This is a genomic window from Arthrobacter sp. JB02-1C, assembly GCF_057748045.1.
In genome coordinates, this window is record NZ_CM173235.1 from 112,869 (window position 1) to 168,766 (window position 55,898).

General features: G+C 65.9%; 51 protein-coding genes and 3 pseudogenes (2 of these 54 cut by a window edge). 20 read left to right on the plus strand and 34 right to left on the minus strand.

What is annotated here, in order from left to right:
* Both AC3ANP_RS00510 and AC3ANP_RS00515 read left to right on the plus strand, forming a co-directional pair.
* On the plus strand, nt 1-448 hold the 3' portion of the coding sequence (locus AC3ANP_RS00510; RefSeq protein WP_488331443.1) for an amino acid ABC transporter permease. Its footprint begins 203 nt before the window's first position; the window shows 448 of its 651 coding nt (coding positions 204-651); its start codon lies off the left edge, out of view; its stop codon occupies nt 446-448.
* A complete protein-coding gene (locus AC3ANP_RS00515; protein ID WP_488331444.1) occupies nt 445-1,281 on the plus strand; it encodes an amino acid ABC transporter permease in 837 nt (278 codons plus the stop codon). The genes AC3ANP_RS00510 and AC3ANP_RS00515 overlap by 4 nt, the downstream gene beginning before the upstream one ends.
* Before the next feature lie 119 nt (nt 1,282-1,400).
* On the opposite strand, the gene dapE is transcribed toward AC3ANP_RS00515, so the two are convergent.
* Nucleotides 1,401-2,534, minus strand: coding sequence for a succinyl-diaminopimelate desuccinylase (gene dapE, locus AC3ANP_RS00520; RefSeq protein ID WP_488331445.1), 1,134 nt, complete (start codon nt 2,532-2,534; stop codon nt 1,401-1,403).
* A gap of 92 nt (nt 2,535-2,626) precedes the next feature.
* Between dapE and dapD the strand changes: the two genes are divergently transcribed.
* Together dapD and AC3ANP_RS00530 are read left to right on the plus strand one after the other, a co-directional pair.
* Nucleotides 2,627-3,637, plus strand: a complete 1,011-nt coding sequence (dapD, locus tag AC3ANP_RS00525; protein ID WP_488331446.1) for a 2,3,4,5-tetrahydropyridine-2,6-dicarboxylate N-succinyltransferase — start codon at nt 2,627-2,629, stop codon at nt 3,635-3,637.
* A 114-nt stretch (nt 3,638-3,751) separates the two neighbouring features.
* On the plus strand, nt 3,752-4,549 hold the full coding sequence (locus AC3ANP_RS00530) for a hypothetical protein (protein ID WP_488333112.1): 798 nt from the start codon (nt 3,752-3,754) through the stop codon (nt 4,547-4,549).
* A gap of 50 nt (nt 4,550-4,599) precedes the next feature.
* Here the strand turns inward: AC3ANP_RS00530 and AC3ANP_RS00535 are convergent, their stop codons facing one another.
* The 5 genes from AC3ANP_RS00535 to fdxA form a co-directional block, all read right to left on the minus strand.
* Entirely contained in the window at nt 4,600-5,211 is a 612-nt protein-coding gene (locus AC3ANP_RS00535) for a hypothetical protein (RefSeq protein ID WP_488331447.1), read from the minus strand.
* Between the two features lie 58 nt (nt 5,212-5,269).
* Nucleotides 5,270-5,902: a TetR/AcrR family transcriptional regulator gene (locus tag AC3ANP_RS00540; RefSeq protein ID WP_488331448.1), complete on the minus strand. Its 633-nt coding sequence runs from the start codon at nt 5,900-5,902 to the stop codon at nt 5,270-5,272.
* Between the two features lie 146 nt (nt 5,903-6,048).
* Nucleotides 6,049-7,332: a citrate synthase gene (locus tag AC3ANP_RS00545; RefSeq protein WP_488331449.1), complete on the minus strand. Its 1,284-nt coding sequence runs from the start codon at nt 7,330-7,332 to the stop codon at nt 6,049-6,051.
* A 228-nt stretch (nt 7,333-7,560) separates the two neighbouring features.
* Entirely contained in the window at nt 7,561-8,712 is a 1,152-nt protein-coding gene (dapC, locus tag AC3ANP_RS00550) for a succinyldiaminopimelate transaminase (RefSeq protein ID WP_488331450.1), read from the minus strand.
* An 11-nt stretch (nt 8,713-8,723) separates the two neighbouring features.
* The gene (fdxA, locus tag AC3ANP_RS00555) at nt 8,724-9,050 is read right to left on the minus strand and encodes a ferredoxin (protein ID WP_488331451.1); all 327 of its coding nucleotides are present in this window, start codon (nt 9,048-9,050) and stop codon (nt 8,724-8,726) included.
* A 146-nt stretch (nt 9,051-9,196) separates the two neighbouring features.
* Here fdxA and AC3ANP_RS00560 point away from each other — a divergent pair, with 146 nt between their 5' ends.
* Entirely contained in the window at nt 9,197-9,445 is a 249-nt protein-coding gene (locus tag AC3ANP_RS00560) for a putative acetyltransferase (protein WP_488331452.1), read from the plus strand.
* Nucleotides 9,446-9,761: 316 nt separating this feature from the next.
* On the opposite strand, the gene AC3ANP_RS00565 is transcribed toward AC3ANP_RS00560, so the two are convergent.
* The 3 genes from AC3ANP_RS00565 to typA form a co-directional block, all read right to left on the minus strand.
* On the minus strand, nt 9,762-10,571 hold the full coding sequence (locus AC3ANP_RS00565; RefSeq protein WP_488331453.1) for a type IV toxin-antitoxin system AbiEi family antitoxin domain-containing protein: 810 nt from the start codon (nt 10,569-10,571) through the stop codon (nt 9,762-9,764).
* 509 nt (nt 10,572-11,080) lie between these two features.
* Complete coding sequence (locus AC3ANP_RS00570) at nt 11,081-11,455, minus strand: hypothetical protein (protein ID WP_488331454.1); 375 nt, start codon at nt 11,453-11,455, stop codon at nt 11,081-11,083.
* Between the two features lie 27 nt (nt 11,456-11,482).
* The gene (typA, locus tag AC3ANP_RS00575; RefSeq protein ID WP_488331455.1) at nt 11,483-13,411 is read right to left on the minus strand and encodes a translational GTPase TypA; all 1,929 of its coding nucleotides are present in this window, start codon (nt 13,409-13,411) and stop codon (nt 11,483-11,485) included.
* A gap of 270 nt (nt 13,412-13,681) precedes the next feature.
* Between typA and AC3ANP_RS00580 the strand changes: the two genes are divergently transcribed.
* Nucleotides 13,682-14,572, plus strand: a complete 891-nt coding sequence (locus tag AC3ANP_RS00580; protein WP_488333113.1) for an SGNH/GDSL hydrolase family protein — start codon at nt 13,682-13,684, stop codon at nt 14,570-14,572.
* 111 nt (nt 14,573-14,683) lie between these two features.
* On the opposite strand, the gene AC3ANP_RS00585 is transcribed toward AC3ANP_RS00580, so the two are convergent.
* The 5 genes from AC3ANP_RS00585 to AC3ANP_RS00605 form a co-directional block, all read right to left on the minus strand.
* Nucleotides 14,684-16,399, minus strand: coding sequence for an ABC transporter ATP-binding protein (locus AC3ANP_RS00585; protein ID WP_488331456.1), 1,716 nt, complete (start codon nt 16,397-16,399; stop codon nt 14,684-14,686).
* An 11-nt stretch (nt 16,400-16,410) separates the two neighbouring features.
* Nucleotides 16,411-17,403, minus strand: a complete 993-nt coding sequence (locus AC3ANP_RS00590; protein ID WP_488331457.1) for an ABC transporter permease — start codon at nt 17,401-17,403, stop codon at nt 16,411-16,413.
* Nucleotides 17,393-18,322 (minus strand): ABC transporter permease, encoded by a 930-nt coding sequence (locus tag AC3ANP_RS00595; protein ID WP_488331458.1) that lies wholly within the window; start codon nt 18,320-18,322, stop codon nt 17,393-17,395. Before AC3ANP_RS00595 ends, AC3ANP_RS00590 begins: the two co-directional genes overlap by 11 nt.
* Before the next feature lie 218 nt (nt 18,323-18,540).
* Nucleotides 18,541-20,181, minus strand: a complete 1,641-nt coding sequence (locus tag AC3ANP_RS00600; RefSeq protein WP_488331459.1) for a peptide ABC transporter substrate-binding protein — start codon at nt 20,179-20,181, stop codon at nt 18,541-18,543.
* Nucleotides 20,182-20,432: 251 nt separating this feature from the next.
* Nucleotides 20,433-22,262, minus strand: a complete 1,830-nt coding sequence (locus AC3ANP_RS00605) for an ABC transporter ATP-binding protein (protein ID WP_488331460.1) — start codon at nt 22,260-22,262, stop codon at nt 20,433-20,435.
* A 79-nt stretch (nt 22,263-22,341) separates the two neighbouring features.
* Here AC3ANP_RS00605 and AC3ANP_RS00610 point away from each other — a divergent pair, with 79 nt between their 5' ends.
* Nucleotides 22,342-22,971 (plus strand): PH domain-containing protein, encoded by a 630-nt coding sequence (locus AC3ANP_RS00610; protein ID WP_488331461.1) that lies wholly within the window; start codon nt 22,342-22,344, stop codon nt 22,969-22,971.
* 30 nt (nt 22,972-23,001) lie between these two features.
* Here the strand turns inward: AC3ANP_RS00610 and AC3ANP_RS00615 are convergent, their stop codons facing one another.
* The 3 genes from AC3ANP_RS00615 to AC3ANP_RS00625 all read right to left on the minus strand — a co-directional run bounded on the left by AC3ANP_RS00615 (nt 23,002) and on the right by AC3ANP_RS00625 (nt 27,601).
* Nucleotides 23,002-24,105, minus strand: a complete 1,104-nt coding sequence (locus AC3ANP_RS00615; protein WP_488331462.1) for an ABC transporter permease — start codon at nt 24,103-24,105, stop codon at nt 23,002-23,004.
* Entirely contained in the window at nt 24,102-25,643 is a 1,542-nt protein-coding gene (locus tag AC3ANP_RS00620) for an ABC transporter permease (protein ID WP_488331463.1), read from the minus strand. Before AC3ANP_RS00620 ends, AC3ANP_RS00615 begins: the two co-directional genes overlap by 4 nt.
* 176 nt (nt 25,644-25,819) lie before the next feature.
* Nucleotides 25,820-27,601, minus strand: a complete 1,782-nt coding sequence (locus AC3ANP_RS00625; protein ID WP_488331464.1) for an ABC transporter family substrate-binding protein — start codon at nt 27,599-27,601, stop codon at nt 25,820-25,822.
* A 458-nt stretch (nt 27,602-28,059) separates the two neighbouring features.
* On the opposite strand from AC3ANP_RS00625, the gene AC3ANP_RS00630 reads away from it, so the two are divergent.
* Nucleotides 28,060-29,103 carry an LLM class flavin-dependent oxidoreductase gene (locus tag AC3ANP_RS00630; protein WP_488331465.1) on the plus strand — a complete coding sequence of 348 codons (1,044 nt, stop codon included), beginning with the start codon at nt 28,060-28,062 and terminating at the stop codon, nt 29,101-29,103.
* Nucleotides 29,104-29,265: 162 nt separating this feature from the next.
* Here AC3ANP_RS00630 and AC3ANP_RS00635 read toward each other — a convergent pair whose 3' ends face one another.
* The gene (locus AC3ANP_RS00635) at nt 29,266-29,646 is read right to left on the minus strand and encodes a hypothetical protein (RefSeq protein ID WP_488331466.1); all 381 of its coding nucleotides are present in this window, start codon (nt 29,644-29,646) and stop codon (nt 29,266-29,268) included.
* A gap of 152 nt (nt 29,647-29,798) precedes the next feature.
* On the opposite strand from AC3ANP_RS00635, the gene AC3ANP_RS00640 reads away from it, so the two are divergent.
* The 4 genes from AC3ANP_RS00640 (at nt 29,799) to AC3ANP_RS00655 (ending at nt 33,004) form a co-directional block, all read left to right on the plus strand.
* A complete protein-coding gene (locus AC3ANP_RS00640; protein WP_488331467.1) occupies nt 29,799-30,941 on the plus strand; it encodes an ABC transporter permease in 1,143 nt (380 codons plus the stop codon).
* Nucleotides 30,938-31,669, plus strand: coding sequence for an ABC transporter ATP-binding protein (locus tag AC3ANP_RS00645; RefSeq protein WP_488331468.1), 732 nt, complete (start codon nt 30,938-30,940; stop codon nt 31,667-31,669). The genes AC3ANP_RS00640 and AC3ANP_RS00645 overlap by 4 nt, the downstream gene beginning before the upstream one ends.
* 100 nt (nt 31,670-31,769) lie before the next feature.
* Nucleotides 31,770-32,363 carry a TetR/AcrR family transcriptional regulator gene (locus tag AC3ANP_RS00650; protein WP_488331469.1) on the plus strand — a complete coding sequence of 198 codons (594 nt, stop codon included), beginning with the start codon at nt 31,770-31,772 and terminating at the stop codon, nt 32,361-32,363.
* Nucleotides 32,364-32,449: 86 nt separating this feature from the next.
* A complete protein-coding gene (locus AC3ANP_RS00655; RefSeq protein WP_488331470.1) occupies nt 32,450-33,004 on the plus strand; it encodes a DUF3090 family protein in 555 nt (184 codons plus the stop codon).
* 176 nt (nt 33,005-33,180) lie between these two features.
* On the opposite strand, the gene AC3ANP_RS00660 is transcribed toward AC3ANP_RS00655, so the two are convergent.
* Nucleotides 33,181-33,828: a GntR family transcriptional regulator gene (locus tag AC3ANP_RS00660; RefSeq protein ID WP_488331471.1), complete on the minus strand. Its 648-nt coding sequence runs from the start codon at nt 33,826-33,828 to the stop codon at nt 33,181-33,183.
* Between the two features lie 113 nt (nt 33,829-33,941).
* On the opposite strand from AC3ANP_RS00660, the gene AC3ANP_RS00665 reads away from it, so the two are divergent.
* The 4 genes and pseudogenes from AC3ANP_RS00665 to AC3ANP_RS00680 form a co-directional block, all read left to right on the plus strand.
* On the plus strand, nt 33,942-35,258 hold the full coding sequence (locus tag AC3ANP_RS00665; RefSeq protein WP_488331472.1) for an MFS transporter: 1,317 nt from the start codon (nt 33,942-33,944) through the stop codon (nt 35,256-35,258).
* Between the two features lie 27 nt (nt 35,259-35,285).
* Nucleotides 35,286-36,515 (plus strand): alpha-hydroxy acid oxidase, encoded by a 1,230-nt coding sequence (locus AC3ANP_RS00670; protein ID WP_488331473.1) that lies wholly within the window; start codon nt 35,286-35,288, stop codon nt 36,513-36,515.
* A 170-nt stretch (nt 36,516-36,685) separates the two neighbouring features.
* On the plus strand, nt 36,686-37,057 hold the full coding sequence (locus AC3ANP_RS00675) for a thiamine pyrophosphate-binding protein (RefSeq protein WP_488331474.1): 372 nt from the start codon (nt 36,686-36,688) through the stop codon (nt 37,055-37,057).
* Nucleotides 37,058-37,226: 169 nt separating this feature from the next.
* Nucleotides 37,227-37,565: pseudogene (locus tag AC3ANP_RS00680) on the plus strand (thiamine pyrophosphate-binding protein); the annotation flags it as partial.
* Between the two features lie 455 nt (nt 37,566-38,020).
* Here the strand turns inward: AC3ANP_RS00680 and AC3ANP_RS00685 are convergent.
* Nucleotides 38,021-38,758, minus strand: coding sequence for a nuclease-related domain-containing protein (locus AC3ANP_RS00685; RefSeq protein WP_488331475.1), 738 nt, complete (start codon nt 38,756-38,758; stop codon nt 38,021-38,023).
* 221 nt (nt 38,759-38,979) lie between these two features.
* Between AC3ANP_RS00685 and AC3ANP_RS00690 the strand changes: the two are divergent.
* Nucleotides 38,980-39,396 (plus strand): annotated as a pseudogene (locus tag AC3ANP_RS00690) (DDE-type integrase/transposase/recombinase); the annotation flags it as partial.
* Between the two features lie 301 nt (nt 39,397-39,697).
* On the opposite strand, the gene AC3ANP_RS00695 reads toward AC3ANP_RS00690, so the two are convergent.
* The 5 genes and pseudogenes from AC3ANP_RS00695 to ychF all read right to left on the minus strand — a co-directional run bounded on the left by AC3ANP_RS00695 (nt 39,698) and on the right by ychF (nt 44,468).
* Complete coding sequence (locus AC3ANP_RS00695) at nt 39,698-39,865, minus strand: hypothetical protein (protein ID WP_488331476.1); 168 nt, start codon at nt 39,863-39,865, stop codon at nt 39,698-39,700.
* Between the two features lie 81 nt (nt 39,866-39,946).
* On the minus strand, nt 39,947-41,356 hold the full coding sequence (locus AC3ANP_RS00700) for a trimethylamine monooxygenase (RefSeq protein WP_488331477.1): 1,410 nt from the start codon (nt 41,354-41,356) through the stop codon (nt 39,947-39,949).
* Between the two features lie 345 nt (nt 41,357-41,701).
* A pseudogene (locus tag AC3ANP_RS00705) lies at nt 41,702-41,857 on the minus strand (IS481 family transposase); the annotation flags it as partial.
* 312 nt (nt 41,858-42,169) lie between these two features.
* Nucleotides 42,170-42,694 (minus strand): hypothetical protein, encoded by a 525-nt coding sequence (locus AC3ANP_RS00710; RefSeq protein WP_488331478.1) that lies wholly within the window; start codon nt 42,692-42,694, stop codon nt 42,170-42,172.
* Nucleotides 42,695-43,382: 688 nt separating this feature from the next.
* Complete coding sequence (gene ychF / locus AC3ANP_RS00715; protein WP_488331479.1) at nt 43,383-44,468, minus strand: redox-regulated ATPase YchF; 1,086 nt, start codon at nt 44,466-44,468, stop codon at nt 43,383-43,385.
* A gap of 135 nt (nt 44,469-44,603) precedes the next feature.
* On the opposite strand from ychF, the gene AC3ANP_RS00720 reads away from it, so the two are divergent.
* A complete protein-coding gene (locus AC3ANP_RS00720; protein WP_488331480.1) occupies nt 44,604-45,869 on the plus strand; it encodes a DNA recombination protein RmuC in 1,266 nt (421 codons plus the stop codon).
* 64 nt (nt 45,870-45,933) lie between these two features.
* On the opposite strand, the gene AC3ANP_RS00725 is transcribed toward AC3ANP_RS00720, so the two are convergent.
* On the minus strand, nt 45,934-47,019 hold the full coding sequence (locus tag AC3ANP_RS00725; RefSeq protein WP_488331481.1) for a 4-hydroxy-3-methylbut-2-enyl diphosphate reductase: 1,086 nt from the start codon (nt 47,017-47,019) through the stop codon (nt 45,934-45,936).
* A 23-nt stretch (nt 47,020-47,042) separates the two neighbouring features.
* Nucleotides 47,043-47,906: a hypothetical protein gene (locus tag AC3ANP_RS00730; RefSeq protein ID WP_488331482.1), complete on the minus strand. Its 864-nt coding sequence runs from the start codon at nt 47,904-47,906 to the stop codon at nt 47,043-47,045.
* Between the two features lie 217 nt (nt 47,907-48,123).
* On the opposite strand from AC3ANP_RS00730, the gene xseA reads away from it, so the two are divergent.
* Together xseA and AC3ANP_RS00740 are read left to right on the plus strand one after the other, a co-directional pair.
* Nucleotides 48,124-49,410 carry an exodeoxyribonuclease VII large subunit gene (gene xseA, locus AC3ANP_RS00735; RefSeq protein ID WP_488331483.1) on the plus strand — a complete coding sequence of 429 codons (1,287 nt, stop codon included), beginning with the start codon at nt 48,124-48,126 and terminating at the stop codon, nt 49,408-49,410.
* Nucleotides 49,411-49,490: 80 nt separating this feature from the next.
* Complete coding sequence (locus AC3ANP_RS00740) at nt 49,491-49,733, plus strand: exodeoxyribonuclease VII small subunit (RefSeq protein ID WP_488331484.1); 243 nt, start codon at nt 49,491-49,493, stop codon at nt 49,731-49,733.
* Between the two features lie 12 nt (nt 49,734-49,745).
* Here AC3ANP_RS00740 and AC3ANP_RS00745 read toward each other — a convergent pair whose 3' ends face one another.
* The 7 genes from AC3ANP_RS00745 to AC3ANP_RS00775 all read right to left on the minus strand — a co-directional run.
* A complete protein-coding gene (locus tag AC3ANP_RS00745) occupies nt 49,746-50,600 on the minus strand; it encodes a PPK2 family polyphosphate kinase (protein ID WP_488331485.1) in 855 nt (284 codons plus the stop codon).
* Between the two features lie 64 nt (nt 50,601-50,664).
* Nucleotides 50,665-51,885 carry a pyridoxal phosphate-dependent aminotransferase gene (locus AC3ANP_RS00750; protein WP_488331486.1) on the minus strand — a complete coding sequence of 407 codons (1,221 nt, stop codon included), beginning with the start codon at nt 51,883-51,885 and terminating at the stop codon, nt 50,665-50,667.
* Between the two features lie 73 nt (nt 51,886-51,958).
* Nucleotides 51,959-52,921 carry an ABC transporter substrate-binding protein gene (locus AC3ANP_RS00755; protein ID WP_488331487.1) on the minus strand — a complete coding sequence of 321 codons (963 nt, stop codon included), beginning with the start codon at nt 52,919-52,921 and terminating at the stop codon, nt 51,959-51,961.
* Nucleotides 52,918-53,664 carry an ABC transporter permease gene (locus AC3ANP_RS00760; protein ID WP_488331488.1) on the minus strand — a complete coding sequence of 249 codons (747 nt, stop codon included), beginning with the start codon at nt 53,662-53,664 and terminating at the stop codon, nt 52,918-52,920. Before AC3ANP_RS00760 ends, AC3ANP_RS00755 begins: the two co-directional genes overlap by 4 nt.
* A complete protein-coding gene (locus tag AC3ANP_RS00765) occupies nt 53,661-54,365 on the minus strand; it encodes an ABC transporter permease (protein ID WP_488331489.1) in 705 nt (234 codons plus the stop codon). Before AC3ANP_RS00765 ends, AC3ANP_RS00760 begins: the two co-directional genes overlap by 4 nt.
* Nucleotides 54,365-55,462 (minus strand): ABC transporter ATP-binding protein, encoded by a 1,098-nt coding sequence (locus AC3ANP_RS00770; protein ID WP_488331490.1) that lies wholly within the window; start codon nt 55,460-55,462, stop codon nt 54,365-54,367. Before AC3ANP_RS00770 ends, AC3ANP_RS00765 begins: the two co-directional genes overlap by 1 nt.
* A gap of 176 nt (nt 55,463-55,638) precedes the next feature.
* On the minus strand, nt 55,639-55,898 hold the 3' portion of the coding sequence (locus tag AC3ANP_RS00775) for an NUDIX hydrolase (protein WP_488331491.1). The gene runs 193 nt beyond the window's last position; only the last 260 of its 453 coding nucleotides appear in the window; its start codon lies beyond the right edge, outside the window — the gene reads right to left on this strand; the stop codon is at nt 55,639-55,641.

Sequence of the window (55,898 nt, forward strand, 5' to 3'; positions counted from 1 at the left end):
CTTCGCGGCCGTGGTGCTGCCCCGCCTGGGCGTCACCTTCGAACAGTTCGAGATTGCCGCCATCATTGCGTTGAGCGCCTACACCTCCGCGTTTATCGCCGAGGCGGTCCGTTCCGGCGTCAACAGCGTCCCGGTGGGCCAGGCCGAGGCGGCCCGCAGCATCGGCATGCAGTTCAGCCAGGTGCTTTCCTTGATCATCCTCCCGCAGGCCCTGCGCACGGTGATCCCGCCATTGATCAACATTCTCATCGCCCTCGTGAAGAACTCCTCGGTGGCCGGCGCTTTCTACGTGCTGGAGCTCTTCGGCTACGGCAAGCAGCTGGCCAACGACCACGGTGACGCCGTGATGTGGGTCCTGATCGGCGTTGCCTTCTTCTACCTGCTGATTACCGTCCCGCTTGGCTACCTGGCCAATGTGGTTGAACGAAAGGTGGCGATCGCACGATGACTTCCGTTCTCTACGACGTCCCGGGTCCCAAGGCCCGCCGCGTTTCCCTCATTGGCTCGGTCATCGGCGTCGTCGTGATTGCCGCCCTCGTCCTCCTGGCGGTCATGACTCTCGCGCAGCAGGGGATCTTCGAGAGCCAGCGCTGGGCCATCTTCGGCCAGGCCGACGTCTGGACGCTGATCTTCAACGGGATCGCCGCCACCCTCAGCGCAGCCGCCGTGGCCGCGGTCATCTCGTTCCCGTTGGGCCTGCTGCTGTGCCTGATGCGGATCTCGGACGTGGCCTGGATCCGCGTGCCCACCCGCATTGTGCTGGAATTCCTCCGCGGCATGCCGGTGGTCCTGATGATGCTGTTCGTGCTGCTGGTCTTCGCCACCAGCTCGTTCATCGCCGTCGTGGCCGGCCTGGTCCTGTACAACTCGGCCATCTTCGCCGAGATCATCCGGGCCGGCATCCAGTCGCTGCCCAAGGGACAGCGCGAGGCCGGCCTCGCCATCGGCCTGACCAGTTTCCAGTCGCGGCTCACGATCGAGCTGCCCCAGGCCATCCGCCGCATGCTGCCCTCCCTCGTGGCGCAACTGGTGGTGCTCCTCAAGGACACTTCACTCGGCTACATCGTCGCCTACGGTGAACTGCTCCGGGCGGTTCAGGTGATGGCCGACTTCCTCGGTCCGCAGTACTTGTTCCCGGTGTTCTTCGTGGCCGCCGCCATCTACATCGCGATCAACCTGACGGTTTCCCGGCTCGCGATCTGGATCGAGCGCCGCGGGTCCAAGAAGGCCGCCGGCGGCATGGCCCACGTCCCGGTCGCCGGGACCGCCCCGGCCAAGTAGGCCGCCCCGCGGACCCAGCCCCACGGGAAAGGTCCGGAACCCGTTCATTCGGGTTCCGGACCTTTCGTCTTCCGGGCGTCTTCGGGGCGTCTTCCGGGCGTCTTCCGGGCGCTGGCGCCCTACACGCCCAGCCAGGTTCGAAGCGCGCGCAGGCACTCGCGGACCGCGTCCGCGTCGACGTGTTCATCGTCCGTGTGCGCCAGCAGCGCATCTCCCGGCCCGAAGTTCACGGCGGGCACCCCCAGTTCACTGAACCGCGCGACGTCGGTCCAGCCGTACTTGGGCTTCGGCGCGGCGCCCACGGCGGCAACAAAGGAAGCCGCGGCCGGGTGATTCAGCCCCGGACGGGCACCGGCGGCACCGTCGGTGCGGACCAGCTCGAAGCCGGCCAGCAGATCCCGCACGTGCTCCTCGGCCTGGTCCAGGGTCTTATCCGGCGCGAAGCGGTAGTTGATCTCCACGACGCAGCGGTCCGGGATGACGTTCCCCGCGGTACCGCCGTTGATCCGGACGGCGTTCAGGCTCTCGCGGTAGTCCAGGCCGTCCACGGTGACGGTCTGCGGCTGGTAACCGGCCAGCCGGGCCAGGATCGGCGCGGCGGCGTGGATCGCGTTGGCGCCCATCCAGGCCCGGGCGGAGTGGGCCGCCACGCCCGCCGTGGCCGCCTCGAACCGGATGGTCCCGTTGCAGCCCCCTTCGACGGTCCCGTCGGTCGGCTCAAGCAGGATGGCAAAGTCCCCGGCCAGCAATTCGCCATGGTTGCGGACCAGGCGGCCAAGGCCGCTCTTGACCCCCTCGACCTCCTCATGGTCATAGAAGACGAACGTGACATCCTTGCCGGGCGCCGAGCCGCCGTCGAACAGGCCCGCGGCCAGCGCCAGCTGCACGGCGACGCCGCCCTTCATGTCGGTGGCCCCGCGCCCGTACAGGACGCCCTCCCCCGGCGCCCCGGACGGCCAGGAGGACGGCACAGTGCCGCGGGCTCCTTGCGTGGCCGGCAGCGGGACGGTGTCCAGGTGCCCGGCGAGGATGACTCGCTCGGACCGGCCGAGGTTGGTGCGGGCAATGATCGCGTCACCTTCACGGATGACGTCGAGTTCCGGGATGCCGAGGAGGGCATGCTCGACGGCGTCGGCCAGCCGGCGCTCGTCCCCCGAGACGCTGAAAATGTCGATGATGTCCGCGGTCAGGATGGCGACGTCCCGGCGCAGGTCCAGGCGGGCGGGTACAGCGGGGGCAGGATGCTCAATCACCGTTCCACTGTATATGCCGTATATGCCGTATATGCCGCCGGCTCCCCGTCACGGTTTCGGGGTGCGGGCCGGCCGTCGATAGACTTGAACGCATGACTGATACCGCTGCTTCCGCCGTGCCCGACGACGCCCGCTCCGCCTACGGTTACGGGGTCGCGACTGTCGCCACCCGCAATGGAGAGGCCACGGTCCTGGACGTCTGGTTCCCGGCACCGGCGCTCGGCACCGCCGCGGACCACCTGCGCGACGTCGGCAACGCGGACCAGTCGCTGCTGGACATCGCCGAACACGGCGCCGACGCCGACCGCGGCACCGAGCAGCAGGTCCTCTTCGCCCAGATCCATCTCGACGAACCGCCGGCCGACACGGCGGACGCCTACCTGCGCCTGCACCTGCTCTCGCACCGGCTCGTCCGGCCCAACAGCATCAATCTGGACGGCATCTTTGGCAAGCTGCCCAACGTGGTCTGGACCAACTTCGGCCCGGCGGCCGTGGAGGACTTCGAACTGACCCGGGCCCGGCTGCGCCGGCGGGGCGCCGTCACGGTCTACGGCGTGGACAAATTCCCGCGCATGGTCGACTACGTCATTCCCTCCGGCGTCCGGATCGCCGACGCCGACCGGGTCCGCCTCGGGGCGCACCTGGCCGAAGGCACCACCGTGATGCACGAAGGCTTCGTTAACTTCAACGCCGGCACGCTGGGCACCTCCATGGTCGAAGGCCGCATCTCGGCCGGGGTGGTCGCGGGTGACGGCGCCGACGTCGGCGGTGGTGCCTCCATCATGGGGACCCTCTCCGGCGGTGGCAAGGAAACCATTTCCCTCGGCGAACGGGTCCTGCTCGGCGCCAACTCCGGTGTGGGCATCAGCATCGGCGACGACTCCGTCGTCGAGGCCGGCCTCTACGTCACCGCCGGCACCCGGGTACGCGTCGCAGGCCCGAAGGACGCCGACGGCGAGGACACCAGCCGGATCGTCAAGGCGCTGGAACTGTCCGGCGTGCCGAACCTGCTGTTCCGCCGCAACTCCACCAGCGGCGAAGTTGAGGTACTCCCCCGGCGGGGGCAGACCGTCGAGCTCAACGAGGCCCTGCACGCCAACTAGGCGGCAGCCCGACAATCGACCGGCTCAAGTACGGACCGGCCCCGCGGGGCCCGAGGGAGTAGTTACGTGGCACGCAACTGGCGCCGTCGGCTGGTGCTCTTGCTGACCCTGGCGATGGTGGCGGGAGCGATCTACACGGCGGTGGGTTTCCTGCAGCGGTCCGAGACACTGGTCACCGAACGCTGCACGGCAGTAGGCGCCGGCGGCGAAGACCTGGCGACCGACCAGGCGGCGAATGCGGCACTCATCAGCGCGGTGGCGGTCCGCCGCGGGCTGCCGGCCCGGGCCGCGAGCATCGCCCTGGCCACGTCCATGCAGGAGTCGAAGCTGCGAAACATCAGCCACGGGGACCAGGCCGGTCCGGACTCCCGGGGATTGTTCCAGCAGCGGCCGTCGCAGGGCTGGGGGACCGAAGACGAGGTGCAGGATCCCTATCACGCCAGCAACGCGTTCTACGATGCCCTGGTGAAAATCGCGGACTACACGTCGCTGCCGATCACCGAAGCCGCGCAGGAGGTCCAGCGCTCGGCGTATCCCGGAGCGTACGCGCAGCACGAGGCGATGGCCCGGGCCTTCGCTTCCGCCCTCACCGGCCATACCCCCGCGGGCCTGGACTGCGCGCTCCGCAAGCCCGACGCCGCCGGCGACGCCGCCGAGGTCCGGCAGTTGCTGGCCGCTGCGTTCGGGACCGTTCCGGCGTCCACGGCGGACCGCACCGTGACGGTTTCCGCGCAGGATACCCAGGCGTGGGCGGTCGCTCAATGGGCCGTGGCGAACGCCAAGCCGCTGGCCATCACCGACGTCGCAACGGACGGCCGGAGCTGGTCCCGGGCCGCCCGCAACGGCTGGCAGCCCGCTGACACCCCGGCCGGGCAGGTCACCATCACCGTCGCCGCAGCCCCGAAGCCGTAAGCGCCGGCTACAGCCGCGGGGCCGGGCCGCCGCGCGCCGCCTGCAGCCGCTCAGACCAGCAGTTCGACGACCGGCCGCACGTAGCTGCGGAACAGCTCCGGCTCCGACAGCAATTCGGAGCTCATGATGATTTTGTCCGGTTCCAGGTACCAGGCCCGCGGCTCGGCCAGCGGCAGTTCGATGATGGTCAGTTCGAAGTCCCGGGCTGCCCTGCCGACTTCCAGCAACCGGTCATCCACCAGATCCGCCAGGAGCTGGGTGGCACCGCTGGCGTCCCGCTCGGCTTCAAGGGCCAGGTATTCACTCCGCCGTTCGCGGGCCCAGCTCAGGGCGGCGCCGAAGTGCGCCTGCAGGACGCGCCGCAACGCCGGGGAGTTGCCAAAATCCTGGAACGCCGGCGGCCCGAGCGGCGGGTCCACCTCCGGGTGCGCTTTCAGGAGCTGGGCCCACCAGGCCTCCCACTCGGTCTTCAGCACGCCCATGCCGCCTACCTCATCGATGAGGTGTGCATGATCGGCCGGCCGAATCTTCGGGGCGGCATGGCACAGGGCCGGGTGGCCGGCGCAGTCCAGGCCGGCCGCGTCGCGCACGTAGAGCGCAATAAGCATCGGGCCTGACGTGTCCATAGTGATCCGCCAGCCCGGGCCGCCTGTATTGTGCATCCGAAAGCCTCCCTTGGCAAGCCGTATTTCCCCAGTCTATTCCTGAAGGGAGCGCAGGTTAATGGCCGGCCGGGCGGCCCAGGCCCGCAAGGTGGGATTCCAGGACATCGTGGCACATCTGCGCGGTCATCCACTCCGGTTGCAGAAGCGCGTGCATGGTCAGGCCGTCCAGGGTTGCGAGGAGCCGTTCGGCCTCCGTCACCAACCGCTGCTGGTCGGTGCCGGCCGCGTCGCCCGCTCCGGCGAGGTCGAGCATGAGCCGTCCGACGACGGCGGCCACCGCGCGGTGGCTCCGGTCGGCTTCCGCGGCCAGAAACGGGCGGGTCCGGGCTGCTGCCTTGAACGCCATCCAGACGCACGCGTCGACCGCACGCTCCTCATCCAGCGGCAGCAGTTCACCCAGCAGGGTTAACACGGCGCGGCGGTGGTCGGCGGAGCCCGCTGCGGTGTCCGCGACCCGGGCCTCGGCGGCGGCCAGCCGGCCCGCGATCCGGTCCACCACGACGCCGAAGGAGAAGGCCAGGAGTTCGTCGCTGCTGGCAAAATAGTGCCGGACGGAGCCCACCGCCAGACCGGCTTCGTCAGCGACTTCGCGCAGCGACGCCCGTTCCAGTCCGTCGGCTGCCACGATCCGGAAGACGGCTTCGACAACGTCCTGGCGCCGCAGCGCAGCGTCAACAAATTTGGGCATTGGTCCTTTTTAGCACGGTCGTGCTGTTACGGTGGCCCTCCACGCCGGTGCGGGCAACAGCAGCGTCGCGGGAGCAGGGAAGGCAAACGACGCCGGCTGCGCACCTCGTGATCAAGGTGCGGGCCGGCGTCGTTGGCGGGCGGGCGCTAAACCGAAGGGTAGTTCCGCTCCGGTTCTCCGGTGTAGAGCTGCCGCGGACGGCCGATCTTGGTGTTCGGATCGGTGATCATTTCTCGCCACTGGGCAATCCAGCCCGGCAGGCGTCCGATGGCGAACAGCACAGTGAACATCTTCTCCGGGAAACCCATGGCCTTGTAGATCAGGCCGGTGTAGAAGTCCACATTCGGGTAGAGCTTGCGCTGGATGAAGTAGTCGTCCTGGAGCGCCTTCTCTTCCAGGCGGAGCGCAATCTCCAGGAGTTCGTCGTTCCCGCCGAGCTTGCCGAGGATTTCGTGGGCCGTGGCCTTGACGATTTTGGCCCGCGGGTCGTAGTTCTTGTAGACCCGGTGTCCGAAGCCCATCAGGCGGACGCCGTCTTCCTTGTTCTTGACCTTCTCCATGTAGTCCTCGGGCTTGATGCCGTCGGCCTGGATCTGGCGGAGCATCTTGAGCACGGCCTCGTTGGCGCCGCCGTGTGCGGGACCGAAGAGGGCGTTGATGCCGGCGGAAACCGAGGCAAAGAGGTTCGCGTTGGAGGAGCCGACCAGCCGCACGGTGGAGGTGGAGCAGTTCTGCTCGTGGTCCGCGTGCAGGATCAGCAGCAGATCGAGGGCCTTGGCCACGACGGGGTCCACTTCGTACTGCTCGGCGGGCAGACCGAAGCTCAGGCGGAGGAAGTTCTCCACCAGGTTGTGCGAGTTGTCCGGGTACAGCATGGGCTGCCCGACGGACTTCTTCAGCGCGTAGGCGGCGATGACCGGCATCTTGGCCAGCAGCCGGTAGGTGGAGACCTCGACGTGCTCGGGGTTGAAGGGGTCCAATGAGTCCTGGTAGAACGTGGACAGCGCGGACACCGCCGAGGACAGCACGGGCATCGGGTGGGCGTCGCGGGGGAAGCCGCTGAAGAAGCCCTTCAGTTCCTCGTGCAGCAGGGTGTGGTGGCGGATCCGCTGGTCGAATGCTTCCAGTTCGGCCGGCGTCGGCAGGTTGCCGTAGATCAGCAGGTAGGAAACTTCGAGGAAGCTGGAGTGCTGGGCGAGCTGCTCGATCGGGTAGCCCCGGTAGCGCAGGACGCCGGCATCGCCGTCGATGTAGGTGATCGCCGAGGTGGTGGCCGCGGTGTTCATGAAGCCGGGGTCAAAGGCAACGGCGCCGGTCTGCTTCAGCAGCTTGGAAACGTCGTAGCCTTCGTTTCCTTCAACAACCTTGATGCGCGGGAGCTCAAGCTCGCCGCCCTCAAAACGCAGGGTCGCGCTGGTGGTCTCAGTCATGGATTCTCCTCATGGGGTTTCAGGGCCCCTGTTGAAAGCTTGATCCAACATTTGGTGAAGCCGCCCGCGGAATCTACATCTGCACGCACATTCCAACGGCTGCGCTGCCTTCTTGTGGAAAGCCACCATTGATAGTCAGTTAAAAACTACCGGGAGTTCGCGGGTGGCACTAATCCGGGAGCCCCATAAGGGTCCAAAACCGCCGCCCTTGTGGGCCGCATCACAGCATCATGCCGGTCCGGCAGTCAACCTTGCGACGGCGGCATCGATCCGTTCATCAGTCGCGGTCAGCGCCACCCTGATGAAGCCGTTGCCGGCGTCACCGTAGAAAACGCCAGGGCCGACGACGATGCCGCGGTCGGCGAGCCTGCCGACCGTGTCCCAGGTGGCCTCACCCGTTGTGGCCCACAGGTACAGGCCGGCCCGGGATTCGTGGATGGTCAGGCCAAATGCCTGCAGCGCCGGGATGAGCCGCTCGCGGCGCCCGCGGTACAGGTCTTTTTGTGCGCTCACGTGGGCGTCGTCGCCGAGGGCCACGCGCATGGCTTCCTGTACCGGATAGGGAACGATCATGCCGGCGTGCTTGCGGCTGTTGACCAGGTTGGCCATGATCGCGCCGTCGCCCGCCACGAAAGCCGCCCGGTAGCCCGCCAGGTTCGATTGCTTGCTCAGCGAGTAGACCGCCAGCAGGCCCTCGTGGGAACCGCCTGCGACCCGCGGGTCGAGGACGCTGGGGACCGGTGAGCCGCCCCGCTGGACATCCCATTCGCCCCAGCCGAGTTCGGCGTAGCACTCGTCCGAGGCGACCACTGCGCCGAGTTCGCGCGCCTGGTCGACGATGCGTTTCAGCGATGCGGCGTCCCTGACACTACCGGTGGGGTTGGCCGGCGAGTTGACCCAGACCAGGCGCACCCTGGACCGGGTGTGGGCGTCGAGCTCCTCGAGGTCGTCTGCCGCCACGTGCTCCGCGCCGACGAACGTGGCACCGATGTCGTAGGTGGGGTACGCCACGGTGGGCCGGACCACCACGTCGCCCGGCTTGAGGCCGAGCAGGAACGGCAGCCAGGCGACCAGTTCCTTGGACCCGACCGTGGGCATCACGTTCTTCGGGTCGAGCCCGGCGACGCCGCGGCGGCGGTCAAACCAGGCCACGACCGCCTCCCGGAGCGCGGGGGTGCCGTGCACCGTGGGATAGCCCGGGGCATTGGCGGCGGACCGGAGCGCGTCCTGCACCAGGGCCGGCGTGTCGTCCACCGGGGTGCCGATCGAAAGGTTGGCTACTCCCCCGGGGTGCTCGGCGGCGCGGGCCAGGAACGGCGCCATCGCTTCCCAGGGGTAGTCGGGCAGGCTGAGGCCGAAGCTGCGCACCGCAGATGTCACGTGCAGCCGCCCTACTGGTCTTGGTTCTGCGGCGGCAACGCGGCGATCATCGGGTGGTCCGTGTGCGTGTTGCCGATCTTGGCGGCCCCGCCCGGGGACCCGAGGACATCGAAGAACTCGACGTTGGCCTTGTAGTAGTCGGCCCACTCCTCGGGGGTGTCGTCCTCGTAATAGATGGCCTCCACGGGGCACACCGGCTCGCAGGCCCCGCAGTCCACACACTCATCCGGGTGGATGTACAGGGAACGCTCACCCTCATAGATGCAATCGACCGGGCACTCCTCAATACATGCCTTGTCTTTGACATCTACACACGGCTGCGCGATTACGTACGTCACGTCCCTGGCCTCTCCACGTTGGTTCCGGCGACCTGCCGGATATTGCTCCCGGCCTGAGCGCCGGACTGGCTTCTGAGCCTATTATCTCCCAGCCCGCGGCCGCGAACCTAGCCGGGCGTTGCCGGCCCCTGCCCTACGATGAGGAAGTGACTACTCCGGGGCCCGATCCGCAGCAATTCCTGGCCACCACACCCCTGGGCACCCGCGTCGTGGTGCGCTACCGGATTGAGGGTGGCTTCACAGATGCCCTCGGCGAGCTCGTCGCCCGCGCCGACGCCGGCTGCACCGTCCGTACCCGGCGCGCCGACGTCACCATCCCGTGGGAGCTCGTGGCTGCGGCCAAGCAGGTTCCCCCCGCCCCGCCGCCGCGCCCCCGGGGACATGCCCACCCCTAACCCGGTGCGTGGGACATGCCCGCCCTTCCCGAGGAGCGATGGACATAATCCCACTATGTCCATCCGCGGCCACGTGCGGGGAGCATGCCCATTCCTCCCAGCCGCGCACAGGGAGCATGCCCATTCCTCCCAGCCGCGCACAGGGAGCATGCCCATTCCTCCCGGCCGCGCGCGGGGAGCATGCTCATTTTTCGCGGGCCATTTCCCGCCGCGGACCACTATTCGAATCACTACTGGCGGCAGAACAGTGGCACATGTCCAACCATGACGGTGGTGCAGGCATGTTCGTCAAGGCCTGCTTGCGCCGTTGCGGTTCTCAGGCGGCAGCGGAGAGTCGGCTCAGAGCCTCCCGGACCATGGCGATGAATTCCTGCGGTCGATATTTCAACAACGGATAGCTCACGACCAACGTAGGGACACCGAGCCGCGTAGTGACGTTCCACCGCCGTCGATCCTCTTCGAAACTGGTCCGGTCCATGTGGAAACCGGCGCCATCCGTCTCAATCCCCAGCCTGCCGTCCACCATGAGGTCCAGGTGGCCCATGCCGGGAATATTGACCTGTGACTCGACGTGAAACCCGGCCCGCCTCAACTGGAAGCGGGCCATGCACTCGATGACCGACTGCGACTGCGGAACAATCGAAGCGACGATCCGGCGCTCCCGCGCGTCGTTGCGGCCCGATAGCCGCTGTCGGAGGGCCGGCAGCGGGAGGCCCTTGAGGACAACCGCGGATTCGGCAATGACGAGGCCATCCAATTCCGGCAAGCACCGCAGGCTCTGGACGACGGCGTCCAGAAGTGTCGGCGGCGCCGGTGCGCGGTGGCAGACAAAGCCAGGGTAGCTGCGGCTGTGGGTGAGGGCGACATGCTGCTGTTCGGGTGGCTCGAGGACCCAAAGACCGCCAAACTGGGCGGCACTCACGCAGGTAGGCTCGGCCGGAAGAGACCTGATGGCAACGAGTTGCGGATCCGCCTTCGGCAAGGCGTAAACCCCGCGGGACACCCTGGCCACGGCGCCGCTGGCTAAGGCCGCTTTGAGCTGGAACTCGGACACCCCGGCGGCAGCGAGGTGCTTGGCGCGCGCCACGCCGTCGTAGTCGGCAAGCACGTCGTTGATTTTGACCATGGGCCCATCGTGTCGTCGCGCGGCGGACAGGGCACAGCCCCGGTTTCCGCTATGTGCACAAGTCCTAGCCCGGTCCCGGGACGCACGGCTGGGCATCTCCTCCCCTCGCTTGGAGAGGCGGGGAGCCCGGCACAGCGGATGGGCTTGCCGCAGCGGCGCCCATCCACAGGCACGAAAAATGGGCATGCCCCACCGACGCGGGATCCAAGAATGGGCATGCTCCATCCGGACGGAGTGAACGCTGGACAGGTCCCCCGGGCGGCCCAGGACATGTCCGGCCCTCGGCGCAAGCAGTGGACATGATGCCACTATGCCCACTCCCGGGCACGAAAAATGGGCATGTCCCACCCGGGCGGGCGCCAAGCCAGCACTAAGCCTCAGCAGCACCCAAGCAGCCCAGCGCCCAAGCACCTAAGCCTCACCAGCACCAAGTACCCAAGCACCCTCACTCAAGCACCTTCATTCAATACCCCAGCAGCCCAGCAGCCCAGCAGCCCGCCCTGGCGGCACTAGCGGCTGCGGGCTTGGCCGCGGCACCAGAGGAGCACGCCGACCGTGACCGCGGCGATGCCGAAGATCCACAGATTTCCGGCCAGGTCGCCGATGATCAGGCGCCGGCCCGGCTGCAGGGTGGACCACCAGCCGGCGAGGGCGTAGCAGGCGGCGCCGCAGACCGCCGGCGGAATGATGGACCGGAAGGCCGCTGCCAGCAGCACCTCCACGGATGCCAGCAAAGCCAGGGCGGCCACGGCTCCCCATGGCAACGCGATGCCGCCGAGCATCGCCTCCTGCCGGTGCAGGAGCGTGCCGGCCAGGGCAGCGAAAAGAGCTGCCGGCAAGGCGGCGGCAATACCGCCTGCCTTGCCGGCAGCTCTCTTAGTCACGGTGCAGCGTGAACCCCGTGACGGGGCTCAGACCTTGGCGCGTGCGCGGTTGGCCTTGGCGCGTTCGTTGGTGTCGAGGATGACCTTGCGGATGCGGATCGAGTCCGGGGTGACCTCCACGCATTCGTCTTCGCGGGCGAACTCCAGGGACTCCTCCAGGGTCAGATCGCGCGGCGGCGTCAGGTTCTCGAAGGTGTCCGACGAAGCCGCACGCATGTTGGTGAGCTTCTTCTCCTTGGTAATGTTCACATCCATGTCATCGGCGCGGGAGTTCTCGCCAACGATCATGCCCTCGTACACCTCGGAGGTGGGCTTGACGAAGAAGGAGCCGCGTTCCTGCAGGTTGATCATGGCGAACGGGGTCACCACACCGGCGCGGTCCGCGATCATCGACCCGTTGGTGCGGTACTCGATCGGGCCGGCCCAGGGCTCGTAGCCCTCGGCGATGGAGGCGGCGATGCCGGCGCCGCGGGTATCCGTGAGGAACTTGGTGCGGAAGCCGATCAGGCCGCGGGCCGGAACGATGAATTCCATCCGGCACCAGCCGGTGCCGTGGTTGGCCATGTTCGTCATGCGGCCCTTGCGGGCTGCCATCAGCTGGGTGACGGCGCCGAGGTACTCCTCGGGCACGTCGATGGTCATGTGCTCCATCGGCTCGTGGATCTTGCCGTCAATGGTCTTGGTCACGACCTGGGGCTTGCCCACGGTCAGCTCGAAGCCTTCACGGCGCATCTGCTCGACCAGGATGGCCAGCGCCAGCTCGCCACGGCCCTGGACTTCCCAGGCATCCGGGCGCTCGGTGGGGAGCACCTTGAGGGAGACGTTGCCGATCAGTTCCTTGTCGAGGCGGTCCTTGACCTGGCGGGCGGTGACCTTCGCGCCCTTGACCTTGCCGGCCAGCGGCGAGGTGTTGATACCGATGGTCATCGAGATGGCCGGGTCATCAACCGTGATCAGCGGCAGCGGCTGCGGGTTGTCGACGTCGGTCAGGGTCTCACCGATGGTGATTTCCTCGATGCCGGCGACGGCGACAATCTCACCGGGGCCGGCGGACTCGGCGGGGACACGGTCCAGCGCCTTCGTCGCGAGCAGCTCGGTGATCTTGACGTTCTTGAGCTCGCCGTTGGCGCGGGCCCAGGCCACAGTCTGGCCCTTGCGCAGGGTGCCGTTGTAGATGCGCAGCAGCGCCAGGCGGCCGAGGAACGGCGACGCGTCCAGGTTGGTGACATGCGCCTGCAGGACACCGTCCGGGTTGTAGGTCGGCGCCGGGATGTGCTTGATGATGGTCTCGAAGAGCGGCTCGAGGTCCTCGTTGGCGGGGGCGCTGCCGTCTGCCGGCTGCTCAAGCGAGGCGCGTCCGAGCTTGGCGGCGGCGTAGACGATGGGGACGTTGAGGATCTTGTCCAGGTCAAGGTCCGGAACCTCGTCGGCCAGGTCGGAGGCCAGGCCGAGCAGCAGGTCCATGGACTCGTGGACGACTTCTTCGATCCGGGCGTCGGGGCGGTCGGTCTTGTTGACCAGCAGGATGACCGGCAGGTGCGCGGCGAGGGCCTTTCGCAGCACGAAGCGGGTCTGCGGCAGCGGGCCTTCAGACGCGTCGACGAGGAGGACGACGCCGTCCACCATCGACAGGCCGCGCTCGACCTCACCGCCGAAGTCGGCGTGGCCCGGGGTGTCGATCACGTTGATCGTGATGGTCTCGCCATTGGAAGACGGACCGTTGTAGGCCACGGTGGTGTTCTTGGCCAGGATGGTGATGCCCTTTTCGCGCTCCAGGTCACCGGAGTCCATCACGCGGTCTTCGAGGTGGTTGTGTTCGGCAAAAGAGTTGGTCTGCTTGAGCATGGCGTCGACCAGAGTGGTCTTGCCGTGGTCAACGTGGGCCACGATCGCGACGTTGCGGAGGTCACTGCGCGATGCAGTGGCTACCGCGGTGTTGGTGGTGGTTTCAGACATGCGTAATTGCTCGATTCAGTGGTGAAGTCAGCTGTTGTATCGCGACATTTCCAACCGGAACGCACGACGGATCAACCCATAAAGACAGGGCTCCTTCCCCCTATTCTAGACGCTGAGCCTTTTATTGGCCTAAATTCCGGCGAGGCTGCGCTGTCCGGGCGCCCGCCGTGTGGCGGGAAACACCGCCAGAAAGTGATCAACGACACTTGGTTTTTGGCCCCCTGATGCCCCATGATTGCAGTGACAACAGCACGCCAGCCCGGAGACATCATGCGCCACGCCTCGGCCCTGTACCGCCTCGTCGCACCGATGATCGCCGTAGGCGTTCTGCTGGGCGGCTGCGGACAGGCCCCGTCCCCAGCGGACACCAGTTCTTCCCCCAGCCCCAGTAGGGGTGTGGACATCCATAGCAGCAAGGCAGTCCCGGCCGCCGCCGCCCCCGGCGAGCCGGTGGCAGCCGGCGCCGGCGTGAAGCCGCGCCTCGCGACCGGCCCCAGCCCCGACTCCCTGCCCGAGGGCGCTGTGTACCGCAACCCCGCCAACGGCCGGGATGAGGTGATCGTCAAGGACATCCGGCGTACGGCGGTGCTCATCGGCGACTCCCAGTCCGAGCCGGCGACCGGATGGCCCCGGCAGGGCCTTGGCCGCGCCGGTTACAGTGTCTTCTTCTGCGGCCTCGGCGGCACCGGCTTTGTGGTGGCGAACGGCAAAACCGGCAACTACATCGATGCCCTGCAGCGCGGCGACTGGAAGTTGCCCTACGGCGCTCCTCCCCTGGTGGTGATCCAGGGCGGCGGAAACGACGCGGCCCGCGGTGCCACCGACGCCCAGATCGTCGCCAACGCGGACCGGCTCATTGCTGCGCTCCGGCAGCGCTATCCCGGCAGCAAGATGCTGATGATCGGCACCTTGGCCCGGGGCGCAAACTACGGCGGCGGCCGTCGCACCCAGGTGGACACGCTGCTCGGCACCGTCGCGGCCAAGCAGGGCATCCCGTTTGTCAGCGTCGGCGACTGGCTGACCCGGTATGACCTCACCGGCATGCTCGCCGACAGCGTGCACATGGGTCCGGAGGGCCACGGGGCCCTCGGCGTGCTGCTCGGCAACCGGCTGCGGGAGATGGGCATAAAGGCCGACAAGGCCGCCGCCGCTGCCGGCTGACCTCGCCCGCCCACGGCAAACCTCAAAGGAGCCGGTGCCCATCCCCTGCGGGGGAAGGGCACCGGCTCCTGTTGCGTTAGCCTCATCCTGTTGCGTTAGCCTCGGTCCGGCTCAGGCAACTTCCGGCGGCAACATCAGGCCGGCTCCCGGGATGGCGTTCAACAGGGCCTTGGTGTAGTCCTGCTGCGGCGAGTCGAAGACGTCATCCGTCGATCCGGTTTCCACCAGCTTGCCCTTCTCCATGACGCAGACATGGTCCGCGATCTGGCGGACCACTGCGAGGTCGTGGGTGATGAACAGGTAGGTCAGGCCCAGGCGCGACTGCAGCTCCGCGAGCAGGTTGAGCACCTGCGCCTGCACCAGGACGTCCAGCGCAGAGACTGCCTCGTCGCAGATGATGACTTCCGGGTCCAGGGCCAGGGCGCGGGCGATGGCCACGCGCTGACGCTGGCCGCCGGAGAGCTCGTTCGGGTACCGCTGCATCGTGGACTGGGGCAGCGCGACCTGGTCGAGGAGTTCCCGGACCTTCTTTTCCCGGCTCGCCTTATTCCCGATCTTGTGGGTCCGCAGCGGTTCCTCGATGGTCCGGAAGATGTTGTACATCGGGTCCAGCGAGCCGTAAGGGTCCTGGAAGATTGGCTGCACCCGGCGGCGGAACGCGAAGATCTGCTTGTTGTTCAGCGTGGAGGTGTCAACGCCATCGAACACGATCCGGCCCGACGTCGGCTGGAGCAGGTTCAGGACCATCTGCGCCACCGTGGACTTGCCGGAACCCGACTCCCCCACGATCGCCGTCGTGGTCCCGCGCTTGACGCTGAAGGAGACATCGTCCACCGCGGTGAAGTCGGTGGAGCGGCCCAGGCCGGAGCGGAGCTTGAAGACCTTGCTCAGGTTTTCGATCTGCAGCACGTCCTCGGGCATGGCCGCTTCGACGACGACGTCCTCGTCCGGTGCCAGCAGGTCCTCCGACTCGACACCAAGTTCCTTGGCGGCCTGGATCCGGCGCGAGGCCAGCGACGGCGCCGAGGCAACCAGCCGCTGGGTGTATGGGTGCTGCGGGTTGCGCAGCAGCTCGAGCGACGGCCCCGATTCCACCACCTGGCCGCGGTACATGACGACGACCTTGTCCGCACGCTCGGCGGCGAGGCCGAGGTCGTGGGTGATCAGCAGCACCGCGGTCCCGAGTTCGGTGGTCATCTTCTCCAGGTGGTCCAGGATCTGCCGCTGCACCGTCACGTCCAGGGCCGACGTCGGCTCATCGGCGATGAGCAGGCGCGGCTGGCAGGACAGGCCGATCGCGATCAGGGCGCGCTGCCGCATGCCGCCGGAGAACTCGTGCGGGTACTGCTTGGCCCGGCGGGCGGCGTCCGGCAGGCCCGCCTCGGACAGGACCTTCGCGACGTCGTCCGGGCCGTCGGGGAGGCCGTTGGCCTTGAGCGTTTCACGCACCTGGTAGCCGATTTTCCAGACCGGGTTCAGGTTGGACATGGGATCCTGCGGGACCATGCCGATGCTGTTGCCCCGCAGTTCGATCATCCGCTTTTCGCTGGCGTGCGAGATGTCTTCGCCGTCGAACAGGATTTGCCCGCCGGAGACCCGGCCGTTGGAGGGCAGCAGGCCGATGGCGGCCAGCGCGGTCGTGGACTTGCCGGACCCGGACTCGCCGACGATGGCGACGGTCTCCCCTGGCATCACGGTCAGATGGGCGTTGCGGACGGCGTTGACCTCGCCGCCGCTGGTGGCGAAGCTGATCGCCAGGTCCTTGATCTCGAGCAGCGGGCGCCGGGCGGCCGCGCCTTCTTCACGGATTTCAACCGGGGCGTTCATGGCATCCCCTTTCATCGCTTGCGCGCTTTGGGATCGAGAGCATCGCGCAGGGCGTCGCCCAGCATGATGAAGCTCAGAACGGTGATGGAGAGGGCGATGGCCGGGTAGAGCAGCGGCATCGGGTTGGAGCGCAGCGACGCCTGCGCCGCCTGGATGTCATTGCCCCAGGACATCACGCTGGGCGGCAGCCCGATGCCGAGGAAGGACAGGGTGGACTCCGCCACGATGAAGGTACCGAGCGAGATCGTGGCAACGACGATGATCGGGGCGAGCGAATTCGGCATCACGTGCCGCATGAGGGCCCCGAACTTGGAGACGCCCAGGGACCGTGCCGCGGTCACGAAGTCCGCGTTGCGCACCTCGATCACGGCGCCGCGGGTGATCCGGGCGATCTGCGGCCAGCCGAAGGTCATCAGGATCAGGACCAGCGTCCAGGCCGTCCGGTTCGCGCGGAACATCGGAAGCTGCATGACCACAATGGCGCCGAGGATCAGCGGCAGCGCGAAAAAGATGTCGTTGATGCGTGCCAGGACGGCGTCCACCCAGCCGCCGTAGTAGCCCGCCAGCGCCCCCATGACACCGCCGAGGACCAGCACGCCGATCGTGGTGAACAAGCCGACGGTGACGGAGGAGCGGGTGCCGTAGATGACGCGCGCATACACGTCGCAGCCCTGCTGGGTGAAGCCGAGCGGGTGCCCTGAGGTGGGGCCGCCATCCGAGTTTGCCAACTGGCACGCCTCGGAGGTCGGATCAATCGGCGAGAAGAGCCCCGGGAAGATGGACACGGCCACCACCACCAGGATCAGGAACGCGGAAACCAGGAACAGCGGCTGCTTGCGCAGGTTCCGCCACGCTTCGGCCCAGAGGCTGAGCGGGGCCCTGTCCTCCTTGACTTTGTCCGTGGCCTGCAGCGGCGTCTCGGCAAAGTCGGCGACGAAGTGCTCGGTGTGGCGCGTGGCGGGCGTTGAAGCATCCTGCCGTGCGGTGTTGGAATCAGGAGTCATAGCGGATCCTCGGGTCAAGCCAAGCGTAGAGCAGGTCAACGAGCAGGTTGGAGAGGCAGTAGATCAGCACCAGCACGGTGACGATCGAGACCACGGTCGGGCCCTCGCCGGACAACACGGCCCGGTACAGCCGGTTTCCGACGCCGGGCACGTTGAAGATGCCCTCAGTCACGATCGCGCCGCCCATCAGGGCGCCCAGGTCTGCGCCCAGGAACGTGATGACGGGAATCAGGGAGTTGCGCAGGATGTGCACCCGGACGACGCGGAAGCGGGACAGGCCCTTGGCCGTGGCGGTACGCACGTAGTCTGCGTTCATGTTTTCGATGACGGACGTGCGGGTCAGCCGCAGCACATAGGCGAAGGAGCCCAGGCCCAGCACGATGGCCGGCAGGATGAGGTCCTGCACCGTGGCGGCCGAACTGACGGTCGGTTTCGCCCAGCCCAGCTGCACGCCGATGGTGAACTGCAGCAGGAAGCCGAGGACGAAGATCGGAATGCCGATGACGATCAGGGAGGCGACGAGCACCGTGGCGTCGAAGAACTTGCCTTTGCGCAGGCCGGCGATCAGGCCGAAGATGATGCCGAAAACGGCTTCGAAGATCAGCGCCATGACGGCGAGCCGGGCGGTCACCGGGAAGACCTCGCCCAGAACCGCGGCGATGGGGCGGCCGGAGAAGTCCTGGCCAAGATCGAACGTGAAGATGCTCTTCAGATAGAGCAGGTATTGGATCCAGAACGGCTGGTCCAGGTGGTACTGGGTCCGCAGCTTCGCGGCAACGGCCTCGTTGACCGGCTTGTCGCCGAAGAGGGCGACGATGGGATCCCCGGGGAGGCTGAAGACCAGGAAGTAGACCAACAGCGTTGCGCCAAGGAAGACAGGAATCAGTTGGAGGAAACGCTTAAGAATGTAGGGCGCCATCAGCGAAACACATCCTTGTCAGCAGGTATCCGGTCCAGGGATACGGCGGAGTTGTTCATCAAAGAACCTTTTCAGTAATGATGCGGTCCGACGCCGGAACAGTCACGGTCGCCGTGCCGCCAAAGTACGCCCGAGGCTTGGGCCGTCAGGGAGAAAGCTGGTGAAACAAAACGACGGCGGAGGCCCCAATCCAGGCAGCCCCCGCCGTCGTTCAGTTGTTACTTGCCGGTGATGTTGTAGTACAGCGGGACGCCGTCCCAGCCGTAGTCAACGTTGGTGACCTTGTCGCTCCAGCCGCCCTGGGCAACCTGGTACCACAGCGGGATGGCCGGAAGGTCGGTCAGGAGGATTTCCTGGGCCTTGTTCATGGCCTTGTTGCCCTCGCTGACGGAGGATGCGGCGAGGCCCTCGGAGATGGCCTTGTCGAACGCCGGGTTGGCGTACTTCGCGTCGTTGGAGCCGGCGCCGGTCTTGTAGATCGGTCCGAGGAAGTTGTACAGCGACGGGTAGTCGGCCTGCCAGCCGGAGCGGATGGCGCCGGTCAGGGTCTTGGCGGTCGCGTCGTTGCGTGCTTCCTTGAAGGTGGCGTAGGGCTTGCCCTCCACCTTGATGCCGAGAGTGTTCTTGAGCTGGTTGACGACAGCCTCAACCCAGGCCTTGTGGCCGCCCTTGTCGGCGTTGTAGGCGATGGTGAACGTCTTGTTGGCGTCCCACTTCTGGATCGCGTCCGCCTTGGTCCAGGCGTCCTTGGCCTTGGTGGCGTCGAACTTCAGGTTCTCGGAACCCGGGATGGAGTCGCTGTAACCGTCAAGGACGGGGGCGGTGAAGTCCTTGGCGGGCTGGCGGGCGCCGCTGAAGATGACCTTGGTGATCTCGTCGCGGTTGATGGCCATGGAGATGGCCTGGCGGCGGAGCTTGCCCGCTTCACCGCTCCACTCCGGCAGGTATTCCGGGATGGCGATGGTCTGGTTGCCGGCGTACGGCTTGTTGATGGTGCGGTCCCCCAGATCGGACTTGTAGTTCTTCAAGGCGCTCGTGGGGATGGTCTGCAGGATGTCCAGGTTGTTGGACAGCAGGTCCTGGTACGCGGCATCGTCGTTCTGGTAGATCTTGAACGTCACGCCGGCGTTCTTGGCCTTGCGCGGGCCGTTGTAGTCCGGGTTCGGAACGAGCTGGATCTGCACGTTGTGCTGCCAGCCGCCGTCGGCCATCTTGTACGGGCCGTTGCCGACCGGCTTCTCGCCGAAGCCCTTGGGGTCCTTCAGCGCGCCGGCGGGAACCGGGGAGAAGGCGGTGTAGCCGAGGCGCAGCGGCCAGTCGGATTCCGGCTGGGACAGTTCAACGGTGAAGGTCTGGTCGTCCACGACCTTCAGTCCGGACATGGTCTCGACCGTGGAGCCTTCGGCGCTGGCCTCGTCGTAGCCCTTGATGGACTCGAAGAAGTTGCCGCTGAGCTGGGCGTTCTTGGCGGCGGCGCCGAAGTTCCAGGAGTCAACGAACGTCTTGGCCGTGATGGCTTCGCCGTTGGTGAACTTCTGGTCCTTCTTGATCTTGATGGTGAAGTGCTGGCCGTCCTTGCCTTCAATGGACTCGGCGAGCTCGTTCACGGGTTTGCCGTTGGGGTCGTAGCTGACCAGGCCGGAGAACATCATGTCGATGACCTTGCCGCCGCCAACTTCATTGGTGTCGGCCGGCATCAGCGGACGCTGCGGCTCGGAGCCGTCGGCGATGATCACCTTGCTGGCGTCGCCACCGGTGCTGCCGCCGGCGGTGTTGGAACCGCCTCCGCCGCAACCGGTCAGGGCCAAAGCGGCGATCGCCACCATGCCCAGTGCTTTGGAAGTGCGCGAAAAACGCATTCCGCCTCCTAAGAGTTGTGGGAGTTCTGCGGGAGAGACTTATGCTTCCCGGCAGGCCAGGGCACAGGGCTATCCCCTGTGACGTGTCCTACATATGGAAGTAGCATAACCGCATTTTGCCCGAATGATGGAACTCCGTTGCCAACTCGTAACCGGCGAAAATTTCGGATTCTAGCGCCGCCGGAAAATTTTACAGGTCATAGCTACTTGCTGGTACGATTCGCCGGGCCCACGATTCCGGTTACTCGAAATTAACCGGCGTCGGCGGCGAGCAACTGGGCCCGCAGCTCCCTTCGCTCGCGCTGCTGCTCCGGGTCCGGCAGCGGAACGGCGGCCAGCAGCCGCTGCGTGTACGGTTCCTGGGGGTTCCGCAAAATTTGGTCCCGGCTGCCCTGCTCAACGATCCGTCCCCGCTGCATCACGCAGATCCGGTCCGCGAGGACATCCACCACTGCCAGGTCGTGCGTGACGAACAGGCAGGCGAAGCCGAGCTCCTTCTGCAGGTTCTGGAAGAGCTCGAGCACCGTCGCCTGGACCGAGACGTCGAGGGCCGATGTGGGTTCGTCGGCGACCATCAGTTTGGGCTTCAGCGAGAGCGCCCGGGCGATGCCCACCCGCTGCTTCTGGCCGCCGGAGAGTTCGTGGGGGTAGCGGTTGCGGTAGTCGCGGGGCAGCTCCACCTGGTCCAGCAGGGCCTCGATCCGGGCCTGCAGCGCGGCGCCCTTGGCCACCCCGGCCAGGAACATCGGTTCGCCGATGCTTTCCCCGATCGGCAGCCGCGGGTTCAGCGACGAGGACGGATCCTGGAAGACCATCCCGACGTGCCGGCGCATCTCGTGCAGCTGCCGGCCGTTTTTCTTGGCGGCGGAGATGTCCTGGCCAACGACCTTCATGATCCCGGCGGCTACCGGCAGGAGCCCGACGGCGGCACGGCCAATGGTGGTCTTGCCCGATCCCGATTCGCCCACGAGCCCGACGACCTGGCCGGGATAGATCGCCAGGTTGGCGCCCTCGACGGCGCGGAATGCCGGCACGCGCCCCTGCTTGGGATATTCGATGGCCACGTCGGTGAGTTCCAGGACGGGCTCGCCCTGCGGCTTCACTGTTGCCGCGGCGGCCAGCGCCTCCGCGTTTTCGCGTTCGCGCCGGAGCAGCTCAGAGCGCGGGACGGCGTCGATTTCGGCCTGTGTCGCCGCCGCGAGGGCGGCCGTGACGTCCACGTCCTGGCCGTCCTCCGCGCCGCCCTGTCCGAGGTGCGGCACGGCAGCCAGCAGCGCACGGGTGTATTCATGCTGCGGGTTGTGGAAAATCTCCGCCGCACTGCCGGTCTCCACGATCAGCCCCCGCCGCATCACGGCGATCCGGTCGGCGAGGTCCGCCACCACCCCCATGTCGTGGGTGATCAGGACGATCGCGCTGTCCAGCTTGTTGCGAAGGTTGCGCATCAAGTCCAGGATCTCCGCCTGCACCGTGACGTCCAGGGCCGTCGTCGGCTCGTCGGCGATGAGCAGTTTCGGGTCGCAGGACAGTGATTGGGCAATCATGGCGCGCTGGCGCTGCCCGCCGGAGAGCTGGTGCGGGTAGGACTTGAACGCCTTCTCCGGATCCGGCAGCTCCACCAGTTCGAGCATCCGCAGGGCGCGGTCCCGGGCCTGGTCGGGCGAGACCTCGTTGTGCAGCCGGATGGTCTCCACGATCTGAGCACCCACGGTGTAGACCGGGTTCATGGCGGTCATCGGCTCCTGGAAGATCACCGCAACGTCCTTGCCGCGGACCGCCCGGATGTTTGATTCGTTTGCCCCCAGCAGTTCGCGGCCGGCAAGCTTGACGCTGCCGCTGACCCGGCTGTTGGCCGGCAGTAGCCCCAGCAGTGCCATGGAACTGGCGCTCTTGCCGGAACCGGACTCCCCCACAATCGCCAGCACCTCGCCGGCGCGCACCTCGTAGTTCAGGCCGATGGCCGCCGGGACCCACTTCTTGTCGACGCCAAAGTCGACGCTGAGGTCCCGGACCGCCAGGACGGGATCACCTTTGCCGGGCGCGGGCACCGGTGCCGGGTCAACGGTGATGAAGTCAGTCATGATGGATGGTTCCTTCCGCCCGGGACGCCGTCGCACCGGAAATTAGTGCTGTGACCCGGAATACTGAATTATGGGGGGCATGAACACTGTGCCCGCCGCCGGAAACGTCGAAATCTTCAAGGCCCGCACGAACAAATGGTTCGCCGGCCTGTCCTGGGCCGTGGCGGCGGTGGGTGTGGGAGCGACCGTGGCTGCCACGGGTCCCGGCGGGCTGCCCAGTACCGGACCGCTGCTGCTGCTGGCGTTTGTAGGCTGGCAGTTCTTCTGGCTGCCGGCCGTCGTGGTCCACGATGCTGGCGTCACGCTGGAAAACCCGTTCCGTTCCGTGCTGGTGCCGTGGGCCGCCCTGGTCCACGTGGATACCCGTTACGCCTTGACGCTGGTCACGGCGCGCAAGAGCTATTCCGCCTGGGCCGCGCCGGCGCCCGGGATCTGGGGCGGCCGGAATGCCCGGCCCGAGGACCTGCATGGCCTTCCGGATACGAGCTACGGTCCCGGAAAATCCGTACGGCCCGGAGATCTGAAGACCACCGACTCCGGCCAGGCCGCCCGACTGGTGCGGGGTCGTTGGCAGACCCTCGTGGACAACGGTTCGCTCGCCATTGGCGAGGCCGCGACCACAGCCGTTACTGTGCGGCACCGCTGGGCGGCGGTCGCCGTCGTCGTGATCCTGCTGGCGGCCAGCTACTGGACGGTGGCAGCACTGTGACCGCAGCGGCCACGCCACACGGCACTGCACCTAGCTGTCCCTCGGGTCGTTCAGGGCGCTGACCGACACGGTGCCGGCCGCCGCCGAGGCATCGCGCGCCTTCTTGGCGTTGAATTTCTTTTGCCGCGGGTCGAAGGCGTCGCGCAGCCCGTCGCCGATGAAGTTGATGCTCAGGCAGATCAGCACGATGAACAGGCCAGGGAACCAGAACAGCCAGGGCCGGGTGGAGAAGGCCTGCTGGTTCTGCGAGATGAGCAGGCCCAGGGAGGTGTCCGGTGCCTTGACGCCGACGCCGAGGTAGCTCAGTGCCGTCTCGGTGAGGATCGCCGCGGACATGGTCAGCGTGACGTTAACGATCAGTACGCCGACGGCGTTGGGCAGGATGTGTTTGAAAATGATCCGCGCGTTGCTGGCGCCGGAGATCCGCGCGGCGTCGACGAACTCGCGTTCCCGTAGCGAGAGGAACTCGCCGCGCATCAGCCGGGCCAGGCTGACCCAGCTGATCAGGCCCAGGAAAATACCCAGGGCCAGGACGCCATTGGTGCTGGCGAAGGACGCGAACCAGCTGCCGGAGTCGCGCCGGCCGGCCAGCTGCGCCATCACGGCCGCGAGCAGCAGGGCGGGGATGATGATGATGACGTCGGTCAGGCGCATCAGGATGGCCTCGGCCCAGCCGCGGAAGTAGCCGGAGATGGCACCGACCACCACGCCGATCAAACCGGCGATCAGGCCGATCACAACCATGACGGTGATGGACTGCTGCGCGCCGCGCATGGTCATTGCGAACAGGTCGCGGCCGATCCGGTCCTGCCCGAAGGGGTGCTCGCCCCAGGCCAGCGGCCAGAGCGAGGACGTGGGCGCGCCGTCGTTGACCAGCGGCGAGACCTGCTCGTGGTTGTATTTCCACCAGCCCGGGATGCCCAGGTAGCCCACCGAGGTGAAGGCGAGCAGGAAGATCAGCGCAAAGACGACGAGCCCGATGATCGCGCCGGAGTGCCCGAGGAAGCGCTTGCGGACAATCTGGCCCTGGCTAAGGCCCTTGGCCTCGAGTACGGGTTCGATGCCGGCCGCGGGGGCGGAGCGCAGTGCGGCCTCTTCGGCCATGATTTCGTCCTGCTGGCTTGGCTGGCTCATGCTTTTACCCTTACGCGCGGATCAAGTGCGGAGTACGCGAGGTCCGCAATGAGGTTGAAACCCATGGCTGTGATGGCTACACAGAGGAAGACGCCCATCACCGGGTTGGGGTCGATGTGCGAGATGCCGTCCAGGAACAGGAAGCCCATGCCCCGGACCGAGAAGACCGTCTCGGTGATGACCGCGCCGCCGATCAGGCCGCCGATGTCGAACGCCACAATGGTGGCGATCGGGATCAGCGCGTTGCGGAAAGCGTGGCGCATCACGACGGTGCGTTCCGAGACGCCTTTCGCGCGGGCGGTCCGGATGTAGTCCATGTTCATGATTTCCAGCATCGAGGCGCGGGTGAACCGGGTGTAGCTGGCCAGGGAAATCAGGATCAGGGCCGTCGTCGGCAGGATCAGGTGGGTGAAGGTATCCAGCCCGAGGACCCAGAAATCGCCTTCGATGTTCGGCGTGTTGGCCCCGATGGTGGCGATCGGACGGCCGCGCACCCGGCTGTTGTTGAAGTAGCTCGGCCAGGCCTGCATGAAGCGGTCCAGCAGGATCAGGAATCCGACCAGGAATGAGGTGATCGCGGCGGCGCGCATGGACTGGCCGCGGTCGTAGCCGCCCATCACGTAGCCGATCGCCAGGCCCACCACGACGGCGGCCACGGCCAGCAGCACGATCATCAGGAACGTCGCTTCGTTCAGCAGCGGCTGGACCAGGAAGTACAGGACGACGCCGACGCCCACGGCGATCAGGGCCGACTGGAGCGCCTTGCGGTTCTTCAGACCGGCGGAGAGCAGGGTAACCGCGAAGGCGATGCCGACCCCGGCGATGGCGATGACCACCGGGCCCAGGCCGGGCGTTTTAAACCATTCCGTGGCCGAGAAGTAGATCAGCACGGCACTGACGAAGACGAACACCGCGCCGCCGGTGACCAGCCGGCGCCGGGTCGCGCCGCCCGTTGCGACCGCCGCCACGAGGCCAAGGCCGAGTCCGATCGCCAGGGCCACCGGCAACGGCACGTCCGGGTTCCGCAGGAAGTCGTTGAAGCCGATCGCGCCGAATTCCTTGAGCAGGACGGCGACCCAGAAGATCGGCAGTGAGAAGAACAGGAAAGCCATGAACGTCACGCCGTAGTCCAGGGTGCTGTATTGCCGGAGGGCGGTGATGATGCCGAGCGTGATGCCGATCAGGATGGCCAGCACCGTGGCGCCGGTGACAAGCGTCAGGGTCTGGATCAGCGCATGGCCCAGCGCGTCCGTCACGGGCTGGCCGGCGATGTTCTTGCCGAGGTCACAGGAGTTGGCAAACGGGATGAGGCACTGCGCGGCGCCGCCGAGCCACCGGAAGTAGCGGACCGGGGCGGGGACGTCGAGCTGCAGAAGCCGTGTGCGCGCATCCATCAGGGCTTGCTTTTGCGGGGAATTGTTGTCGCGGAACTCCTGGAGAGGGTCTCCTGACGCCGCTGTCAGGAGGTACACCAGGAAGGAGGCGCCGAGAAGAATGAGGGCCGCTGTCATCAGCCGCCGGACAATGTAAGTCAGCATGGAGTTGAACCTCGGTATTCGGGCCCAGGGATTGCCAGGACCGGTCGCAGAGTTCGGCCCGGTCCCGCGGGGATCCGGGGGCGGCCAAGCCAGTCGGGGTGCCGCTGGAAAGGCGTCGGGACCGCAGTTCCGTGGTCCCGACGCCTTCGCTGGCAAGTGTTACTTGCGGTTGCCGGCTACTTCTGTGCCCACTCCCAGAAGTTCCACCAGACACCGGTCTGGTTCGGCATGTACTTCACGCCGGTGACGCGGTCGCTGTAGGCATCCACGCCCACGGACTGGAACAGCGGCAGGCCGTACGCGGAGCTCCAGATCTTCTTGTCGATCTGCTGGATGAGGCCGTCCTGCTTGGTCTTGTCCGTGGTGACAATCAGTTCGTCCATCAGCTTGTCGGCTTCGGGATCGGAGAACTTGTTGAAGTTGGAATCGTTGCCGGACTTGAAGATCTGCGGAACGCCGGAGACGCCCACACCGGAGTTGATCCAGCCGAAGATGGTGGCGTCGTAGCCACCCTTGCCCAGGGCCTTGCCCCAGTCAGACTTGCCGAGGCCGCCGTCGACGATCTTGAAACCGGCCTTGGTGGCGGATTCGCGGATCAGCGAGAAGGCGTCAACGCGGTTGGGGTTGTCCTTGTTGTACATGATGCGGACTTCGGGAGTGGCACCGTTGAGGAGCTTCTTGGCACCCTCGATGTCGACATCCTTGTACGCGGCGGAGCCGTTGTCCTTGACCGAGTCTGCGTAGGGAGCCTGGTCCGGAACGAACAGCTGGGAATCCAGCGGAGCCGCCTTCGGGTCAAGCTTCTTGACGATCTTGTCGACGATGTCCTTGCGCGGAACGGCCTTCATGAACGCGTCACGCACGTTCTTGTCCTTGAACGGGCCGCTGTAGTTCAGGTCGATGTGGTCGTAGGAAAGCTGGTTTCCGACGTCGACCGTGACGCCCTGGCTCTGCAGAGCCTTGAGCTGATCAACGGTGTCCGCCGAGGCCTGCGGAGCGATGATGTCAGCTTCGCCGTTCTTCAGCGCCTGGACCTGGGCGGCCGAGTCACCGATGTAGCGAACGGTGATCTCGTCCAGCTTGGCGTCCGGACCCCACTTGTAGTCCTTGTTCTTGACCATGGTCAGGGACTGGTCCTGGTTGACGCTCTTGACGATGTACGGCCCGTTGGACAGATACAGGCTCGGATCAGCCGGCAGCGTCTTGGTGTCGAAGCCGGTGTCCCACATGTCAGCCATCGCCTTGAGCTGGGCGTTCGCCGGCTTCGGGGCCTTGGCGTCACCGCGCGGCATGCCCTTGAGCAGGTCGACGAACGCCTTGGTGTCGGCCAGTCCCGCCTTCTTGGCGAGGACGTGTGCCGGGATGTCAATGCCGGGGCCGCCGAGGGCGATTTCCCAGTCAGCGAAGGGCTTGGAGTACTTGATGGTCATGGAGCGGCCGTCGGCGCCCATTTCCGGGAAATCGGTCAACGCGATGCCGGTCGGGTCGCCGGCGTAGGAGAAGTACGACGTTCCGGTCTTCGCTTCCGGATCGGCGTCGTTGTAGTAACCGGAGAAGGCGGCCCACTGCAGCAGGAGGTCGGCGGCGGTCACCGGCGTCCCGTCAGACCACTTCACACCATCATTGATCGTGTACTTGACAGTCAGCGGGTTGTCGGAGACCTTTTCCATCTTGCCGAACTTCTCATTGCGTACGACGTTCAGCTTGTTGTCGATGTAGAAGAAGCCCGTGTGGGTGGCGTAGCTGATCTTCGAGTTGATGTCGGTGTTGCCGTCAGCCGTGTTGGGGTTAAACGTGTTGAACGCGTTAACCTCCACGACCGTTGCCGAGCCGCCAGTTTTGCCGGCCGCGGCAGACGACGACGGGGTTGTCCCGCCGCTGTTGCCCGCGCACGCGCTCAGTGCGAGGGCAGCTGCCGCCGCCACCCCCACTGCTTTCGAAATACGACCGAAGCGCATTCCGCCTCCTAGTTTTCTGTGATGTGGATGAGACCGGCACCGGGGGGTGCCAAAGACGTCCACACTCCCCCAGCGGCAGTGTGGCCCGTCTCACATGGCATGAAGCGTAGACCGGGGATGGTGGGGACGGGGACCAAAGTTGACCGGGAATAAAGTTTGTTATACACCTGCAACATTGGACCGCCTCGGATTGTAAACTCCTGTCGAATTTCATTGACGAATCCGGCACTGGCGACTAAGGCAATTGTCACCAAAAGGCTGCAGCGGTAAATCAGTGTTTCCCAGTTAACCGCCCATTACTGCAGCCGGAAACTGCCGCTGGCCGGGGACCGCTGCGGGCGGCGACCGTTGCGGGCGGCGGCGTCTTCGAGGGTAAACTCGCGCCCCCGGCTTCCCGGTCGGCCTGGACCCGGACCTAGTATGGGGTTCAGCCGCCCTCGCTCCCCCAAGGAAAACCCATGCCTGACTCGTCACGACCGCTACGCAAGCTCGGATTCCTCACCATTGGCCTGTTCAATCCGGCGGACCCCGCCGCCGGGCACGAATCCACCCTGGAAGTGATCGAACTGGGCGAGCGGCTGGGATTCGACAGCGCCTGGCTGCGGCACCGCCACCTTCAGTTCGGCATCTCCTCCCCCGTTGCCATGATGGCGGCGGCCAGCCAGCGCACCACCCGCATCGAACTGGGGACTGCCGTGACCCCGATGGCCTGGGAGAACCCGCTGCGCCTGGCCGAGGACCTGGCCACGGTGGACCTGCTCGCAGGCGGACGGATCAACCCGGGCCTGAGCGTAGGTGAACCTATGCACTACGCCACGGTCAAGGACGAGTTGTACCCGGATTCGGCGGAGCTAGAGGACTTCAGCTATGCCCGCGTGGAACGGCTGGCCCGTTTAATTGCCGGCGAGCCGGTACGCGACTTTTCCGGCAAAGAGGGAGTTGTGGAGGAATTCTCCAACCGCGTGGAGCCGCACTCTGTCGGCTTACGTGAACGCCTTTGGTATGGGGCGGCAAGCAGGAAATCGGCGGTCTGGGCCGGGGCGAACGGATTCAACTTGCTCTCCAGCAGCGTGGTCTTCGCCGAAAGGGACCAGGAACCGGCGTTTGGCACCATCCAGCAGGCGCAGATCCGCGCGTACCGCGAAGCGGCCGCTGGGGCGGCCCGGGCCCACGGCCCGGCCCGGGTCTCGCAGGGCCTGGTGGTGATCCCCACCGATTCGGCGTCGTCGCAACAGCGGGACAAGTACCGGCGATACGTCGATGAACGCACGCCCCGCACCCAGGCACCACAGGGTCCCAAGGGCATGCTGTTTGCTCCCGATCTCATCGGCAGCAGTGCACAGATCGCGGAACAGCTGTACGCGCACGCAGGATTCCAGGAAGTCGACGAGGTGGCGTTCGCGCTGCCCTTCAGCTTCGACCACCAGGACTACGTCCAAATCCTCACCGACATCGCCACGACACTCGGTCCTGCACTGGGATGGACCCCGGCGGCAGTTTGAGCCCGGCGCAGAACTGGCTGGCGGCGCCGTCGTTACCGCCGTGCTTCCACGCGCGGACCTCAAGCACATCCGGGTCGGGTTCGCCACCCGCGGAAACAACCCGGCGTCCCGCCCAGAGCTCCCCCAATGTTGCCCGCCGGGGACGACGGCGGCTCGTTCACCTCAACTCAGCGCGACAAGGAACGCGAGACCGGCCAGCACGAGCGACACCGGGACCATCACGCGCCGTTCATACTTGCTCTTCGACGCAAGGTTGGGCAGCACACTGAGCAACAGATAGGCCGCGACTACCCACATGGCAACCAGCGCAACAACGGGCGCCCGGAGGATCGAAATCAGCTCGGCACGCTCCAGGGCAACCACTGCGAAAGCCCCGTAGATCACAATGGCGGCTGCACTTCCGGCACGCTGCCTGGCCGGAAGCACCGGATGCTGGCCTCCCCACGCGAACCGGCCCAACGGAAGCCCGATGATGAGCAGCACCTGAAAAACGGCAAGGACGCCCAGCACGACACAGAAGGCTAGGGGGATTTCTGGCGACATGGGTGAAGCGTACAGGGCCGGGCGCGGACCCCAGCCAACCAAGCCGAGGCTTTGGGATTTGCCACTTCCCCCCCTTTGCTGACATGCTGTCGGAAAGATGCCGACACCATGTCAGCATCTTGCTCTGTCCCTCTCTTAACCTAGGACCGCAAATGTTCCTTGCACTCCGCGAACTGATCTTCGCGCGTGGCCGCTTCGGCCTGATGGGCGGTGTCATTGCCCTCATCGCCGTACTGATGGTGATGCTATCCGGCCTGTCCTCGGGCCTCGTCAACGACGGGGTTTCCGGCCTCAAGTCGCTGCCGGTAACCGCTTTCGCCTTCAACCAGGGCACCAAAACTGACAACGCGTTCTCCCGCTCCGTTATCGACGACCAACAGCTCAATGCCTGGCGCGGCGTAGAGGGCGTGGCCGCCGCGGAAAAGATGGGCGTTGGCATGGCCAATGCCACCACGGATTCCGGCAAGCAGATTGACCTCACGCTTTTCGGCGTCCAGCCCGGGTCCTTCCTGGAACCGTCCCGCTCCGGAGGCGCTGCACTCGGAGACTCTGACGGCATTGTCGTGTCTTCGACCGCCAAGGCTGAAGGCGTCGACGTCGGCACGGTCCTGACGCTGGACCGCATTGGCACGAAGCTCAGGATTATTGGCTTCACCGAAGGGCAGTCGACGTTCGGTCACGTCGATGTCGCCTACCTGCCCTTGAAGACCTGGCAGCTGATCGCCTCGGGCCAGGCCGCCCCAGGCGCCCCGGACGCGGCCCAGTTGTCCGCGCTCACGTTTGATACCGCCAGTGTGGTTGCCATCCAGGCGAAGCCTGGCGCCAAGCTGGATCTTTCCGCCGGTGACAGTGCGGCCGGCACGTCCAGCAAATCACTGTCCGCCGCCTTCAATTCATCTCCCGGCTATGAGGCCGAGACCATGACCCTGAGCATGATCCAGGTCTTCCTCTACGCGATCTGCGCCTTGGTGGTCGGCGCCTTCTTTACTGTGTGGACCATTCAACGCAAACACGAAATTTCGGTATTGCGGGCCATCGGGGCCTCGACGGGCTACCTGTTGCGGGACGGGCTGGCCCAGGCCGCCATTTTGCTGGTGGGATTCACCATGCTGGGCGTGGCCGCCGGCCTGGGGCTCGGCGCCGCCATGCCGGACGCCATGCCGTTCTCCCTTGAGGCCGCACCGATCGCCGTTGCCACGGCCCTCACCATTGGTCTGGGCCTCATCGGCGCCGCCGTGGCTGTCCTGCGCATTTCCCAGATCGACCCGCTGAATGCCCTTGGAGGACACCGATGACCAACCCCACAGTCACATCCGCCAACGCAGGCCTCGCCGGCACCCCCCGCACCACCGGCCTGTCCATCCGCCACGCGGTGATGGAGCTCGGCGACGGCGACACCAAGGTGACAGCTTTGGATGACGTCAGCCTCGATGTCGCCCCCGGCGAATTTCTGGCCGTCGTCGGACCGTCCGGTTCCGGGAAATCCTCACTGCTCGCTGTTGCCGGAGCGCTCGCCTCCCCGGATTCCGGAACGGTCAGCATTAACGGCCAGGACCTCTCCCGGTTGAGTCAGGGCCAACGTGCAGCGTTCCGGCTGGCGAACATTGGTTTTGTCTTCCAATCCGGCAACCTTATTCCGGCGCTGACCGCGGCGGACCAACTCCGGCTGGTCAACCGGCTTGCGGGCGGGCCAAAGAATTTCGACCCGGGCGCCCTGCTGGATTCCGTCGGCATGGCCCACCGGGCCGACAACCGCCCCGCCCAGCTCTCGGGCGGTGAACGGCAACGCGTTGGCATCGCGCGGGCGCTTGTCTCCGGGGCGAAACTCCTCCTCGTCGACGAACCGACCGCCTCCCTGGACCGGTCGCGCAGCCGTGAAGTCGTGGAATTGCTCGCCCGTCAAAGCCACAACCACGGCGTCGCGACCATCATGGTTACCCACGACCACGACGTCCTCGCCTACTGTGACCGCGTCGCTGAGATGGTGGATGGGCGCTTGGCGGCGCCGGCCCCGGTCCGCTAGTTTCGGCGGCTCCGAAGACGACGGCGGCGGCCTGCTCAGCGGGCCGCCGCCGCGCGCCGTACCCTTGGTGCGTAGGTAGTCAGCGTCAAAGGATCCCGTCATGCCCAGAATTAGCGCCGCCACCGTCGCGCAGCACCGCGCCGCCCAGGAGCGCGCACTGCTGGACGCTGCCCATGAGCTCCTGCAGGAAACCTCGGAGGCACCCACCATGGCCGACGTGGCGCTGCGGGCTGGCCTCTCGAGGCCCAGCGTCTATCAGTACTTCGACTCCCGCCAGGACCTTCTGCAAGCGCTGGTCCGCGATATTTTCCCGCGCTGGACCGAGCGCGTCACCGGAGCGATGGCGGAAGCCCCCACTGAAGCGGACCGGATCCTGGCCTACGCGACGGCGAACGTGGACCTTGTTGCCGAAGGAGCCCACGCCGTGGGGGCAGCGCTGGCCGCGGTGGCCCCCGGGGCCGAACTCGACGAGCAAGCCACGCGGATGCACCGCCAGCTCCAGGAGCCGCTGGTGGAAACACTCGCCAGACTCGGGATTGACGATCCCAACTCGGTCGCGGAAATGATCAATGCCGTCGTTCACGCCGGCACCCGCATGCTCGAATCAGGTCAAACCCTAAACCAGGTCCATGCCCACCTCAGGACGCTGCTCGGACCTTTCGTCGCAGCACACCAGACCACCGACAATGATTGACTCCGGGGAGACGGGCCACTTAGTTGGCCCTCGCCTCAAGAAACTCGCCGAGGCGCCGCGAACCCCCATGCGCCTAGAATACTGACATGCCTGCACGTCTTCATGAGTTTGCCTGGCCTGACCGGGTCGTCGTTGGCACCATCGGCCTTCCGGGGGCGCGCACGTTCTACCTGCAGGTGCGCGCAGGGACGCAGGTCGTAAGTGTTGCCTTGGAGAAGCAGCAGGCTGCCCTGCTTGCGGAGAAGGTCGACGAAGTTCTCGACCAGCTCATCACCGTAGAGGGAAACCCCTTCAGTATTCCCACGAGCACTCCCCCCGAACTTGTGGACGATGACCAGCTCGACGCCGTTCAGGAGCAGTTCCGCACCGGGGCCATGAGCTTGGGCTGGGACCCAACCACAGCCCAGCTCATTATCGAGGCCCACCCCCTCGACGATGACGATGCTGATGACATTGACGAATCAATTGCTGGCGACGGGACGGGCGAGTCCGAGGTGCTGCTGGTGCGCATGCCGGTCGGTACCGCCCGCGCATTCGCCAAGCGCACGCGTGAGATCGTCGGCGCCGGGCGTCCGACGTGCCCGCTCTGCGGTCATCCCATGGACGCAGACGGACATGTCTGCACCTTTCCCGAGGTCTGATGCAGCAATCGATGCAGGACGGTGTTCCAGCGGCCCCGCCGCCTAGGTGATTTTGGCTGTCCAAAGGTTCCGTTTAAGTCCCAGCTTTGCCAGGGCGCGGGAAATATCACGCCTTACTGATTTTTCAGAGAGCCGGGTAAGTTCGCTGATTTTTTGGTTTGAATAGGTATGCAACGCTAAGCCCAGAGGTCGCTCGGCCGCTCGAACTGACGGGCCATCGCAGACCGTACGTTGCGCAGGTGGGTGCGCATTGCCTCGGCCGCGCCTGCGCCGTCGGCGGCGGCCACGGCCGTGTAGATGGCTTCGTGTTCCACGAGTTCCTGCTCTGCTGCCAGGTGGGCGTGAAGGCCGGGCAGCACGCGGTAGGCACGGGAGGTCTCGTCGAGGCATCGGGCCAGGAACTCGTCAAGCCGGCGGTTTCGGGCGCCACGGCCTAAGGCCCGGTGGAACGAGGAGGCGTGCTCCATACTGACGAGCGGCTCAGTCACGGCCTTCTCGCGCTGCTTGTCTAGGAGCTCCCGCAGCGTGGTTAGCAGGGCGTGGTCTGCATAGGCGGCGGCGCTGGCGCACGCATGCGGCTCGAGGAGCATGCGGAGGTCCAGGACCTCGGCGACGTCGTGTGAGCTCATCGTCACGACAAGGTAGCCCTTCTTAGGGAGCACGGTCAGGAGGCCCTCCGTGGTCAGGAGGCGCAGCGCCTCCCGCACTGGGGTTTTCGAGACGCCGAACTCCTCGGCAAGCTTGGGCTCGACCACCAAGGACCCGGGGGCCAGGTCCCCGGCGAGGATCTGGTGGCGCAGGGCACCGGCGACCCTATCTGTCATCGACTCGGCCACGGTCCTCCCCTCGAAGATTCTTGTGAAGCATATCACTACGTGCTAGAAATATATTTCAGGCATTCCTGTTGTACTTTCGCGTCCCCTACCAAGGAGGAACCATGACTAGCAACACCGTCGTTGCCAACAGTCCCAGTCCCGCTAGGCTCACCCCTGGCGCTCGGCGTGCGCTCTTCGCCGCCACCCTCGGAACGCTCATCGAGTGGTACGACTACGCGCTCTACGGCGCAGCAGCGGGTCTCGTCATCGGGCCACTATTTTTCGCTGGCCCGGATGCATCGCTGGCCGCGTTCGCTACCTTTGCCGTCGGCTTCGTGGCCCGACCTTTGGGCGGGGTGCTGATCGGGCATCTGGGCGACCGCCACGGCCGCCGGCCGGCGATGGTCCTGACCATCCTGCTCATGGGCGCCGCGACGGTGGGCATCGGCCTTCTGCCGACCCCTGCCGCCATCGGGGCTGCTGCCCCGCTCCTTCTTGTCGTGCTGCGCCTCCTACAGGGCCTTGGCGCCGGCGCAGAACTTGCGGGAGCCATGACGCTCGTAGCCGAGTTCGCCCCCGTCAAGCGGCGCGGCTTCTTCACCGCCATCGTGCTGGCGACGCCGCCCGCCGGCATAGCCCTCGCGACGGTCGCTTTCCTCTGGGCCTCCTCCGCCGGCGACGCCGCGCTGCTCGACTGGGCATGGCGCATCCCGTTCCTCGCCTCCGCCGTCCTGTTCTTCGTGGCCCTGTTCATCCGCTCCAAACTGGAGGAGACGCCTGAATACCGCCAGGCGAGCGAGCACGCCAACGAGGCCCGCAAGCGCAAGCTGCCGGTGGTCGAGCTCCTGCGCAAGGACCCAATTTCTGTCCTGATCGGATTCTTTTCCATCACCGGCCACAATGCGTTGAATTACATCATGGCAGTGTTCGCGATCGGGTTTATGGCCTCTCCCGGCGTGGGGATGAGCCGCCCTGACGCGCTGCTCGCCGTCACCATTGGGTCCCTCGCGGGCGTCGTGGCGACGCCCGTGGGCGGCTGGGCTGCCGACCGCTTCGGAGCTGGCCGTGTACTCGCGATCGGCTCCGCGGCCGGTGCGCTGTTTGCGTTCCCGCTGTTCGCGGCCCTGACGAGCGGATCGGTCGCGGTGGCGACGGCCACTATCGCAGTGGGGTACGGCGTCGTGATCGCCATGACGAGTGGCGCCCAAGGCGCGTTCCTGACAAATCTGTTCCCGCCCGAGCGGCGCTTCTCCGGCGTGGGGCTCGCACGCGAGCTCAACGGTGCGATTGTTGCGGGCCTGAGCCCCCTCATTGCAGGTGCCCTTATCGTGGCCGCCCAGGGCAGCACGTGGTCGGCGGCGCTTTTCCTTGCCACATGCTGTGCATCCTCGGTCATCGCCGTGCTGCTGGCCCGGGGACGTGGCACCACCGCTGCCTGATTTCCACACAACCCTGGAGGTACCACCATGAAGCGCCAATTCCCCCGAGTGAGTGAACTTCATCCGCTGTTGAAGTTCGACCTGCCGACCCTGGATCGCCGGGCCGCACGCCTCGCCCACGCCGCAGATGTATGGGACCTTCGCTCGATCGCGAAGCGCCGTACGCCCACACCCGCTTTCGATTACGTGGACGGCGCCGCCCAGCGTGAGCTCACGGCCAGCCGGACCCGTGAGGCGTTTGACGCCGTCGAACTTCTCCCCCGCATCCTGCACGGGACCGAGAAGGTGGACCTCACGACCTCGATCGCCGGCGGGTCTTCGTCGTTGCCGTTCGGGATTGCGCCGACCGGGTTCACGCGGTTCATGCACGCCGAAGGCGAGGACGGGGGCGCAACCGCTGCCGCCGCGGCGGGCGTCCCGTTCTCACTGTCCACCATGGGCACGCGCTCGATCGAGCAGGTTGCTGAAGTCGCACCCGAGGGCCGGCGCTGGTTCCAGCTGTATCTTTGGAAGGACCGGCAGAAGTCGCTCGATCTGCTGTGCCGCGCCGAGGCCTCGGGCTTCGACACCCTGCTCGTCACAGTGGATACACCTGTCGCTGGACAGCGCCTCCGGGATGCGCGCAATGGTATGGCGATACCGCCCAAGCTCACGCTCAAGACCGTCCTCGATGCGTCGTACCGGCCAGAGTGGTGGTTCAACTTCCTCACCACCGAGCCGCTCACGTTCGCGTCGCTGTCCGGGGCGAGCCAAGACCTGCCGACGCTCATTAACTCGATGTTCGATCCGACGCTCTCGATTGAAGATCTCGAATGGATCCGGTCCGTTTGGAACGGGAAGCTGTTTGTCAAGGGCGTGCTGACGGCCGAGGACACCCGCCGTGCGCTCGATGCCGGGGCAGACGGCCTCATCGTCTCGAACCACGGCGGGCGGCAGCTCGACCGCGCGCCGGTCTCGCTCCGCGCGCTGCCCGAGGTGCGGGCCGAAGCCGGGGACAAGGTGGAGATCATCCTCGATTCGGGCATCATGTCCGGGGCGGACGTCGTCGCGGCGCTTTGCGCCGGCGCCGACTTCACTCTCATCGGGCGGGCCTACCTTTACGGCCTCATGGCCGGCGGGCGCCAGGGCGTCACCCGGGTGATCGAACTGCTCGCGAAGGAAATTGAGGTGACCATGCAGCTCATCGGTGCCGCAGCGATCAAGGACCTGGGACCGCATCTGCTGCGCACACAGCCCGAGCGAGGGCATGTCCCCTAAAAGGAGCCCAGGGCCGACTGAGAGACTGGCGGGGTGAGTCGTGCCGCCCCCATAGTGCACAGCGGCCGGTCCAAGCGAACGCGTCGCAACAGGCGAGCCGATGCCCCGACGGCGGGCATCGGCGGCCGGGTGCGGAAATCCCACCATTCCAATAACCCAAGGACCACTCAATGACCACCGTTTCCGCTGCCGTCGCCCACGCCGTCGCCGTCCACACCGCCGAAGTCTTCGCCCTGATGGGCAACGGCAACGCCCATTTCACTGATGCCCTCGCCCGGCAGGGCCGGGTCCGGATCACAGGCCTGCGCCACGAGGCGGGAACCGTCGCCTCCGCCGATGCCTACCACCGCATCAGCCGCAACATCGCGGTCGCCACCACCACCTACGGCCCGGGCTATACCAACGCACTAACCCCGCTGGCCGAGGCCGCCATGGCCCGCACCCCCTCGTCTTCGTGGTTGGCGGCGAGCCGACCCCCGGACCCAGAGCGTGGGACATCGATCAGGCGGCAATGGCTGAAGCCGTCGGCGCGCAAACGCTGACGGTCGACGCGAAAACCCCGCGGGCCACCACGCGCCGGGCCTTCGAAACAGCCACCACAGAGCGCCTCCCGGTGGTCCTCTTTATCCCCTACGACGTCGCCGCCGCGGACGCCACGACGAAGAAATTCCTTGGGAGCACTCACCACTGCCTGAACCTGCCGTCGTCCCCGTGGACGGCCAAGCTGCCACCGAGGCCGCCGACCTCCTCGCCACCGCCTGCCGCCCCCTCGTCCTCGTCGGCAGAGGCGCCCGAAACGCCGCCGCACAGCTTGCAGAGCTGGCCGACCGGATCGGCGCCCTGACCACCAGTTCCGCACCGGCCCGCGGAACCTTCTCCGGCCGGGAATGGGACCTGGGTGTCTGCGGAGGGTTCGCCTCAGAAGACAGCTCCAAACTCATCCGACAGGCCGACGTCGTCCTGGCCGTAGGCGTGGGACTGAACCAGTTCACTATCGCATTCGACGCTCAGTTCTCCCCCAATGCCACCCTTATCCAGATTGACATCGAACCATCCCCAACAAACCCCCGCGTGAACCGGTTCATCCACGGCGATGCGCACACCGTCGCCACACCTCTTCTCGACATCCTTCCGCCAACTCCCAGTGCCCGGGAACGATGGGACGGTATGGCCGCCGAAGCGCGCGACTCCCGGCTGACGTACAGCCGCGATGTCGGCCTGAGCCCGGCGGCAGACGGACGGCTCGATCCCCGCACGGCCATCTCCCGGCTCAACAGAATCCTTCCGGTCAACCGGCAGGTCGTGACCGACGGCGGGCACTTCCTCGGCTGGCCCAACTACTACTTCGAACTGCCCGCCCCGGACAGCCTCACCATGGTCGGAACACACTTTCAGCACGGAGAGGCAGATCTTGGGGTCTGGCCAACGCCGGGGATGCGATGGACCGCCGCCCGAAAGGGACCCGGCATCCGCGCGTTTGGTTTTGCCAGGGTAATCGTGTCGAGTCAGAAGTGGGAAGAAAGGGTGGCCAGGACAAGCGGGCCCCCGAGGAGAAGGGCCAGGAGCCATCCCGCGCGGCGGCGGCGCGCGCCGTCCACGAGAGATCGCAGCCTGGCGAATTCGTGCTGGAGGAACGCAGGGTCCACCACGGCCGGCGGATTCCGGTGCCACGTCCCGGGGCGTATGGCTGTAGCCCTAATCGCTGCTATCTGTCCGGGCGTCAGTAAGGGTGGGCGGTCTTTGAGCCACCGCAGGAGCTGCCGGTCCGTGACCACAGCAACGTCGGAGGGTCTCTCCTTGACCGTCATGATCTTCGGGGCAACGACGACTACAACACCGGTGACCGCAACTGTGGCATTCAGACCGCGGGTGAGGAGTTTCTCTGCGCGGGCGGCTTCGTGGCTGGCGTTGTAGAGGTGGCGCTGTTTCTTGCCCGACACCATCAGGGTCCGGCCTGCAACCCAAACGGATTGCCCGGCGTGGTTCTTGGTGTTGAGGGTGAATACGCCGGCCGGACCTATCAGCACGTGGTCAATATCGGATGTACCCGTGCCGACCGGCACGGCGTGCAGGACTGTCCAGTCTGGACCTAACCGTTCAAGGATCTGCCCGACGGCTAGCTCCCCGAGAGCTCCCTTGTACCAGGGATAATTGTCCGGAGTCAGCGGGTCGGCACCGAAAAAACGACTCAGCAACGAGCGTGGAGGCAGGCCCTTCCGATCGGCCAGGAGCTTCTCGATCACGGATTGCCCGGCAACGCGGCCATTCACCCCGACGCGCCTAACGGTGTAATCTCTGCCTGACCCAGATCGCTGCGACGCAAATTCAGACGTCATGGGGCTCCCTTATCCCAGATGTACTAAGGCCCGACGGCCCAGCTGCAACGAACCCTAGTCGAATCTGGGAAGGACGAGGGTGTCTAGGAAAAACAATGCGCTAAACTTTCGGGGCGAGGGACTCGGTAGTCTATTCCAACCGGATCGTGGGCTACTCCCTCGATTCCCGGATGAAAGGGTCCCTGGCTGTCTCGGCCCTCCACAACGCGATAGCACTCAGGGAGCCGGCAGGAACCGTGGTGCCCAGCGACCGCGGATCCCAATTCCGCTCCAATGCCTTCGTGCGGACGCTGAAGGGCAACGGGCTGAAAGGATCGATGGGACGGGTCGGCGCGTGCGCCGATAACGCCGCGATGGATTCGTTTTTCTCGCTCCTGCAGAAGAACGTGCTGGACAGCCAGCGATGGTCCACGCGGGCCGATCTTCGTCTGGCCATCGTGACCTGGATCGAGAAAACCTACCACCGGAAACACCGCCAGCGGCGCCTCGGTCGGCTCACCCTCGTCGAGTTTGAGACAATCAATACCGGCCTCAAAGCCGCCTAACAACACTCAACCCCGAGAGTCAACGAAATCCGGGGCAGTCCCATTTGCCGCAAAACTGCCGGGTGCAGGTGCCTAGACCGCAACGAGCGCGCAGTCCGTGGCTTGGGAGCTTCTTGGTACTGCGGGATGCCTGCGACATCCACGGCGCCAGTTCGCAAAAGCGATGGCGGCCAAGGACGCGTGTTCTTAGCGGCCGTCGCAGCAGGTTTCAGGGAGGTCGGGACCTACACATTGAAGCGAAACTCCACCACGTTCCGTAGCCGAACAACCTCTGCGCCATCGTGAACGGCTGCGTTCTGTACTACGTTCCGCGACCGTAAGAGCCGAGCTTCTCGACCGCGTAGTCGAGCAGGGCCGCGGCCCGCGACGTAAGAGTCATGTCCTCGGGCCAGAGGGGTGCCCGGCCGGCCGTTCTCGCACCATTGACGCCGCGCACCCCTTCGTTCGTTGCCGGGCTGGCTGGTCTCATGGTCCGCTGTTGCAGCGATTGCTGAAACCCCGACTTTCCCAGCGTCATCCGTTGGATCTCTTCAAGCGGACGTCTTGGAGCCTACCTGTGTTGTCCTGCGGAGGTCACCGCGGTGAGGGCAGTGAGGGCGCTCGTGTCCACATTCTCCGACGGACCCTGCAGGTAGCGCGCCAGGCTGTCATCCATGGCATTGATCCAACGAGTGTGGTGCCGCGCAGCCATCGTGCCTGTCATCACCGAGCGGTGCACATTGTCCCGGTAGCCGAGGATATCGTCCTGCTTGTCACGCATCCACTGCTTGAACAGCGCGGAAACAGTGTCCAGATCGAACTCCGGGTAGTCCGTCAGCGCGATGAGTTCGCGCAGATAGTCCGTCTGATAATCCGCCTCAGCATCGTGAGTCGCCAGGGCGTCCTGCCGCTCCAGCCAGACCGCGATGTCAGCCGCGCGCTCCTCAGCGTCAGGCAACTCAATACGGCCACACATCACATCGCGTGCCAACCACGCCTGCGCGTCGAACATGTTGAACGTGTAGTACTGGTCCTGAGCGCCGAGGTAAAACAAGTTGGTGTTGTCCTGCCACACCACACCCTTGTAAAGACCGCCCGGGTAGAGCACGTTGCGCGACTTCAGCGACAGCTCACTCGGCAGGAACGGGTACTTGTGCTGGTAACCAGTACAGAGGACCACGGCGTCGAAGTCGCCGGTAGTGCCGTCGCTGAAATGCGCCGTGCTGCCCTCGAAACGTGTCACCAGGGGGCGTTCCACCGTGTTCTCGGGCCAGTCAAAGCCCATCGGCGCGCTCCGGTAACTGAACGTCACGGACTTCGCGCCCATTTTGTGGGTCTGCATGCCGATGTCCTCGGCGGAGTAGCTGCTGCCGATCAGCAGGATGTTCTGGCCAGCGAAACGTTCAGCGCCGCGGAAATCGTGCGCGTGCAGCACCTCGCCGGGAAAGCTGCCAATGCCCTCGAACTCGGGGACGTTCGGGAAGGAGAAATGCCCGGTGGAGACCACAAGCTTGTCGAAGACGTGACTCTCGGTAGCCTCGGCGGCCAGATCCTCGACGGTTACGGTGAATTCCTGCGCCTGTGCGTCATAAGAAACCCACCGAGCCACCGTGTTGAACCGGACATACTTGCGCACATCGGACTTATCCACCCGGCCCTTAATGTAATCGAAGAGGACCTCACGAGGGGGATAAGACGAGATCGCACGGCCGAAATGCTCATCAAAGGTATAGTCCGCGAACTCCAGGCATTCCTTCGGGCCGTTCGACCACAGGTGCCGATACATGCTGCTGTGGACGGGCTCGCTGAAGGCATCCAGACCGATCCGCCAGGTGTTGTTCCACTGGCCGCCCCAGTCGTCCTGCTTTTCGAAGCACATGATCTCAGGAATGCTGGCTCCGGCCTGCCGTGCCGATTCAAACGCCCGCAGCTGCGCCATACCGCTGGGCCCAGCCCCGATGATTCCGACTCGCAATGCCATGCCTATCTCCTTGTTCGTTGGATCTTCTCCATCAGAATCGACGCTCGGAGGGAAGAGGGTGGCCGTAAGGCACACGTGCCGTACCGCAGAAGGCGCAAGGCGCACGGCCGCGAACGGCCTCTTCAATGACACTGCCAGCGCGCCTGCGCGCCGGGCCCCGATAATCAATCCCTGCCAGCCTGTGCCTGCAGTGGGAGAAAGGGCGACGGTTTTCTGCTACTAGGAGGAAAACGGTCCTGAATGACTGTCCCGAGCGGTCCGCCTGCGATCCAGTAAGCTCGGCGGTCCCCTTTCATTATGCTCATCCGGGCTGTGGATAAGTCAAAAGGGGGAGTGCAGAACCACGTGGTCATCCACGGCGTTGTGCAGGTAGGCGTAGCCTGGGCGGCGACTGGCTTCGGTCCCTGTTTCAATGTCGAACGTGGATATGTCGCCGGGCTTCTCGTGTTCGCAGCGTCGGATCACCCGTCCCTTGGCACGGTCCAGCCAGGAGAACTTACTCCAGACAAGCCCCTCTCCACCGCGGAGGTTCTTTTTTGTCACCTATCCACGCCGTCTGTCACTAACGTCCGCGGTTAATTCGGCTAGGCTTTGCAGCTTTCCCGGCACAGGTTGTGCGCGTTTGCCAACCGGTTATCCTGTGTCGATGAATGAACGCCAACACGACCAGGACGGACAGGGCGCAGACGGTGACCAGACGTTGAAGCGGAACTCCACCACGTTCCGTTAGGGAATAACCTCTTGGGGTTTGACGGGCTCATGGAACGCCGTCATGACCACATCCAGCGTGGACCCGTTGCTGCGGAACCGTTGTCAACCGATCATGTAGGCGAATCCGCGCCCGTCCGAGGCCACCGAGCGGACGAAGCCTCTGGCTCTATGCAGGAACGCGGTGGCATAGGCCGACTCGGACTCCAACAACCGACCAGACGAGTAGGACCCGCTTAGGCTGGCCTTGATGTCGTGGTCGTTGGTCGTCTCAAGATCCCGGGCGATCAGCGCGACCTCGTGAGGCGGAAGTGCGCGCACCCAGGGGCGCCATGTGAAACCATCGTCGGCGTAGGTCACCTGCCCTTCGAACATTCGGTAGGCCGCTCTGGCTGCCGCATCCGAAGAGCGCGGAGCCGTGAGCCGCTGCAGGTACGGCCACGCCTTGTCGAGGTAGAGGAGGTCGCGCTCCGGCAGGGACTGCCGGAAGTTTGTGACGCCTTGCGTGAAGCCAGGTTCGAGGCCACACGCGTCAGCGAGCGGGTCGGAGCCGATCACGGTGAGGGGGTCAGCAAGTGCCTTCTCGGTCTGGTCGCTCTCAAACGCGTATGCGTAGTATCTGATTCCCATACGACGATTTTGAGCGGACAGCATGCTTCCCAGCCCAGAATCCTGCCACATGTGGATAACTTGGGGCCACGGATCAACGGTCGCCAGACATTGAGCCGCGAGGCATCGAAGAGGAGGTGCCACCGGATGCGTCGCCGGACCGGGCCTCCGGCATAGGTGGTTCCGTCGCAGCCGCAGTTTGCAGCCACTTCCCGCGGACCTGCCCCCTCGCGCCCCTCCCCGGCGGACACGCATGCCCATTGGCCGCCTCGATCCACTGGGCATGCCCATACCCAGCACCCTTCATCTGGGATATGTCCACTCGTGAGCCGTTCAAGAGGACATGCACGCTCTTATTCTCTTTGCGGGTGGGACATGCTCGTTTGTCGACGATGCCCGCTGGACATCTAGACATTCTGTCTCGTCCTGTCCTCCAAAGGAGGACATGTCCAATCATCGCGAGGCGGAGCCAGCCCTCAGGCATGGACACGTTCCGTCCGGGCCTGACTGGAAAGCGTCCCTTCGACAACGCCGCCACGCGTCCCGTCCAGCAGGGTCAGAGAGATGAAGGCTTAGGAACGTCGGTGAATGACGTGCCGTTACAGATTGCTTGACCGGCGACTCCCAGCCCCGTTCGCCACATGATCCCAAGAGGCCGCCCGGTACTCGAACGTACCGGGCGGCCTCTGAACAGAATGAGCGTCAGGAACTAGACGTTGAAGCGGAACTCCACCACGTCGCCGTCGGCCATGACGTATTCCTTGCCCTCGATCCGGACCTTGCCGCGGGCCTTCGCCTCGGCCATCGACCCGGCGTCGATGAGGTCGTCGAAAGAGACAACCTCCGCCTTGATGAAGCCGCGCTGGAAGTCCGAGTGGATCACGCCGGCCGCCTGGGGCGCCGTGTCACCCTGGCGGATGGTCCAGGCGCGGGTTTCCTTGGGGCCGGCCGTGAGATAGGTCTGCAGCCCCAGCGTGTGGAACCCGACGCGGGCCAGCTGGTCCAGACCGGACTCGTCCTGGCCGTTCATCTCCAGCATCTCGCGCGCCTCTTCCTCATCCAGCTCCACGAGGTCGGCCTCCAGCTTGGCGTCAAGGAAGATGCAGTCGGCGGGAGCCACCAAGGCACGCAGCTCGTCCTGCTTCTCTGGACTGCCAAGGATGCCCTCATCCGCGTTGAAGACGTAGATGAAGGGCTTGGCCGTAAGCAGGCCGAGTTCCTTCAGGTGCTCCATCTCGAGCTTGTCGCTCTTGATTGAGGAGAAGATCGTGTCACCGCGTTCCAACACCGCCTGCGCAGCCTTGACGGCGGCCAGTTCGCCGGCCTCACGCTTTTTGATCTTGACTTCTTTTTCGATCCGCGGGACGGCCTTCTCGATGGTCTGCAGATCGGCCAGGATCAGTTCGGTGTTGATGGTCTCCATGTCGGACTGCGGGTCGACCTTGCCGTCAACGTGGATGACGTCGGGGTCGTCGAACACGCGGACGACCTGCGCAATCGCTTCGGCCTCGCGGATGTTCGCGAGGAACTGGTTGCCCAGGCCTTCACCCTCGGAGGCGCCCTTCACGATGCCGGCGATATCCACAAAGGACACCGGGGCGGGGAGCAGACGCTGGGAACCGAAGATGGCGGCCAGTTTCTCCAGCCGCGGGTCCGGCAGGTTCACGACGCCGACATTGGGTTCGATGGTGGCGAACGGATAGTTCGCCGCCAGCACCTGGTTCCGGGTCAGGGCGTTGAAAAGAGTTGATTTGCCGACGTTGGGCAGTCCGACGATGCCGATAGTAAGAGCCACGAGTATAGATTCTACCGGTAAACCGGTCCGGTCCGCCCACGGCGCCGTCCCGCCCCCGCCGCCGAACAGGCAGTTGGCGCACAAGCCGGTGAGCCCCTCGCGGAAAGTGTCAGTGCCCCGTGCCAGAGTGAATCCATGGACGCTTTCGGATTCATTCTTGCCCTGCTCATGCTGCTGATCGGGGCCGTTGCCGGCGCCGCCTTCACCTTCATCGTCTCCAGGCGCCGGGCGGCGGCCCTGGAGGAGGACTTCGACGGCGTCTCCGCGCGGCTCTCCGACGTCAGCGCCCAGTTCGCCGCGGCCGACGCCGAACGCCGCCTGCTCGCCGCACAGAACCGCGAGCTTGGAGACGCAAGAACTCAGGACGCCAGCGTCCTGCGCGCACTGGCACCCGTGGCGGAGAAGCTGACCTCGGTACAGCAGCAGGTCGCACTGCTGGAACGGGACCGGCTGGAGCAGTACGGCCAGCTCGCGCAGCAGCTGCAGGAGGCCCGGCTCTCCGACGAGCAGCTGCTGAGGTCCACGCACGCGCTCGAGTCCGCCCTGCGCTCCAACAGCGCCCGCGGCCAGTGGGGAGAAGTGCAGCTGCGCCGTGTGGTGGAGGCGGCCGGCATGCTCCGGCACGTGGACTTCCACGAGCAGCTGCACAGCCCCGGTTCGGAGAACACCGTCCGGCCCGACCTGGTGGTGCAGCTCCCGGGCGGTAAGCAGCTGGTGGTCGACGCCAAGGTTCCGTTGACCGCGTACCTCGAGGCGCAGGAGCTTGGCATGTCCGGCGGCGGCGCTGCCGGCCGGGGCACCCCGAACAGCCAGCAGTCACTGCTCGCAGGCCACGCCAAAGCCTTGAAGGCTCATGTCGATGCACTGAGCAACAAGAAGTACTGGGACATTCCCGGCAACGCCCCGGAGCTCGTGATCTGCTTCCTGCCGGCAGAGTCCATCCTGGCAGCCGCGCTCACGGCGGACCCGGCCCTGCTGGACTACGCGCTGTCCCGCAACGTGGTTTTGGCTTCGCCCGGAACGCTCTTGGCGGTCCTCAAGTCTGTGGCGTTCACCTGGCGGCAGGACGTCCTGACCGACAGTGCGCGGGAGCTCTTCGAACTGGCGCAGCAGCTCTACGAGCGGATGGGGACTCTCGGCGAGAACGTCACAAAGCTGGGCTCGTCGCTGAAGACCTCGGTGGACCGGTACAACTCGCTGGTCGGCACCCTGGAGGCCCGGGTGCTCCCGACAGCCCGGAAGCTCAACGCCCTGGACGCCACCGGCCTGGCGGCGCCCGCCGCCGTGGAAGTGACGCCACGCTCGGTGGCGGCTCCGGAACTGCAGCCAGGCAACGGTTCCCCACTCGGCGGCGAAGGATCCGCCGAAGACTCAGCAGCCCAAGAAGAGTCAGCAGCGTAGTGGGGCCGCGGACGGCACCCGGGCGAGCCCGGTCAAACGCGGACCCGGCAGCGACTGCCCAGCACTATTTGGCCGGGCGCGTCCCTCGGCCGCCGAGGGCCCGGGAGACGTCTCCGGCCTGCTTCAGCGTGGCACGGAGTTCCTTCGGCAGGGAAAACAGCAGGTCCTCTTCGGCGGTGACCACTTCCTCCACGGCGCCATAGCCGTAATCGGCCAGGAGCCGGAGCACGTCCTTGACGAGAACCTCGGGTACTGACGCGCCCGAGGTAACGCCGACGGTGGCGACGCCCTCGAACCAGGCCTCATCGACTTCGTTGGCGAAGTCCACCCGGTAGGACGCCTTGGCCCCGTATTCCAGCGCCACCTCCACGAGCCGCACCGAGTTGGAGGAGTTGGCTGAGCCGACGACGATCACAAGGTCGGCCTGGGGCGAGATCTTCTTGATGGCCACCTGGCGGTTGGTCGTCGCGTAGCAGATGTCGTCGCTGGGCGGGTCCTGCAGGGTGGGGAACCGCTCCTTCAAGAGCCGAACCGTCTCCATGGTCTCGTCTACGCTCAGCGTGGTCTGGGAGAGCCAGATGACCTTCTCGGGGTCCCGCACCGTGACCTTGTCCACCTCGTGCGGCCCGTTGATGATCTGGATGTGCTCGGGCGCCTCACCGGCTGTTCCTTCGACTTCCTCGTGGCCGTCGTGGCCGATCAGCAGAATGTCGAAGTCGTCCTTCGCGAAGCGGACGGCCTCGCGGTGCACCTTGGTGACCAGCGGGCAGGTGGCGTCAATGGTGCGCAGTCCCCTGTCCTCGGCGGATTGCACCACCGCGGGAGACACCCCGTGGGCAGAAAAGATAACGAGGGCTCCCTCGGGAACCTCATCGGTCTCATCGACGAAGATTGCGCCCTTCTCTTCGAGGGAGCTCACGACATGGACGTTATGGACAATCTGCTTGCGAACATAAACCGGCGGGCCATAGTGCTCGAGGGCCTTTTCCACGGCAATGACAGCCCGGTCCACGCCGGCGCAGTAGCCGCGTGGAGCCGCCAGCAGCACCCTCTTCGGCCCGCCAACGGGCGCGGCAGCCAGGACGTCCTCCGGCGTTCGCCGACGACGCGGAACGGAGGGCATCGGAATGGACACAGCGGTGGAGGTCATGTCCTCAATGCTACCGGGGATACTCAGGCCCGGACATTCGGACGCCGGCGCAGGGAACCTGCCGCCCGAAGGACTGCGCCGGCGACCAGCAACACCACGCCCACCACCACAGCCGCAAGAATCCACTGGCCGAAGCCCGTTGTCGACGCCGCGACAAATTCGCGTTTGAAGATTCCCGCCACATCATTGCCGCTGGCGGAGCCGAGGACTGCACGCCCTGCCGCGTCCGCGCCGAGCTTCCAGAGCGCGGCGAGGATGAGGGCACCGATCCCGGCACCGGCCAGGACGGTCCATTTTCGGCGGGCCGCCACCAATGCCAGGAGGAAGGCGATCGCCGCTCCGACGGCTACGGCCGAACCCATCGGGGCGTACGCCGAAACGCGTTCGATCAGCTGGCGCTGGTTGGACTGGCCGATGTTGATGTCCACGTCGTCCGGCGCCTTCAGCGGCACGGGCGACGCCTCCGTGACCCGGGAAACCACCAGCGCCACCAGCGGAGCGACATCCAGCGTCAGCGACGTGGTGCCGTCGGCGTCGGCCGGCAGTGTCCGCGGGTCGGCGAAGCTGAGCCGATGGCTCTTGCGCAGGGTTTCCGCCCACGCGTCCGGGTAGCCCGGCACCGCGGTCAGAGACTTCGCGGCTTCGTCCAGAATCGGCCGGACCATTGCGGCGAGCGCGTCCGGAAGCTGCTGACTGCCGAAGCCAATGTTGCTTACGGCCGCCGACGCCAGCCGCTGCTGGAAGGCCGGATCCTTGCCCAGCGGAGCCGTCAGCTCGACAAACCCGTCCTCTTGGACGATGTTGCGGTCCACCCAGATGGCCGGGACAGCGACAGCGGTCATTGCCAGGCCGATCAGGACTGCGACGGCCGAGACAAAAGTGCGCACGAAAGTCTCCTAGGGGGTTGGGAGTAGTGCCATCCTACGGGCGCCTTTGCGTGATTCGAAAAGCCGGACGGCGAAACGTCAGAGCCTGCTGGTATTGCTATGGATAGAGTTGAAGCAGATCCCCTCCACTTGAAGGACCACTTGAAGGACCACTCGAAGGACCCACTCCACATGCGCCAGCATCTGCACCAGGCACATCCCCTCGGCGGCCACCGGCATGTCTGAAAAAACCGCCGCAGCGAGCACAACCCTGCCTGCCACAGCGGCCGGCACCAGCCCGGACAACCCTTGGCCCCTGCAGTTGCTCTCCCAGAACCTCAAGATGTACATCGACCGCGCCCCCGCCGCGTGGGTCGAGGGACAGGTCATAGAGCTGAACCGGCGCGGCACCAACGCGTACCTGACCCTCCGGGACATTGACGCGGAAATTTCGCTCCCTGCTTCGGTCTGGACCAGCGTCCTGGACCGCCAGGCCACTCCGCTTGAGCGCGGGTCCCGGGTCGTGGCCCTGCTGAAGGCCGAGTTTTGGCTGAAGACCGGCCGGATGAACATGTCGGTCAAGGACATCCGGCCCGTCGGCCTCGGAGATCTGCTGGCCAGGATCGAACGCCTCCGCCAGGCCCTGGCGGCGGAGGGTCTCTTCGCCGACTCCCGTAAGAAGCGTCTCCCGCTCCTCCCCCACCGGATCGGACTGATCACCGGCAGGGACTCGGATGCCAAGAAGGACGTGCTGCGCAACGCGGCGCTGCGCTGGCCCGCCGTCGAATTCGAAATCCGCGAGGTTGCCGTGCAGGGCAACACCGCAGTGGCACAGGTCATCGGCGCGCTCCGGGAACTCGATGCCCATCCGGCGGTTGACGTCATCGTCATCGCCCGCGGTGGCGGCGCGCTGGAGGATCTGCTGCCGTTCAGCAGCGAAGAACTCATTCGTGCAGTGTCTGCCGCAGCCACCCCGGTCGTCAGCGCCATCGGCCACGAGGCGGACCGCCCCATCCTCGACGACGTCGCAGACCTGCGCGCCTCCACGCCCACTGACGCCGCGAAGCGGATCGTGCCCGACGTCGTTGAGGAGCTCGCTAGGGTCCGGCAGGCCCGTGACCAGCTCCGCCGCGGAACGGCGCGGCTGGTGGAACGCGAAGCGGACCGTCTTGCATCACTTCGTTCCCGCCCGGTACTGGCGGCACCCGAGGGCATGGTCACCACCCGGAGGGACGACGTCGAACGGCTCAAGCGGCGTTCGCACGCCGCGATCGACTCCGCAGTGGTCCGGGCCGCAGACCAGCTCGTCCATCTCAAGGCACAGGTGCGCGCACTGTCGCCGCAGAAGACCCTGGACCGCGGCTATGCCGTGGTGCAGCTCGACGACGGAAGGGCTGGCCTGGCCGGGCACGTTGTCGTCCGGGATCCAGAACAGGCGCCCACCGGCACCGACCTGGCCGTCCGCGTGGCCGGCGGTAGTTTCTCCGCCCGTTCCACCGGCGCGCCGGAATCGGCCGCAGACTGACCGGCCGGCGTGGCCCCCATATTCAACTTTCCGGCGCCGTTAGGCAAAACCACCGGGACACAAACAAGAGGAGAACCACAATGGCAGCCGAGAACAAGGCGGTCCCGACGCCCAACGCGGACCTGGACGCACTGAGCTACGAGGAAGCCAGGGAGCAGTTGGTGGCCGTGGTGGGGCGGCTCGAGGCGGGCGGCGCCAGCCTGGAAGAGTCGCTCGCCCTGTGGGAGCGCGGCGAAGCCCTCGCCAAGCGGTGCGAATCGTGGCTCGAAGGCGCGCGCAAACGCCTCGCCGCTGCCCGGGAGCACGCCGCCGGCGACAGCTAAACCAGCCGCCGGCTAGGAGCGCCGCACCAACTCGCTCTCCATTTCGACGTCGAGGTCCGGGACCGGCCACTCCAGCGCCAGTCCTTCCAAGGCTTCCAGGAGCAACTGCTGGACAGTGATCCGGGCGTACCACTTCTTGTTCGCCGGCACCACGTGCCAGGGTGCAAGCTCGGTGCTGGTTTGTTCGAAGGCTGCCTGGTAGGCGTCCATGTAGTCGTCCCAGAAAGCCCGTTCCTTGAGGTCGTTTCCGCTGTATTTCCACCTCTTCGCAGGGTCTTCCAGCCGGGCGAGCAGCCGTGCCTGCTGCTCGTCACGGCTCAGGTGCAACATGACCTTGACGATTTTCGTTCCGGCGGCCGTCTGCCGGGCTTCGAACTCATTGATGGCCCGGTAGCGGCGCTCCAGCTCTGGGGCATCGGCCCAGCGGTGCACCCGGTGAATCAGGACATCCTCATAGTGCGAACGGTCAAAAACCCCCACCATGCCAGCCGCCGGCACCTCTTTTTCGATCCGCCAAAGGAAGTCATAAGACTGCTCCTCCGGGGTCGGCGCCTTGAACGACTTCAACTGCACGCCCTGCGGATCCATTTGGCCCATCACGTGGTTGACGATGCCGCCCTTGCCGGCGGTGTCCATCGCCTGAAGGACCAACAGGACACGCTTCTTGCCGCCTGACCTGGACTCCGCAAAGAGTTGTTCCTGCAGCCGGGTCAGTTTACTGTCCTGGTCCCTGAGCAACTCCTCTCCGGCGGCCTTGTCGCCGGCATAACCCGGCGTGGACCCCGGATCGACGTCGCGGAGGCTGAACTTCTTGCCGACGACCAGGGTGTCGGAGGGATTCTTGTCAAAGTTGACGATAGCCGCCATCAAAGCCTCTTTCCGGTTCGGGCAGCCGGCCGGCTAATCCGCCCCGGCGCTGCTGTCCCGAATCCTAGTTGCCCTGGTAGCGGCTCAGGAAGTCCGCCATGCGGTTGATCGCCTCTTCGAGGTCTTTGACGCCGGGCAGGGTCACCATCCGGAAATGGTCCGGACGGACCCAGTTGAACGCCCGGCCGTGCGAGACGAGGATCTTTTGCTGGCGCAGCAGATCCAGGACGAACTTCTCGTCATCGCGGATGTGGTAGACCTCAGGGTCCAGTTTCGGGAACAGGTACATCGCGCCGCGCGCCTGCTGCGTGCTGACCCCCGGGATCGCGTTCAACATGTCGTAGGCCTTGTTCCGCTGTTCCAGCAACCGGCCGCCCGGCAAGATGAGGTCGTTGATGCTCTGGTAGCCGCCCAGCGCGGTCTGGATGGCGTGCTGGGCCGGGACATTGGCGCACAACCGCATGTTGGCCAGCAGGTTGATGCCCTCGAGGTAGTCCGCGGCGTCCTTCTTGGGGCCGGAGATGGCCATCCAGCCGGCGCGGAAGCCGCAGACCCGGTACGCCTTGGACAGGCCGCTGAAGGTAAGGCACAGGACGTCGTCGCCGGTCACGGCCGCCATGTTCACGTGCACGGCGTCCTCGTACAGGATCTTTTCGTAAATTTCGTCGGCGAAGACCACGAGTCCGTGTCTTTCGGCGAGGGCCACGATCTTCTTGAGCGTCTCCTCCGGGTACACGGCCCCGGTGGGGTTGTTGGGATTGATCACCACGATGCCTTTGGTACGCGGGGTGATCTTCGCTTCGAGGTCTTCCAGGTCCGGCTGCCAACCGGAGTCCTCGTCGCAGAGGTAGTGCACGGGCCGGCCTCCGGCCAAGGCAACGGACGCCGTCCAGAGCGGGTAGTCCGGGGTGGGGATCAGCACTTCGTCGCCGCCGTCCAGCAGCGCCATCAGGGACATGGTGATAAGTTCGCTGACCCCGTTGCCGAGGTAGACGTCGTCGACGTGGATGTTTTGGATTCCGCGGGTCTGGTAATACTGCGAGACAGCGGTGCGGGCGGAGAAAATGCCGCGGGAATCGCTGTACCCCTGGGCATGCGGCAGGTGGCGGATCATGTCGACCAGGATCGCGTCCGGCGCTTCGAATCCAAACGGGGCAGGGTTGCCGATGTTCAGCTTGAGGATCCGGTGGCCTTCGGCCTCCATTTGCTGCGCGGCCTGAAGGATCGGTCCACGGATGTCGTAGAGGACATTATGAAGCTTGGTGGACTGCTTGAATTCTGCCATCCATCAAATATGCCATATGGCGGATGTACTTCTGCTGTGAGACGTGTCTCACAGCAGAAGTACATCGTTTGGCTTACTTGACCAGGCCCTTGTCCTTGAGCCAGGCGGCCGCGGCGTCTTTCGGGTTCTGTTTCTGGCTGCCGCCGACCGCGCGGTTGAGGTTGATCAGGTCATCGGTGGTGAGCAGTTTCGAGACGTTGTTGAGTGCCTCTTTGGCCTTGTCCGTCATCTTGGCCTTGTTGTACAGCGGCAGGACCTGCTGGGCGATGAAGTTGTTCTTCGGGTCCTCCAGCACCACCAGGTCGTTGTCGGCGATGGCCGGTGTCGTCGTGAAGATGTCGGCCACCTGCACCTGGTCCGTCAGCAGGGCCTTGACGGTGACAGGGCCGCCGCCGTCACTGAAGGGTTCAAGCTTCTTGGGCACACAGTTGTAGTTCTTCTTCAGGCCAGGCAGGCCGTAGGAGCGCTCAGAGAACTCCGCGAGGGCGCCAATGACAACCTCACTACAGACCTTGGCCAGATCCTCGATCGACTTCAGCTTGTACTTCTCCGCGGTGGGCTTCGTGACCACCATGGCGTCCTTGTCCTCGGCTTTGGCAGCATCCAGCACGGCCAAGCCGTCGGGGAGCTTGGCCGGGAGGGCCTTGGCGATGTCGTCGGCGGAAACCTCGGTGGCTTCCTTGTTGACGTGCAGCAGCAGGTTTCCGCTGTATTCGGGGATCACGTCGATGGAGCCGTCCTGCACGGCTTTGAAATAGACCTCACGGGAGCCGATGTTCGGTTTGGTAGTGGCCGTGACACCGGCGGCGTTGAGCGCCCCGGCGTAGAGCTCCGCAATAACCTGGCTCTCGGTGAAGTTGGCTGAACCGATTACCAGCGCGCCCCCGCTGCCGCCGGTGGAGCCACCGCTGGCGGGAGCCGAAGACAGGGGGTTCGACGAGCCGCCGCAAGCGGACAGCGCCAAGGCCAGGCCGAGACCGGCGGCCAGCCCGCCGAATGTTCGTCTGCCCAGGGCTCGTTGGCGGTTTTCCTTCATGACGTACCTCCTTGAACAACAGCCTCCGCGGTCGCGGGGTCTGTGAGATCAACCGCGGCCTGCTGGCTGCGGCTGGGTTTGCGGGCGGCCCCGCCGGTCAGGACACGCCGCTGGATAAGACCGAGAACAAGGTCCACGGCGATGGCGATCCCCGCGATCAGCAGCGAGCCGCCGAGCATCTGCGGGAAGTCGGAGAGCGCGAGGCCGTCAAAGAGGTAGCGGCCCAAGCCGCCCAGATTGATGTAGGCAACCACCGACACGGTGGCAATGACCTGCAGGACTCCGGTCCGGAAGCCCCCGAACATCACCGGCAGCGCGTTGGGGAACTCGGCACGAAAGAGAACCTGAAGCTCGGTCATGCCCATCGCCCGCGCCGCGTCCACGACGTCGCGGTCCACGCTGGAGATTCCGGCGTAGGTTCCGGCCAGCAGCGGCGGCACGGTCAGGATCACCAGCGCCCAGACAGGCGGCATCAGCCCAATGCCGGCCAGCAGGACAAAAAGGGTCAGCAAGCCGAGGGTGGGCAGGGCGCGCAACGCGCCGGCAAGGGCCACCACAGCGACGCGGCCCCTTCCGGTGTGCCCCACGTACAGACCGATCGGCACCGCGATGGCGGTCGCGATGAGCATCACCAGGCCGGTGTATTGCAGATGCTCGGCGATCCGGACCGGAATGCCGGTGCTGGTTGCCCAGTTTTCCGGGTCGGTTAGCCACGCCAGGGTGTCGGTGAAAACGTTGCTCATGCGGTTGCCCCCGCGGTTACGTCGGAGCGTGTCCTGCCCTCTGCCGGCTGCCCGCCCGACTTTCCGGTACCGGCACGGGTCCAGGGTGTCAGCAGCCGTTCCAGCAGGACCAGGACCGCGTCCATCACCAGTGCGAGCACCAGGATCGCGATGATGCCGACCACGACTTCAGTGACGAAGTCGCGCTGGAGCCCGGAGGTGAAGAGCATGCCGAGGTTGCCGATGCCCAGCAGTGCCGCGACGCTGACCAGCGAAATGTTGCTAACCGAAACGACGCGGAGGCCGGCGAACAGCACAGGCAGGGAAAGCGGCAGGTCGATCTGCAGGAACCGGGCCAGCGGTTTGAAGCCCATGGCCACGGCAGCCTGTTCGAGGTCCTTGTCGACCGAGTCGAAGGCGTCCAGGGCAGCCCTGACCAGCAAGGCCACGGCGTAGATCGTCAGCGCCACCACAACGTTGACCGGGTCCAGGATTCTGGTGCCCAGCACGGTGGGAAGGATGATGAAGAGCGCCAGCGACGGGATCGTGTACAGCAGCGATGAGGCGGTCAGGACCACGGCGCGCAGGGTCCGGTTCTGCCTCGCCAACTGGGCCAGCGGGACGGAGATGATCAGGCCGAACAGCATCGGCAGGACGGCCAGGACGAGGTGCTGGCCGGCCAGGCCGAAGACTTCCCCGCTGTTGGCCAGGAACCATTCCATCAGAGCGCGTCCTGCCGGACCTGGCGGGCAGCTTCGATGACCGCGAGCACCTCGTCGGCAGCGATCACGCCGGCCACCCGGCCGTCGTCTTCCACCGCCACTCCCAGCCCGGACGGCGAGGACAGTGCCGCGTCCAGCGCGCGGCGCAGCGTCTCGCCGCGGCGGAAGAGCGAACCGCCCGGGACCTTGTTGGGGCCGGTGCCCGGTGCGCTCCAGCCGAGCGGGCGGTGGTCCGTGTCGACCACAAGTTGCCACTCGTCCGGCCGCGGGCCGCCGTCGCGCTCCAGCTCCTCGAGGCCGATCGTCGTGATGGGATGGACGGTGACGCCGGCCGCGGAGCTGAAGGCGAGGTGCCGGAATCCGCGGTCGCGGCCGACGAAGGCGGCCACAAAGTCGTTTGCCGGGGCCCTGAGAATTTCCTCCGGCGCGGCGTACTGCGCCAGCTTGCCGCCGGCGGCGAAGACCGCCACCTTGTCCCCCAGCACGGTCGCCTCGTCGATGTCGTGCGTGACGAACACGATGGTTTTGGCGAGGTCGCGCTGGAGGCGGAGCAGTTCCTTCTGCAGCTCATCGCGGACCACGGGGTCCACGGCACTGAACGGCTCGTCCATCAGCAGCACGGGCGGGTCGGCAGCCAGCGCGCGGGCCACGCCGACGCGCTGCTGCTGCCCGCCGGAAAGCTGTGAGGGGTACCGCCGGCCCAGCCCGGAGTCGAGGCCGACGACGTCGAGCAGTTCCTGGGCGCGTTTGCGGGACGCTGCCCTGGACACGCCGTTGAGCCGCGGCACCGTGGCGATGTTGTCCAGCACGGAACGGTGGGGCATCAGCCCGGAGGACTGCATGACGTAACCCATGGAACGGCGCAGCTGCGCCGCCGGGACGCTGGTCACATCCCGCCCGTCCACCGTGATGGTGCCCGACGTCGGCTCGACCATTCGATTGATCATCCGCAGGGACGTGGTTTTGCCGCAACCCGAAGGGCCCACAAAGACCGTGATGGCGCCCTTGTCGATGGACATGCTGAGGTTCTCGACCGCGGCCTGACCGCCCTGGTACTGCTTGGTGACGCTCTGGAACTCGATCATGGCCTCTGCCATTTCGGGCTTACCTAACTGTTGGCGGCAACAATGGACGGTCCAGCCAACTGATCATATGCATGCTGATTTTTGGCTGTAAAGCCGGTACGCCCGGCCGTAACCGTGCCGTTAGCGAACGGTCGGTCCCGGCCCGCAGGACGGAAGGTGCCGCGCACCCGGTTCCGTGGCGGCTATTCCTAGCCGAGCTTCCCGTCCAGGGGCCGTTCGCGGTACAGCCGCAGCGCGGCGTCCACGAGGGAGACCCGGTTCAAAGCGGCGACGTCCGGCAACGGGATCCACGCCGCGTGTGTGGTGCTGCCGCCCACCTCGTGGCGCAGTTCGCCGCCGACGATGCTTGCCTCATAAACCAGGCGCAGGGACTGGAAGTCGCGCTGGCCGCCGTCGAACCGGGCCTCCGCAGGCCAATGGCCGACGTCGATCCCCAGGATGGTGCCAA

What these genes read in the sequence shown, in the direction of transcription:
- AC3ANP_RS00515 (WP_488331444.1), top strand. Translation starts at nt 445, where the DNA reads ATGACTTCCGTTCTCTACGACGTCCCGGGTCCCAAGGCCCGCCGCGTT.
- AC3ANP_RS00610 (WP_488331461.1), top strand. Translation starts at nt 22,342, where the DNA reads ATGAACACTGTGCCCGCCGCCGGAAACGTCGAAATCTTCAAGGCCCGC.
- AC3ANP_RS00620 (WP_488331463.1), bottom strand. Translation starts at nt 25,643, where the DNA reads ATGCTGACTTACATTGTCCGGCGGCTGATGACAGCGGCCCTCATTCTT.
- AC3ANP_RS00650 (WP_488331469.1), top strand. Translation starts at nt 31,770, where the DNA reads ATGCCCAGAATTAGCGCCGCCACCGTCGCGCAGCACCGCGCCGCCCAG.
- AC3ANP_RS00595 (WP_488331458.1), bottom strand. Translation starts at nt 18,322, where the DNA reads ATGGCGCCCTACATTCTTAAGCGTTTCCTCCAACTGATTCCTGTCTTC.
- AC3ANP_RS00670 (WP_488331473.1), top strand. Translation starts at nt 35,286, where the DNA reads ATGAAGCGCCAATTCCCCCGAGTGAGTGAACTTCATCCGCTGTTGAAG.
- typA (WP_488331455.1), bottom strand. Translation starts at nt 13,411, where the DNA reads ATGTCTGAAACCACCACCAACACCGCGGTAGCCACTGCATCGCGCAGT.
- AC3ANP_RS00545 (WP_488331449.1), bottom strand. Translation starts at nt 7,332, where the DNA reads ATGACTGAGACCACCAGCGCGACCCTGCGTTTTGAGGGCGGCGAGCTT.
- AC3ANP_RS00740 (WP_488331484.1), top strand. Translation starts at nt 49,491, where the DNA reads ATGGCAGCCGAGAACAAGGCGGTCCCGACGCCCAACGCGGACCTGGAC.
- AC3ANP_RS00615 (WP_488331462.1), bottom strand. Translation starts at nt 24,105, where the DNA reads ATGAGCCAGCCAAGCCAGCAGGACGAAATCATGGCCGAAGAGGCCGCA.
- AC3ANP_RS00580 (WP_488333113.1), top strand. Translation starts at nt 13,682, where the DNA reads ATGCGCCACGCCTCGGCCCTGTACCGCCTCGTCGCACCGATGATCGCC.
- AC3ANP_RS00655 (WP_488331470.1), top strand. Translation starts at nt 32,450, where the DNA reads ATGCCTGCACGTCTTCATGAGTTTGCCTGGCCTGACCGGGTCGTCGTT.
- AC3ANP_RS00540 (WP_488331448.1), bottom strand. Translation starts at nt 5,902, where the DNA reads ATGCCCAAATTTGTTGACGCTGCGCTGCGGCGCCAGGACGTTGTCGAA.
- AC3ANP_RS00645 (WP_488331468.1), top strand. Translation starts at nt 30,938, where the DNA reads ATGACCAACCCCACAGTCACATCCGCCAACGCAGGCCTCGCCGGCACC.
- AC3ANP_RS00590 (WP_488331457.1), bottom strand. Translation starts at nt 17,403, where the DNA reads ATGACTCCTGATTCCAACACCGCACGGCAGGATGCTTCAACGCCCGCC.
- AC3ANP_RS00700 (WP_488331477.1), bottom strand. Translation starts at nt 41,356, where the DNA reads ATGGCATTGCGAGTCGGAATCATCGGGGCTGGGCCCAGCGGTATGGCG.
- AC3ANP_RS00765 (WP_488331489.1), bottom strand. Translation starts at nt 54,365, where the DNA reads ATGGAATGGTTCCTGGCCAACAGCGGGGAAGTCTTCGGCCTGGCCGGC.
- AC3ANP_RS00720 (WP_488331480.1), top strand. Translation starts at nt 44,604, where the DNA reads ATGGACGCTTTCGGATTCATTCTTGCCCTGCTCATGCTGCTGATCGGG.
- AC3ANP_RS00600 (WP_488331459.1), bottom strand. Translation starts at nt 20,181, where the DNA reads ATGCGTTTTTCGCGCACTTCCAAAGCACTGGGCATGGTGGCGATCGCC.
- AC3ANP_RS00695 (WP_488331476.1), bottom strand. Translation starts at nt 39,865, where the DNA reads ATGAGACCAGCCAGCCCGGCAACGAACGAAGGGGTGCGCGGCGTCAAT.
- AC3ANP_RS00770 (WP_488331490.1), bottom strand. Translation starts at nt 55,462, where the DNA reads ATGGCAGAGGCCATGATCGAGTTCCAGAGCGTCACCAAGCAGTACCAG.
- AC3ANP_RS00635 (WP_488331466.1), bottom strand. Translation starts at nt 29,646, where the DNA reads ATGTCGCCAGAAATCCCCCTAGCCTTCTGTGTCGTGCTGGGCGTCCTT.
- xseA (WP_488331483.1), top strand. Translation starts at nt 48,124, where the DNA reads ATGTCTGAAAAAACCGCCGCAGCGAGCACAACCCTGCCTGCCACAGCG.
- AC3ANP_RS00745 (WP_488331485.1), bottom strand. Translation starts at nt 50,600, where the DNA reads ATGGCGGCTATCGTCAACTTTGACAAGAATCCCTCCGACACCCTGGTC.
- dapD (WP_488331446.1), top strand. Translation starts at nt 2,627, where the DNA reads ATGACTGATACCGCTGCTTCCGCCGTGCCCGACGACGCCCGCTCCGCC.
- AC3ANP_RS00640 (WP_488331467.1), top strand. Translation starts at nt 29,799, where the DNA reads ATGTTCCTTGCACTCCGCGAACTGATCTTCGCGCGTGGCCGCTTCGGC.
- AC3ANP_RS00565 (WP_488331453.1), bottom strand. Translation starts at nt 10,571, where the DNA reads ATGGTCAAAATCAACGACGTGCTTGCCGACTACGACGGCGTGGCGCGC.
- AC3ANP_RS00605 (WP_488331460.1), bottom strand. Translation starts at nt 22,262, where the DNA reads ATGACTGACTTCATCACCGTTGACCCGGCACCGGTGCCCGCGCCCGGC.
- AC3ANP_RS00585 (WP_488331456.1), bottom strand. Translation starts at nt 16,399, where the DNA reads ATGAACGCCCCGGTTGAAATCCGTGAAGAAGGCGCGGCCGCCCGGCGC.
- AC3ANP_RS00750 (WP_488331486.1), bottom strand. Translation starts at nt 51,885, where the DNA reads ATGGCAGAATTCAAGCAGTCCACCAAGCTTCATAATGTCCTCTACGAC.
- AC3ANP_RS00530 (WP_488333112.1), top strand. Translation starts at nt 3,752, where the DNA reads ATGGTGGCGGGAGCGATCTACACGGCGGTGGGTTTCCTGCAGCGGTCC.
- AC3ANP_RS00665 (WP_488331472.1), top strand. Translation starts at nt 33,942, where the DNA reads ATGACTAGCAACACCGTCGTTGCCAACAGTCCCAGTCCCGCTAGGCTC.
- AC3ANP_RS00630 (WP_488331465.1), top strand. Translation starts at nt 28,060, where the DNA reads ATGCCTGACTCGTCACGACCGCTACGCAAGCTCGGATTCCTCACCATT.
- AC3ANP_RS00725 (WP_488331481.1), bottom strand. Translation starts at nt 47,019, where the DNA reads ATGACCTCCACCGCTGTGTCCATTCCGATGCCCTCCGTTCCGCGTCGT.
- AC3ANP_RS00625 (WP_488331464.1), bottom strand. Translation starts at nt 27,601, where the DNA reads ATGCGCTTCGGTCGTATTTCGAAAGCAGTGGGGGTGGCGGCGGCAGCT.
- AC3ANP_RS00755 (WP_488331487.1), bottom strand. Translation starts at nt 52,921, where the DNA reads ATGAAGGAAAACCGCCAACGAGCCCTGGGCAGACGAACATTCGGCGGG.
- AC3ANP_RS00660 (WP_488331471.1), bottom strand. Translation starts at nt 33,828, where the DNA reads ATGACAGATAGGGTCGCCGGTGCCCTGCGCCACCAGATCCTCGCCGGG.
- AC3ANP_RS00760 (WP_488331488.1), bottom strand. Translation starts at nt 53,664, where the DNA reads ATGAGCAACGTTTTCACCGACACCCTGGCGTGGCTAACCGACCCGGAA.
- AC3ANP_RS00535 (WP_488331447.1), bottom strand. Translation starts at nt 5,211, where the DNA reads ATGCACAATACAGGCGGCCCGGGCTGGCGGATCACTATGGACACGTCA.
- AC3ANP_RS00710 (WP_488331478.1), bottom strand. Translation starts at nt 42,694, where the DNA reads ATGGGAATCAGATACTACGCATACGCGTTTGAGAGCGACCAGACCGAG.
- AC3ANP_RS00675 (WP_488331474.1), top strand. Translation starts at nt 36,686, where the DNA reads ATGACCACCGTTTCCGCTGCCGTCGCCCACGCCGTCGCCGTCCACACC.